The sequence below is a fragment of the Rhodoferax sp. genome (assembly GCF_023700745.1).
Lineage (GTDB): Bacteria > Pseudomonadota > Gammaproteobacteria > Burkholderiales > Burkholderiaceae_C > Rhodoferax.
In genome coordinates, this window is the sequence record NZ_JAMPYG010000015.1 from 1 (window position 1) to 56,237 (window position 56,237).

Annotated in this window: 54 protein-coding genes and 1 pseudogene; 21 read left to right on the forward strand and 34 right to left on the reverse strand. The window is 59.4% G+C overall.

The annotated features are described in order from the left end of the window. Window positions 1–229 precede the first annotated feature (229 nt). From NDJ10_RS11725 to NDJ10_RS11735, 3 genes are read left to right on the forward strand one after another with little or no spacing between them, the layout of a single operon-like run. Window positions 230–1,144: a 3-hydroxyacyl-CoA dehydrogenase family protein gene (locus NDJ10_RS11725; protein WP_296162398.1), complete on the forward strand. Its 915-nt coding sequence runs from the start codon at window positions 230–232 to the stop codon at window positions 1,142–1,144. Window positions 1,145–1,165: 21 nt separating this feature from the next. Next, window positions 1,166–1,369, forward strand: coding sequence for a CoA-transferase (locus NDJ10_RS11730; RefSeq protein WP_296162400.1), 204 nt, complete (start codon window positions 1,166–1,168; stop codon window positions 1,367–1,369). A 54-nt stretch (window positions 1,370–1,423) separates the two neighbouring features. Then, window positions 1,424–1,861: an HNH endonuclease family protein gene (locus tag NDJ10_RS11735; RefSeq protein ID WP_296162401.1), complete on the forward strand. Its 438-nt coding sequence runs from the start codon at window positions 1,424–1,426 to the stop codon at window positions 1,859–1,861. Here NDJ10_RS11735 and NDJ10_RS11740 read toward each other — a convergent pair. The 10 genes from NDJ10_RS11740 to NDJ10_RS11785 form a co-directional block, all read right to left on the reverse strand. Further along, a complete protein-coding gene (locus NDJ10_RS11740) occupies window positions 1,815–2,270 on the reverse strand; it encodes a 3-hydroxyacyl-CoA dehydrogenase family protein (protein ID WP_296162403.1) in 456 nt (151 codons plus the stop codon). The genes NDJ10_RS11735 and NDJ10_RS11740 overlap by 47 nt on opposite strands. 115 nt (window positions 2,271–2,385) lie before the next feature. Further along, window positions 2,386–3,144, reverse strand: a complete 759-nt coding sequence (locus tag NDJ10_RS11745; RefSeq protein ID WP_296162405.1) for an amino acid racemase — start codon at window positions 3,142–3,144, stop codon at window positions 2,386–2,388. Then, window positions 3,141–3,959 carry a M55 family metallopeptidase gene (locus tag NDJ10_RS11750; protein ID WP_296162408.1) on the reverse strand — a complete coding sequence of 273 codons (819 nt, stop codon included), beginning with the start codon at window positions 3,957–3,959 and terminating at the stop codon, window positions 3,141–3,143. Before NDJ10_RS11750 ends, NDJ10_RS11745 begins: the two co-directional genes overlap by 4 nt. A 14-nt stretch (window positions 3,960–3,973) precedes the next feature. After that, complete coding sequence (locus NDJ10_RS11755; RefSeq protein ID WP_296162410.1) at window positions 3,974–5,005, reverse strand: P1 family peptidase; 1,032 nt, start codon at window positions 5,003–5,005, stop codon at window positions 3,974–3,976. A 24-nt stretch (window positions 5,006–5,029) separates the two neighbouring features. Then, window positions 5,030–5,953, reverse strand: a complete 924-nt coding sequence (gene gsiD, locus NDJ10_RS11760) for a glutathione ABC transporter permease GsiD (protein WP_296162412.1) — start codon at window positions 5,951–5,953, stop codon at window positions 5,030–5,032. Window positions 5,954–5,960: 7 nt separating this feature from the next. Next, window positions 5,961–6,881, reverse strand: coding sequence for a glutathione ABC transporter permease GsiC (gene gsiC / locus NDJ10_RS11765; RefSeq protein ID WP_296162414.1), 921 nt, complete (start codon window positions 6,879–6,881; stop codon window positions 5,961–5,963). A 21-nt stretch (window positions 6,882–6,902) separates the two neighbouring features. Next, a complete protein-coding gene (gene gsiB, locus NDJ10_RS11770; protein WP_296162416.1) occupies window positions 6,903–8,438 on the reverse strand; it encodes a glutathione ABC transporter substrate-binding protein GsiB in 1,536 nt (511 codons plus the stop codon). A 53-nt stretch (window positions 8,439–8,491) separates the two neighbouring features. Further along, window positions 8,492–10,390, reverse strand: coding sequence for a dipeptide ABC transporter ATP-binding protein (locus NDJ10_RS11775; protein ID WP_296162418.1), 1,899 nt, complete (start codon window positions 10,388–10,390; stop codon window positions 8,492–8,494). Between the two features lie 32 nt (window positions 10,391–10,422). Beyond that, window positions 10,423–11,403, reverse strand: a complete 981-nt coding sequence (locus tag NDJ10_RS11780) for an isoaspartyl peptidase/L-asparaginase (protein ID WP_296162420.1) — start codon at window positions 11,401–11,403, stop codon at window positions 10,423–10,425. After that, a complete protein-coding gene (locus NDJ10_RS11785) occupies window positions 11,400–12,344 on the reverse strand; it encodes a MurR/RpiR family transcriptional regulator (protein WP_296162549.1) in 945 nt (314 codons plus the stop codon). The genes NDJ10_RS11780 and NDJ10_RS11785 overlap by 4 nt, the downstream gene beginning before the upstream one ends. A 423-nt stretch (window positions 12,345–12,767) precedes the next feature. Between NDJ10_RS11785 and NDJ10_RS11790 the strand changes: the two genes are divergently transcribed. The 10 genes from NDJ10_RS11790 (at window position 12,768) to NDJ10_RS11835 (ending at window position 23,192) form a co-directional block, all read left to right on the forward strand. Beyond that, complete coding sequence (locus NDJ10_RS11790; protein ID WP_296162422.1) at window positions 12,768–14,510, forward strand: class I SAM-dependent DNA methyltransferase; 1,743 nt, start codon at window positions 12,768–12,770, stop codon at window positions 14,508–14,510. A 149-nt stretch (window positions 14,511–14,659) separates the two neighbouring features. Next, window positions 14,660–15,301 carry a Fic family protein gene (locus NDJ10_RS11795; RefSeq protein WP_296162424.1) on the forward strand — a complete coding sequence of 214 codons (642 nt, stop codon included), beginning with the start codon at window positions 14,660–14,662 and terminating at the stop codon, window positions 15,299–15,301. Then, complete coding sequence (locus tag NDJ10_RS11800; protein ID WP_296162425.1) at window positions 15,298–16,632, forward strand: restriction endonuclease subunit S; 1,335 nt, start codon at window positions 15,298–15,300, stop codon at window positions 16,630–16,632. Before NDJ10_RS11795 ends, NDJ10_RS11800 begins: the two co-directional genes overlap by 4 nt. Then, window positions 16,629–17,075: a hypothetical protein gene (locus NDJ10_RS11805; RefSeq protein WP_296162427.1), complete on the forward strand. Its 447-nt coding sequence runs from the start codon at window positions 16,629–16,631 to the stop codon at window positions 17,073–17,075. The genes NDJ10_RS11800 and NDJ10_RS11805 overlap by 4 nt, the downstream gene beginning before the upstream one ends. A 202-nt stretch (window positions 17,076–17,277) precedes the next feature. Next, window positions 17,278–17,841 carry a hypothetical protein gene (locus tag NDJ10_RS11810; protein ID WP_296162429.1) on the forward strand — a complete coding sequence of 188 codons (564 nt, stop codon included), beginning with the start codon at window positions 17,278–17,280 and terminating at the stop codon, window positions 17,839–17,841. Window positions 17,842–17,865: 24 nt separating this feature from the next. After that, complete coding sequence (locus NDJ10_RS11815) at window positions 17,866–21,012, forward strand: type I restriction endonuclease (RefSeq protein ID WP_296162430.1); 3,147 nt, start codon at window positions 17,866–17,868, stop codon at window positions 21,010–21,012. A gap of 2 nt (window positions 21,013–21,014) precedes the next feature. Further along, window positions 21,015–21,110 (forward strand): hypothetical protein, encoded by a 96-nt coding sequence (locus tag NDJ10_RS11820; protein WP_296162432.1) that lies wholly within the window; start codon window positions 21,015–21,017, stop codon window positions 21,108–21,110. Window positions 21,111–21,438: 328 nt separating this feature from the next. Next, the gene (locus NDJ10_RS11825) at window positions 21,439–21,654 is read left to right on the forward strand and encodes a helix-turn-helix transcriptional regulator (protein ID WP_296162434.1); all 216 of its coding nucleotides are present in this window, start codon (window positions 21,439–21,441) and stop codon (window positions 21,652–21,654) included. Window position 21,655: 1 nt separating this feature from the next. Further along, window positions 21,656–22,975: a type II toxin-antitoxin system HipA family toxin gene (locus tag NDJ10_RS11830; RefSeq protein WP_296162437.1), complete on the forward strand. Its 1,320-nt coding sequence runs from the start codon at window positions 21,656–21,658 to the stop codon at window positions 22,973–22,975. A gap of 16 nt (window positions 22,976–22,991) precedes the next feature. Continuing rightward, window positions 22,992–23,192, forward strand: a complete 201-nt coding sequence (locus NDJ10_RS11835; protein ID WP_296162439.1) for a hypothetical protein — start codon at window positions 22,992–22,994, stop codon at window positions 23,190–23,192. A gap of 36 nt (window positions 23,193–23,228) precedes the next feature. On the opposite strand, the gene NDJ10_RS11840 is transcribed toward NDJ10_RS11835, so the two are convergent. From NDJ10_RS11840 to NDJ10_RS11860, 5 genes are all read right to left on the reverse strand, one after another. Further along, window positions 23,229–23,681 carry a hypothetical protein gene (locus NDJ10_RS11840; RefSeq protein ID WP_296162441.1) on the reverse strand — a complete coding sequence of 151 codons (453 nt, stop codon included), beginning with the start codon at window positions 23,679–23,681 and terminating at the stop codon, window positions 23,229–23,231. A gap of 178 nt (window positions 23,682–23,859) precedes the next feature. Next, entirely contained in the window at window positions 23,860–24,663 is an 804-nt protein-coding gene (gene istB, locus NDJ10_RS11845) for an IS21-like element helper ATPase IstB (RefSeq protein ID WP_296162443.1), read from the reverse strand. Continuing rightward, window positions 24,656–26,152, reverse strand: coding sequence for an IS21 family transposase (gene istA / locus NDJ10_RS11850; protein WP_296162445.1), 1,497 nt, complete (start codon window positions 26,150–26,152; stop codon window positions 24,656–24,658). Before istA ends, istB begins: the two co-directional genes overlap by 8 nt. A 169-nt stretch (window positions 26,153–26,321) precedes the next feature. Further along, window positions 26,322–26,921 (reverse strand): response regulator, encoded by a 600-nt coding sequence (locus NDJ10_RS11855; RefSeq protein ID WP_296162447.1) that lies wholly within the window; start codon window positions 26,919–26,921, stop codon window positions 26,322–26,324. After that, a complete protein-coding gene (locus NDJ10_RS11860) occupies window positions 26,918–29,065 on the reverse strand; it encodes a PAS domain S-box protein (protein WP_296162450.1) in 2,148 nt (715 codons plus the stop codon). The genes NDJ10_RS11855 and NDJ10_RS11860 overlap by 4 nt, the downstream gene beginning before the upstream one ends. Window positions 29,066–29,238: 173 nt before the next feature. Between NDJ10_RS11860 and NDJ10_RS11865 the strand changes: the two genes are divergently transcribed. Both NDJ10_RS11865 and NDJ10_RS11870 read left to right on the forward strand, forming a co-directional pair. Then, complete coding sequence (locus NDJ10_RS11865; protein ID WP_296162453.1) at window positions 29,239–30,708, forward strand: DASS family sodium-coupled anion symporter; 1,470 nt, start codon at window positions 29,239–29,241, stop codon at window positions 30,706–30,708. Beyond that, window positions 30,695–31,057, forward strand: a complete 363-nt coding sequence (locus NDJ10_RS11870) for a hypothetical protein (RefSeq protein WP_296162455.1) — start codon at window positions 30,695–30,697, stop codon at window positions 31,055–31,057. The genes NDJ10_RS11865 and NDJ10_RS11870 overlap by 14 nt, the downstream gene beginning before the upstream one ends. Before the next feature lie 565 nt (window positions 31,058–31,622). Here the strand turns inward: NDJ10_RS11870 and NDJ10_RS11875 are convergent. Beyond that, window positions 31,623–32,534 carry a bifunctional GNAT family N-acetyltransferase/nucleoside diphosphate kinase regulator gene (locus tag NDJ10_RS11875; protein ID WP_296162550.1) on the reverse strand — a complete coding sequence of 304 codons (912 nt, stop codon included), beginning with the start codon at window positions 32,532–32,534 and terminating at the stop codon, window positions 31,623–31,625. A gap of 316 nt (window positions 32,535–32,850) precedes the next feature. Here NDJ10_RS11875 and NDJ10_RS11880 point away from each other — a divergent pair. After that, window positions 32,851–33,024 (forward strand): annotated as a pseudogene (locus tag NDJ10_RS11880) (transposase); the annotation flags it as partial. A gap of 36 nt (window positions 33,025–33,060) precedes the next feature. Here NDJ10_RS11880 and NDJ10_RS11885 read toward each other — a convergent pair. The 12 genes from NDJ10_RS11885 to NDJ10_RS11940 form a co-directional block, all read right to left on the reverse strand. Further along, the gene (locus NDJ10_RS11885) at window positions 33,061–34,095 is read right to left on the reverse strand and encodes a zinc-binding dehydrogenase (protein WP_296162457.1); all 1,035 of its coding nucleotides are present in this window, start codon (window positions 34,093–34,095) and stop codon (window positions 33,061–33,063) included. Between the two features lie 44 nt (window positions 34,096–34,139). Continuing rightward, window positions 34,140–36,128 (reverse strand): acetoacetate--CoA ligase, encoded by a 1,989-nt coding sequence (locus NDJ10_RS11890; RefSeq protein WP_296162459.1) that lies wholly within the window; start codon window positions 36,126–36,128, stop codon window positions 34,140–34,142. A 63-nt stretch (window positions 36,129–36,191) separates the two neighbouring features. Next, window positions 36,192–36,611 (reverse strand): MaoC/PaaZ C-terminal domain-containing protein, encoded by a 420-nt coding sequence (locus tag NDJ10_RS11895; RefSeq protein ID WP_296162461.1) that lies wholly within the window; start codon window positions 36,609–36,611, stop codon window positions 36,192–36,194. Beyond that, window positions 36,608–37,069 carry a MaoC family dehydratase N-terminal domain-containing protein gene (locus NDJ10_RS11900; protein ID WP_296162463.1) on the reverse strand — a complete coding sequence of 154 codons (462 nt, stop codon included), beginning with the start codon at window positions 37,067–37,069 and terminating at the stop codon, window positions 36,608–36,610. Before NDJ10_RS11900 ends, NDJ10_RS11895 begins: the two co-directional genes overlap by 4 nt. 10 nt (window positions 37,070–37,079) lie before the next feature. Further along, entirely contained in the window at window positions 37,080–37,853 is a 774-nt protein-coding gene (locus NDJ10_RS11905) for a 3-hydroxybutyrate dehydrogenase (protein ID WP_296162553.1), read from the reverse strand. Beyond that, entirely contained in the window at window positions 37,850–38,452 is a 603-nt protein-coding gene (locus NDJ10_RS11910) for a TetR/AcrR family transcriptional regulator (protein ID WP_296162465.1), read from the reverse strand. The genes NDJ10_RS11905 and NDJ10_RS11910 overlap by 4 nt, the downstream gene beginning before the upstream one ends. A gap of 147 nt (window positions 38,453–38,599) precedes the next feature. Continuing rightward, complete coding sequence (locus tag NDJ10_RS11915; RefSeq protein WP_296162467.1) at window positions 38,600–39,796, reverse strand: ABC transporter substrate-binding protein; 1,197 nt, start codon at window positions 39,794–39,796, stop codon at window positions 38,600–38,602. 381 nt (window positions 39,797–40,177) lie between these two features. Further along, complete coding sequence (locus NDJ10_RS11920; protein ID WP_296162470.1) at window positions 40,178–40,633, reverse strand: ferritin-like domain-containing protein; 456 nt, start codon at window positions 40,631–40,633, stop codon at window positions 40,178–40,180. Window positions 40,634–40,677: 44 nt separating this feature from the next. After that, a complete protein-coding gene (locus NDJ10_RS11925) occupies window positions 40,678–41,370 on the reverse strand; it encodes a DUF2325 domain-containing protein (RefSeq protein ID WP_296162471.1) in 693 nt (230 codons plus the stop codon). 172 nt (window positions 41,371–41,542) lie between these two features. Beyond that, complete coding sequence (locus NDJ10_RS11930) at window positions 41,543–42,931, reverse strand: aminopeptidase P N-terminal domain-containing protein (protein WP_296162472.1); 1,389 nt, start codon at window positions 42,929–42,931, stop codon at window positions 41,543–41,545. Between the two features lie 48 nt (window positions 42,932–42,979). Further along, a complete protein-coding gene (locus NDJ10_RS11935; RefSeq protein WP_296162474.1) occupies window positions 42,980–43,708 on the reverse strand; it encodes a nucleotidyltransferase family protein in 729 nt (242 codons plus the stop codon). Continuing rightward, window positions 43,705–44,595 carry a D-amino acid aminotransferase gene (locus NDJ10_RS11940; protein WP_296162476.1) on the reverse strand — a complete coding sequence of 297 codons (891 nt, stop codon included), beginning with the start codon at window positions 44,593–44,595 and terminating at the stop codon, window positions 43,705–43,707. Before NDJ10_RS11940 ends, NDJ10_RS11935 begins: the two co-directional genes overlap by 4 nt. A 113-nt stretch (window positions 44,596–44,708) precedes the next feature. Here NDJ10_RS11940 and NDJ10_RS11945 point away from each other — a divergent pair, with 113 nt between their 5' ends. The 5 genes from NDJ10_RS11945 to NDJ10_RS11965 all read left to right on the forward strand — a co-directional run bounded on the left by NDJ10_RS11945 (window position 44,709) and on the right by NDJ10_RS11965 (window position 51,446). Next, the gene (locus NDJ10_RS11945) at window positions 44,709–45,584 is read left to right on the forward strand and encodes a MurR/RpiR family transcriptional regulator (protein ID WP_296162478.1); all 876 of its coding nucleotides are present in this window, start codon (window positions 44,709–44,711) and stop codon (window positions 45,582–45,584) included. A 41-nt stretch (window positions 45,585–45,625) separates the two neighbouring features. Next, window positions 45,626–46,999, forward strand: coding sequence for an aspartate aminotransferase family protein (locus NDJ10_RS11950; RefSeq protein WP_296162480.1), 1,374 nt, complete (start codon window positions 45,626–45,628; stop codon window positions 46,997–46,999). 146 nt (window positions 47,000–47,145) lie between these two features. After that, on the forward strand, window positions 47,146–48,120 hold the full coding sequence (locus tag NDJ10_RS11955; protein ID WP_296162482.1) for a TAXI family TRAP transporter solute-binding subunit: 975 nt from the start codon (window positions 47,146–47,148) through the stop codon (window positions 48,118–48,120). 102 nt (window positions 48,121–48,222) lie between these two features. After that, window positions 48,223–50,805, forward strand: a complete 2,583-nt coding sequence (locus NDJ10_RS11960) for a TRAP transporter permease (protein ID WP_296162485.1) — start codon at window positions 48,223–48,225, stop codon at window positions 50,803–50,805. Next, window positions 50,802–51,446, forward strand: a complete 645-nt coding sequence (locus tag NDJ10_RS11965; RefSeq protein ID WP_296162487.1) for an aspartate/glutamate racemase family protein — start codon at window positions 50,802–50,804, stop codon at window positions 51,444–51,446. The genes NDJ10_RS11960 and NDJ10_RS11965 overlap by 4 nt, the downstream gene beginning before the upstream one ends. 6 nt (window positions 51,447–51,452) lie before the next feature. On the opposite strand, the gene glcF is transcribed toward NDJ10_RS11965, so the two are convergent. The 6 genes from glcF to NDJ10_RS11995 all read right to left on the reverse strand — a co-directional run bounded on the left by glcF (window position 51,453) and on the right by NDJ10_RS11995 (window position 56,046). Further along, window positions 51,453–52,688 carry a glycolate oxidase subunit GlcF gene (gene glcF / locus NDJ10_RS11970; protein ID WP_296162490.1) on the reverse strand — a complete coding sequence of 412 codons (1,236 nt, stop codon included), beginning with the start codon at window positions 52,686–52,688 and terminating at the stop codon, window positions 51,453–51,455. 13 nt (window positions 52,689–52,701) lie between these two features. Next, on the reverse strand, window positions 52,702–53,832 hold the full coding sequence (gene glcE, locus NDJ10_RS11975; protein ID WP_296162492.1) for a glycolate oxidase subunit GlcE: 1,131 nt from the start codon (window positions 53,830–53,832) through the stop codon (window positions 52,702–52,704). 174 nt (window positions 53,833–54,006) lie between these two features. Further along, entirely contained in the window at window positions 54,007–54,312 is a 306-nt protein-coding gene (locus tag NDJ10_RS11980; RefSeq protein WP_296162494.1) for a YqjK family protein, read from the reverse strand. Continuing rightward, window positions 54,299–54,694, reverse strand: a complete 396-nt coding sequence (locus tag NDJ10_RS11985) for a phage holin family protein (RefSeq protein ID WP_296162496.1) — start codon at window positions 54,692–54,694, stop codon at window positions 54,299–54,301. Before NDJ10_RS11985 ends, NDJ10_RS11980 begins: the two co-directional genes overlap by 14 nt. Window positions 54,695–54,699: 5 nt before the next feature. Then, window positions 54,700–55,011: a DUF883 family protein gene (locus NDJ10_RS11990; RefSeq protein WP_296162497.1), complete on the reverse strand. Its 312-nt coding sequence runs from the start codon at window positions 55,009–55,011 to the stop codon at window positions 54,700–54,702. Between the two features lie 102 nt (window positions 55,012–55,113). Continuing rightward, entirely contained in the window at window positions 55,114–56,046 is a 933-nt protein-coding gene (locus NDJ10_RS11995) for an SMP-30/gluconolactonase/LRE family protein (RefSeq protein ID WP_296162555.1), read from the reverse strand. Window positions 56,047–56,237: the final 191 nt, after the last annotated feature.

A 56,237-nucleotide genomic window follows, 5' to 3' on the forward strand; every position in this document is an offset into this window, starting at 1 on the left:
CCAGCACGCAAAGCCAGCAGGGCAAAAATACAGAAAGGAGACGCATCAAATGTAGACTTATCCACAATCGAGTAGCCAAAAATACCTTTAAACCGTGTGGCTCAAAATTCGACTGCAAACTGGCTCAGATTGACGCTGGAATCAACAAGTGTGCTCCCTGAGCCCGACAAGTGCGTCGCAACAGTATGAATTGGCACCAAATAACACGTTCAGTTTCAGGAGAAAAGGCATGAAGAAGTCGATTTCAGTCTCCGTGATCGGCGCAGGACTGATGGGCCATGGTATCGGTCAGGTCTTCGCCCGGGCCGGGCATGCCGTCGTCATCACCGATTCAAACAAGGAGATTCTCAACATGGCGCTCGCGCGTGTTGAAAGCAACCTCCTGGACGAAGGGGCCGATGCTCCACGGGTACTTTGCAACATGTCCGTCGAGGAAAATTTGGAGATTGCCGTTGCAGAGGCCGACCTTGTCATCGAAGCAGTGCCCGAAAAGCTGGAACTTAAGCAACAGCTGTTCTCGGATGTGGCCAGGGCGGCGCCTCGTCATGCCGTGCTGACCAGCAATACCTCCGTCATCCCGATCACCCGCATTGGCGAGAAACTTGACTCAGACGCGCGCAGCCGGCTGGTTGGCACGCACTGGTGGAATCCGCCACATCTTGTGCCGCTCGTGGAAGTGATTCGCACCGTTCACACCAGCATTGAAGTGTTTGAACAGACCTATGCCTGGCTCGAAGCGGTGGGCAAGCTGCCAGTCAAGGTCCATCAGGACGTGACCGGCTTCATTGGCAACCGGTTGCAGCACGCCCTTTGGCGCGAGGCGATTGGCCTGATTGATGATGGTGTCTGCGATGCCGAAGCCATTGACTTGGTGGTAAAGAACAGTTTCGGTATGCGGTTGCCGGTTCTTGGCCCGATGGAAAATGCCGACCTAGTCGGCCTTGAGCTCACGCGCGACGTACATCGCATCATGTTTCCCAGCCTGAAGTGCAACAAGACGCCTTCGCCTTTACTCGATCGGCTGATTGAAGAAGGTCACACGGGCATGAAAGTGGGCCAGGGCTTGAGGTCATGGACACGTGAGCAAGCTGAGAACGTGCATAGCGAACTCGCGGCGCATCTCATCAAAATGACGAGCCGCTGAGCCGCCGGAAAAGGAACGATCATGGGCATGAACCTTACCGTGGCGCAAGCAGTTGCCAGTATTCCCGACGGCGCAACACTGATGATCGGCGGCTTCATGGCTGTCGGCACGCCGCGTCGCCTGAGCGTTGAATTGGTACGTCAAGGCAAGAAGGAACTGACTGTGATTGCCAACGACCCGGGACGACCGGAGGTCGGCATCGGCAAAGTAATGTGCGGTACTTAGGGCAACGCTGAACAAGTCCCCCTTCCTGCCGCTGAGCGTGTAGATTACGGTGCCATGAAACAACAGACCCTGCGCGAGAAGCTGCGCGAACGGATTCCTTCCGAGGCCGAGTTCATTGCTCTATTCCCTGAGCTGATCTACACAAACAAAGTGTCGAAGCAGCGCGCGCTAGTGAAATACCTCTTGGTTGAGTTCGCTATACACAATCAGACCGCATTCCCCGCCGACTATGACGACCTCACCATCGAGCATATCGCTCCTCAGAGCATTATCGATGACGTCGACTGGACACATGAGACTGTTGGACAACTTGGAAATCTCCTTCTTATAACCACCGAAATCAACAGCAAACTGAGAGATAAGGACTTCAAGACGAAGAAACAGGTGCTAAAAACTGCCGGGTACACACTTCCGGAGGATATTCAGGACGCCAAGGAATGGGCCCCTATGCACAGTTTGAAACTATGCACAGCGTTGTGTTGCAAGTTGTAAAAATGGTGGTCAGGCTTGGCATTCCGCTGGGTGGTAAAGCGTTGAACTGGACATAATTTCGGAGTTGGCGCGTAACCTTGCCAACAAGCGAATATCTCCACTCACGCTGAGGCATAAAAGTGCGATGCCCCCCTAAGTGGTAGGTCAGATGCGGCCCCATAAAGGCCCAGCGCATGCCAGGGCCATAGGTGATCGCGCGGTCTATATCCTCGACGTCAGCGATGCCCTCGGCGACTATATAGACCGCCTCGAGGTACAGCGCCGAGGTCAACCAATTGGCCAGGTGGCCGATGACTTCCTTTTTGACGCGAACAGTCACGCGTCCCAGCCGTTGGTACAAAGCCTCGGCGATATCGACCACGCCCGGGTCGGTGTGCCTTCCTGCCACAAGTTCGACCATCGGCACCATGTGGGGGCGGGTTCAGCGGGTGCGGAATGCCACGAACGGCTTCTGACTGGGGTTGAACTGGAGCGCCGGAAAGCAGTCTGTCGTGAAAACCGGGATGCGCAGCACAGCATCCCATTCATGGTGACGCAGCACCCAAATCATAGGCCCGACCCACAAGGGCTTCGGCGAGCACTTGCGCTGGATTGATAAGGTGCCAGTGGGCAGCTTGCGGTGCATTGTCCAGTGCCAGCGGAATTTCGGTGCATCCCATGATCAGGGTGATGTTGCCGTGGCGGGCGTGCAGGCGCTGCGCCACTTCGACGAAGCAGTTCCGGGCATAGGCGAGGTCGCCGGTTTTGACGCCCTGATAAATTCCCCGCATCAGCGTGTCGCGTTCGGTTTCCAGCGGGCAGTGGCAGGCAATGCCGGTTTGCGCCAGGGCTTCATCGTAAAGCGCGTTGTTGTAGGTGCCCTGGGTGGCCATCAGGCCGACCTCGCGCAAACCCAGGGCTTTTAGTTGAGTCGCCACCTCCCGAGCGACGTGCAGCAGCTCGGTCTGTGGAAAATAGGCTTGCAACCGGGTATGCCAGGCATGGGCGGTGTTGCAGGCGATGGCAATGGCGCTGGCGCCGCAGATCTCCAGCCTGGCTATGGCCTGGCGCATGGCGAGCAGCGGGGCGTCGCTGCCGGTGATCAAGGCCGCAGTGCGGTCGGGCACCGGCACTTGTGCCAGCAGGTGCTCGGGGTAGGCCTGGTCGTTCACGGTCTGGCCGGTTCGCAGCAGGTGCGCGTTGCAGGCCTGCACAAACAGGCGCACAAAGTCTGCCCCTGCCGCCGGTCCCATGCCGCCGAGAATGCCAACAGGCCGGGGGCGCAGCAGTGCCATGGTGTTCATCGCAGCATGGAGGACATGGCCGAGAGGCAGTTGACCATGCGCACTGCCGCCTCAACCGTGGGTGCCTCAAACGTGACCTCGTTGCCCTGCAGTCGGTGCAAGCTGGGCCATTGGCAAAATAGATCGGCCATGGCAGGCGTGGTGGTCTGGATGCGCACAGCAATCGGGCCGGGCAGCACCAAGGGTGGCGCTGCCGGACGCTGGGCCAGTGCCGTGGCGACCCCGCTGCGGATGGCGCTGCAGGCCTGTAAGGGCGACAGGCTGGTGCCGCTGTGCTGGCCATGGGCCTGCTTGGTCTGGACAAAGACAGTGTGCGGAAACAGGGCGCGGTGCTCGTCGATGAAGACGTCGTCGCCGCTGGCCATAAGGACCGGGGCACCGTACTCACCCGCCAGTGCGCCGTAGATGCCGGCTTCACCGAGTTCTTGCGCGTTGAAGAACACGCGGGCGAAGGCAAAGCTGTTGATGGTGTGGGCCAGAATGCCGCGGCCCTGCGCGCGTGAGTGGTAGCCGATCATGCAGACGGCGTTGACCCCCTGCTCAAGCCCGGTCATCATGCTGAGGTAGCGGGGCTTGCCCTGGACTACTTGCGCGCGTGCATCGAGCCGGTCTGCCAGCAAATTGCGAAAGCTGCCGTGGGAGTCATTGACCAGCACCGCGCTGGCCCCGGCGTCAAAGGCGCCGGCGATGGCGGCATTGGCCTCGTCGGTCATCAGGCGGCGGGCACGCTCGTATTCGGTGTTGCCGGCGCGGGTCTGCTCGGGGTGGAAGACGCCCGCCACACCCTCGATGTCAGTGGAGATCAGGATTTTCATGGTTTGAAACGTGGTTAGGCGTGGGGCGCTCGCTCTGGCAGCAGGTCGGCCAGCGCGTAGCGGCGGTTGCCGTCACGCCCGGTCACGGTGCTGGCATTCCACAAGGCGTTAAGAATGGCCTGCTCGGTGCTGTCGGCCACGGCCTGGAATAGTTCATCAAGCTGGGCATCGTGCAGCATGGCCACGGCGGGCATGGGGCGCCGCGGGTCTTGCGGCACGGTGTAGGCGGTGGAGAAGGCCAGCGCAATGTCGCCACTGCCATGGCCAAATACCGAACCGGTGCGGGCCAGCCCGGCGCCGGCGCGCAAGGCTAGGCGCCGCAGTTGGCGCGCATCCAGCGGGGCGTCGGTGGCAATCAGCAGGATGATGGAACCCTTTTCGGGTGCATCGGCCTGCGCCAGCCGCTGGGCAAGTAAAGGGCCGAGGGCTTCGCCGGCCATGATCAACTGCGGCAACTTGCCGAAGTTGGACAGCACCAGGGTGCCCACCGTGTGTCCAGCACCACAGCGCGAGGCGGTGCCAATGCCGCCCTTGAGGCCAAAGCTGGACATGCCGCGACCGGCGCCGACCGAGCCCTGCGCGATGTCGGCTTGGGCCGTGGCCCAGGCCTGCAGGTAGTGCTGTTCGGTGATGGCCATGCGTTGGATGTCGTTCAAAAAGCCGTCGTTGCACTCGAACACCAGCGGGTTCACCGTGGGCAGACCGCGCCCGGTCTCGGGGTTGGCGACCATGCATTGGCGAATTTGCGCCTGCGCCACCGTGGCGACCGAAAATGTGTTGGTCAGCGCGATCGGGGTTTCCAGCAGACCCAGTTCCTCGACCTGGACCAGGCCGATGCTTTTGCCAAAGCCGTTCAGCACCACGGCGGCGGCTGGCACGCGGTCTAAAAACGGATCACCCGTGTGCGGGCGCAGCACGGTCACGCCGGTCTGAAGTGGGCCTTCGGCCAGGGTGCAATGCCCGACGGTGACGCCCGCTACGTCGCTGATGGCGTTCCGGGGGCCCGTCGGTAGCAATCCGATGCGGGGCAAGCGCGCAGCATTCATGGCGTCAGTGCCTTTCTTTGCGGATTATTGGCGGTCGATCTTTGGGTCAAGCGCATCGCGCAGGCCATCGCCCAACAGGTTGAAGGCCAGCACGGTCAGGAAGATGGCCAGGCTGGGAAACAGCGCCACATGCGGTGCGTTCACCATGTCGGCGCGCGCTTCGTTGAGCATGGCGCCCCATTCGGGTGTGGGCGGTTGCGCGCCCATGCCCAGGAACGACAGGCTGGCCGCCGTGATGATGGAGGTGCCAAGGCGCATGGTGAAGTACACCACGATGGTCGAGATGGTGCCGGGCAGGATGTGGCGCATGATGATGGTCCAGTCCGAGGCGCCTATGCTGCGCACGGCCTCGATGTAGGTCATCTGCTTGAGCACCAGTGTGTTGCCGCGCACCAGGCGGGCAAAGGCCGGCACGCTGAACACCGACACCGCCACCACCACATTGACCATGCTGCTGCCCAAAATGGCAACCACACCGAGCGCCAGCAGAATGCCGGGAAAGGCAAACAGCACGTCAGAAATCCGCATCACAATGCGGTCCCACCAACCTTCGTAGTAGCCGGCCAGCAAGCCCAGCAGCGTGCCAATCAGGCCACCCAAGGCAACCGAAAAGAAACCGGCGGCCAGCGACAGGCGTGCACCCGACAGGATGCGGCTCAAAATATCGCGGCCAAGCGGGTCCACGCCCAACCAATGCTTGGCCGAGGGCACCGCATTGATCTGGTCGTAGTCAAAATAATTTTCTGCATCAAAGGGTGCAATCAGCGGTGCAAAGACCGCCAGCAGCACCAGCAGCAGCACAAAAACCAGGGCACCCACGGCCACATGCTGCTTTTGAAACTTGCGCCAGAACTCGCTCCAGGGCGTTCGCACGGCGCCGGCCGATACGGCCACGACAACATCGGCAACGTCGCTTACTTCAACTTCAGTAATGGGAGTTTTGCTCATGGCCGGATCAGTTGTAACGAATGGTCGGGTTGATGAAGCCATAGAGCACGTCCACGATCAGATTAATCAGGATGAACTCCAGCGAAAAAAGCAGTACCAGGGTCTGGATGACCGGGTAATCGCGCGTTGTCACGGCATCAACCAACAGGCGGCCCAAGCCGGGCCAGTTAAAGACGACCTCGACCACGATCGATCCGCCCAGCAGAAAGCCAAACTGCAGCCCCATCATGGTGACCACTGGAATCAGTGCATTGCGCAGGCAGTGCTTGGCGATCACGGTACGCTCCTTCAGGCCCTTGGCGCGGGCGGTTCGCACAAAGTCTTCCTGCATCACCTCGACAAACGAGGCCCGCGTGAAGCGCGCCATGACGGCAGCCACGGCGGCGCCCAGGGTCAGCGACGGCAGCACGTAATGGCGCCAGCTGTCGGCGCCCACCGTGGGCAGCCAGCCCAGCTTGACCGAGAAAATCTGCATCAGCAGCATGCCCAGCGCGAAGGCCGGGAACGAGATGCCCGAAACCGCAATCGTCATGCCAATGCGGTCCGGCCATTCGTTGCGGAACACAGCCGACACCACGCCGATCGACATGCCCAGCACCACCGCCCAGCCCATGCTGGCCAGCGTGAGCAGCAGCGTGGGCATGAAACGCTCGGCAATCTCGGTTGAGACTGGCCGACGCGTGCGCATCGATTTGCCAAAGTCGCCCTGCAGCATGCGCGTGAAAAAGCTCACGAACTGCTCGGGCAGAGGCCGGTCCAGGCCCAGGTCCTGGCGCACCAGCGCCACCGTCTGCGGGTCGGCGTCCGGTCCGGCCGCCAGGCGTGCCGGATCGCCCGGCAGCATGTGGACGAACAGGAACACCAGCACCGCGACGATCAGCAGCGTCGGTAGCAGGCCGAGCAGGCGTTTGATGAAGTAGCTGGTCATGCGGGTCGGGTGCTCGGTCGTTTAGTTGAGGACGACTTCTTCGAAGTTGAACGAGGCGTCGGGCATCACATAGAAGCCGCTCAGGTTCTTGCTGCGTGCCGACAGCAGTTGCTCGGTCACCAGAAAAGCCCAGGGTGCGTCCTTCCAGATGCGCTGCTGAGCATCGGTGTAGAGTTTGGTTTTCTCGGCCGTGCTGGTGGTGTTGAGCGCCTTGGCAATGTCGGCATCAACGGCCTCATTTTTGTAATAGGCGGTGTTGAACATCTTGGGCGGAAACGACTCCGATGCCAGCAGCGGACGCATCGCCCAGTCGGCTTCACCGGTCGACGAAGACCAGCCGACGTAGTACATGCGAACCGGTGTCGTGGCGGGGTCTTGCGCGCTTTCAACCTTCTCGACGCGCTGGCCAGCTTCAAGCGCCTGCACCTGCACCTTGATACCAACCTGGCCCAGCTGCTGTTGCAGGAACTGGATGACCTTCTGCGCGGTGGTGTGGTTGTAGGCCGACCAAATGGTGCTCTCAAAGCCGTTCGGATAGCCGGCTTCCTTCAACAGCTCACGCGCCTTGGCCGGATCATAGGGCCAGGGGCCGAGCTTGACCGCGTATTCGACCCCATTGGGCAACACGCCTTCGGCTGGAATGGCGTAGCCCGAGAACGCGACCTTGATCAAGGCCTCTTTGTTGATGGCGTAGTTGATCGCCTGGCGCACCTTGACGTTGTCAAACGGCTTTTGCTGCGTGTTCATCGACAGGTAGCGGTGCACGATGGACGGTGCCGCCGTCAGCTCCAGATTTGGCTTGGACTTCAACACTTCGCCCTGCTCCGGGGGCACCGGGAAAGTGAAGTGTGCCTCGCCGGTTTGCATGATGGCAGCGCGCGTGTTGTTGTCGATCACCGGACGCCAGGTGATGGTGTCCACCTTGGGGTAGCCCTTGCGCCAGTAGCCGGTAAATTTTTCGACCTTCATGTAGTCTGTCTGCTTCCATTCGACAAACTTGAACGGGCCGGTGCCGACCGGGCTTTGTGCAATGCCTTTGCCGAGCTTGGCCAGGGCTGTTGGCGAAATGATCACTGCCGACGGATGCGCCAAGGTGTTGATGAAGGGCGAAAACTGCTCTTTCAGCGTAAAGCGCACGGTGTAGGGGTCAACCACCTCGGTCTTGACGATGTTCTTGTACAGGTTGTAGCGCTTGAGCTTGTTCTCGGGATTGGTCACGCGGTCGAAGTTGGCTTTCACTGCCGCTGCGTTGAAATCAGTGCCGTCATGAAACTTGACGCCGTGCTTGAGCTTCATGGTGTAGACCAGGCCGTCCTTGGATACCTCATGGCTTTCGGCCAACACCGGCACCATTTTCATGGTGTGGTCGAACCCATACAACCCCTGGTAGAACGACTTGACGACCGCTTGCGACAAGGTGTCGTTGGCGTCATACGGGTCCATGGTGGTGAAGCTGGACGCGACGGCGATGACGACGTCCTTGGCCGCGAAGGCTGGGGCGGCCAGGATGGCGGTCAGCGCCAGCGCGGTGGCGAGTGGGGTCAGGCGAAGTTTCATGTTGGCAGTCTCCTTGGTTGATGAAAATTAAAAGAATTTGTTTCGTGCGTAAATCAGTACAGGCCGCCAACGCGGTGACGCGCCACAAAGTGCCCCGGGGCGACCTGCACCAGGGGCTGCACCACCGGCTCGTCGCCAACGGCGCGGATCGGACTGGGGATCTCGCCCTCGAGCAACTCGCGGCGCAAGTGGCGGCGCGTTGGGTCGGCCACCGGCACGGCTGCCATCAGGCGGCGCGTGTATGCGTGTTGCGGGTCTTCAAAAATGGCGCGACGCGGTCCGATCTCGACGATTTGGCCCAGGTACATGACAGCCACGCGGTGGCTGATGCGCTCGACCACCGCCATGTCGTGCGAGATAAACAAAAACGCGATACCCAGCTCACGCTGCAGGTCCAGCATCAGGTTGATGATCTGGGCTTGAATGGAGACGTCAAGCGCCGACACCGACTCGTCGGCCACCACCACCTTGGGGTTCAGGGCCAGTGCGCGAGCGATGGCGATGCGCTGGCGCTGGCCACCCGAAAACTCGTGCGGGTAACGCTGCGCGTGTTCGCTCGGCAAACCGACCTTTTGAAGCAGCCAGTCGACCCGCTCCTGTGCCTCTCGGCCCTTGGAAATCTTGTGCACCAGCAGCGGCTCCATGATGGAGAAGCCCACCGTCAGACGCGGATCGAGCGAGGCGAACGGGTCCTGGAAAATGAACTGGATGTTGCGCCGCAGGCTTTGCAGGGTGCTGGTCGGCAGGTTGCGAATGTTTTGCCCGCCGAACTCGATGACGCCGCTCTGGCTCTCGACCAGACGCAGCAGGGAGCGCCCGGTGGTCGACTTGCCGCAGCCCGACTCGCCGACCAGCGCCAGCGTTTCGCCAGCGTGCAGATCAAAACTGATTTGTTCAACCGCATGCACGCGCCGTTTGACCCGACTGAACAAGCCGGCGCGCACGTCAAAGCGCGTGACCAGATCCTGCACGCGCAGGATGGGCGCGGTTTCGGAGCGCACCGTATCCTGCGGCTGGAACGGCTCGGGCTGCGCCTCATCGGAGGCCTCGGCGCGCAACAGATCGAACTTGCACGGCAAATCGCTGCCCTGCATGGCCCCCAGGCGCGGCACGGCGGCCAGCAAGGCGCGGGTGTAGCGATGGTGCGGCGCAGCAAACACCGATTCGCTGGCGCCTTCCTCGACACTTTCGCCGCGGTACATCACCAGCACACGGTCGGCCACTTCGGCGACCACGCCCATGTCGTGGGTGATGAAGATCACGCCCATCTGCATCTCGTCCTGCAAAGCGCGGATCAGTTGCAGAATCTGCGCCTGAATCGTCACGTCCAGCGCCGTGGTGGGTTCGTCGGCAATCAGCAGCGATGGCTTGCACGAGAGCGCCATCGCAATCATCACGCGCTGGCGCATGCCGCCCGAGAGCTGGTGCGGAAAGCTATTCAGCACATTGCGGGCTTCGGGGATGCGCACCAGCTCCAGCATGCGCAACGCCTCAGCACGCGCTGCCGTCGCGCTCTTGCCCTGGTGCACCTGGATCGACTCGGCGATCTGGTCGCCCGCGGTGAACACCGGGTTGAGCGAGGTCATGGGCTCCTGAAAAATCATGGCAATGTCGGCGCCGCGGATGCTGCGCATGGCCGGGTCGCGTGCCTGCGCCAGGTCAAGCACCTCGTTGCTCCGGCGCCTGAACATCATGCTGCCGCTGGTGATGCGGCCACCGCCATGCTCAACCAGGCGCATCAGCGCCAGCGACGTGACCGATTTGCCGGAACCTGATTCACCGACGATGGCCAGCGTCTCGCCCCGGTTGACATGGAACGAAAGGTGTCGCACCGCGTCAACCGTGCGCTCGGAGGTGGTGAATCGCACCGAAAGGTCGTTGACCTCGACCACCCGGTTGTCAGGCAGGATCAGGGGACCGGCGGAAAGGGCTTCGGCGACGATGAGTGGCATGGTGCGGCGCAGATAAGGGATAGGTATAACGTTCAGCGAAAAATCGCGGTGTGCGGCTCTTCGCCCACGCGGGCATGGCCGCGGTACATGCCTTCGGAATTGAAAGAAAGACTCAGGTTGCCCTTGGCATCGACGGCAATCAGGCCGCCCTGGCCGCTGATGGCTGGGAGCGACTCGTTAACAAGTTGATGCACTGCCTCCTGTAGCGACTGGCCGCCGTAGGCCATGCGCGCGCAGACGTCGTAGGCCGCCACCACGCGGATGAACATTTCGCCGGTGCCGGTGCACGACACCGCTGCGGTGCGGTTGTCGGCATAGGTGCCGGCGCCGATCAAGGGGGCATCGCCCACCCGACCGGGTCGCTTGTTGGTCATACCGCCAGTGGAGGTTGCCGCCGCCAGATTGCCATGGACATCCAGCGCAACGGCGCCCACGGTGCCAAATTTGCGCGTTTCATCCAGGGGTGCCGCCGGGGCCTTGAAGACCATGGCCGCCGCGCCGTCGTGGTCGAGCACGGTTGTGTTGGTGCCCTGCGCCAGACGCAGCTGCTCGCGTCGCGCTTCGGTCGAGAAATAGTCAGGCGAGACCAACTCCAGCCCGCACTCGCGGGCAAAGTTTTCGGCACCCGCGCCGACCAGAAAAACGTGCTCGCTGCGTTCCATCACGGCGCGCGCTGCGCGCACCGGATGCCGCACCCGGCTCAGGCCCGCGACGGCGCCCGCGCGCAGATTGGCACCATCCATCACAGCGGCGTCCAGCTCATGGGTTTCGTCGCGGGTAAAGACCGCGCCATGGCCGGCATTGAAGAGCGGGCAATCTTCCAGCATCTCAACGGCCAGGCTGACGGCGTCGAGGGCGCTGCCGCCGTCTGCCAGCAGCAGCTGACCAGCGCGCAGGATGGCGTCAAGCGCGGCGTGGTAGGCTGCCTCTTGCTCGGGGCTGATGTGGCTGCGGCTGAGGGTGCCGGCACCGCCATGGATGGCGATCACAGGCATGGGTTTGGTGTTTGTCATGGGGTGCTCTTTGTAGGTTTGGTATTTGGGCCATGCACCGGTGCCTTGTCCACGGGGCGAAGGCGGTTGGCATGGTTGCCGTCCAGCCAGGGGAGCACGGACTCGGTCAGCCGTGCGGCCGCTTGCAGCGAGCCCTTGGCGCAATGGGAAACAGCACTGCACAGGGCCTCAATCAGTGCCAGCACGCTGGCCTCGGAATTTGAAAAATAGGGGCTGTCGGTTTGTGCATACAAAGACACCGTGGCCAATGGCGCCAGCGGCGAGGCTGCTGTGTCGGTCAGTGCCAGCACCGGCACGCCGGCCTCATGTGCGCGGCTGGCCAGCAGCAAGGTGTCGGAGAAATACCGCGGAAAGGCAATCGCGATGACTAGGTCTTGCGGTCGCAGCCGCGCCAGCATGCGGGCACCGTTGGATGAGCCTTCAATGCTGGCCAGCAGCTGCACGTTGTCGCAGTAGAGGTCCAACTGGCGTTGCAGCAAGCCACCGAGCCAGCTGCTGCTGCCGTAGCCGATGATGAAGATGCGACGCGCTTTAAGAATGGCGTCAACCGCCTGTTCGCAGCTTTGGGTGTCGAGCGACTGACGCGTTGCCTCCAGGTTGCGCGCGATCTCGCTCAAGGCGCTGTCAAACACGTCGTTGACGGTTGCAGGGTGCTCAAGCTTGCTGCGCAGCTTTTCCACAGGGGCCAGTGTGGCCTCGAAACCCAGCACTAGGGCCGCGCGAAACTGCGGGTAGCCGTCAAATTCCAGCGCCCGCGCAAAACGGTTGGCGGTGGCGATCGAGACACCAACCGTGGCCGCCAGCTCGTCAATCGGCATGGTGGCCACCTGCAAGGGATGGGCGAGCACATACTTGGCCACCTGCTGGTGCGAGCGTGTCAAAGTGGGCAGTGCGCGCGCAATGCGTTGGGCCATCGACGGGTTGCCGGGAAAGGTCGCCATCATGTGAGCGTTTTGGGGGTGACTTGATTGATTAAAAATTTTCACTATTTTTATTCTAGCGATATATTTTTATCATTTTGAAGAAATGTCAGCTCGGGCGCAGCATTTTTGCTCTAGCCTAAAAAGTAGGCGGAGCTAGTAAAGCACCTGGCTCAGTTTTAAAGCGGCACAGCCTCTAAAAAATGGGGGTGCGGCGTAAAACTTGGACTGGTTTATGCCGTTAAGCCGACCTTCACGATGCCATTGCGATGCAGCGCGCCGCCAATGTCAGCTGCTCATATGAAACCGGTCTTACCAACCCGGGACAGGTTCCAAGTGTGCAGAGGTCATGATTCGTTTCCTAGCGAGCACGGGGCGCTTTGGATAGCGAGAGGGCGCGCGTCCACGGCAAAAAGCTCACTTTTTGCCCCCTACACTTACCGCATGGCCAACCCCAATCTCTCCTCCTTCATCTGGTCCGTCGCCGATCTGCTGCGCGGCGACTACAAACAGTCCGAATACGGCAAGGTCATCCTGCCCTTTACCGTGCTGCGCCGCCTGGACTGCGTGCTCGAACCCACCAAAGCCGCCGTGCTGGCGGAGAAAACCACCCGCGAAGCCGCTGGCCTCAACCCCGAACCCTTTTTGCTGCGCAAATCCGGCCAGTTGTTCTACAACACGTCGCCACTCGACCTCAAAAAGCTCATGGGTGACCAAGACCACATTGGTGAAAACCTGCGGGCCTACCTGCAAGCCTTTTCACCGGCCGTGCGCGACATCTTTGAGAGCTTCGAGTTTCACGTCCAGATCGACAAGCTGGCCAAGTCCGGCCTGCTTTACATGGTGACCGAAAAGTTCGCCAACATCGACCTGCACCCCAATGTGGTCAGCAATGCAGAAATGGGTGCGGTGTTCGAGGAGCTGATCCGCAAATTTGCAGAACTCTCCAACGAGACCGCCGGTGAGCACTTCACCCCGCGTGAGGTCATCCGCCTCATGGTCAACCTGCTGTTCATTGAAGACGACCAGGCGCTGACCCAACCCGGCGTGGTGCGCAGCCTGTACGATCCAACGGCGGGCACGGGCGGTATGCTCAGCGTGGCCGGTGAACACCTGGCCAGCCTCAATCCCGATGCCCGTTTGGTCATGTACGGCCAGGAACTCAATCCCGAGTCCTACGCCATTTGCAAGGCCGACATGCTCATCAAGGGCCAGGACATTGCCAACATCATCTTTGGCAACACCTTGTCTGCCGATGGCCTGAACGGCAAGGTGTTTGACTACAGCCTGTCCAATCCGCCCTTTGGCGTGGAGTGGAAAAAGATCGAAGCCACCATTCGCAAAGAGTATGAAACCCAGGGTTATGACGGTCGTTTTGGCCCCGGGCTGCCCCGTGTCAGTGATGGTTCACTGTTGTTCCTGCTGCACCTGGTGTCCAAGATGCGCCCGGCCCGCGACGGCGGCAGCCGTTTTGGCATTGTGCTCAACGGCTCGCCCTTGTTCACTGGCGGCGCAGGTAGTGGCGAGAGCGAAATCCGCCGCTACATGCTGGAAAGCGACTTGGTCGAAGCCATCATCGGCCTGCCCACCGACATGTTTTACAACACCGGCATCAGCACCTATGTGTGGATCGTCAGCAACCGCAAACCCGCAGCACGCCAAGGCAAGCTGCAGCTGATTGACGCCAGCAGCTTCTGGCAAAAAATGCGCAAGAGCTTGGGTTCCAAGCGCAAGGAACTCAGTCCCGAGCACATTGAAGACATCACCCGATTATTCGGAAACTTTGAAGAAGCCACACGTGAAGGTGTGCCCATCAGCCGCATCTTCAACAACGACGACTTCGGCTACCACACCATCACCGTCGAGCGGCCCGAGCGCGATGCGGCTGGCCAGGTGGTGCTGGGCAGCAAAGGCAAGGCCAAGGGCAAACCCATGCCGGACGCCAGCCTGCGCGATACCGAAAACGTGCCCCTGAGCCAGGACATTGCTGCGTATTTCAAGCGCGAGGTGCTGCCGCACGCGCCAGACGCCTGGATCGATACCGACAAAACCAAGGTGGGTTACGAAATACCGTTCAACCGCCACTTTTACGTCTTCAAGCCACCGCGCCCGCTGACAGAAATTGATGCCGAATTGAAGGGCGTGACCGACAACATCTTGCGCATGATTGGTGGACTGACGGCATGAGTCGGGGTAAAATGGAGTTATGCAAGTCACGCAGCAACTCCAAAAACGCCTCGACCAGGCCGTGCGTGTTTCCATGCGCATTGAAGGCTACCGCCCCAGCGTATCGCTCCAGGTTCAGGCCCGCGCCAAAGCACTGATGGAGCAGCAGCGTGTCCAAGTATCAATTCCAACAAAGTGACATCTACCAGCCGGGGACTGACCTCCCCATCAATCGGCTGAACATCGGCGATGCCGAAATCCTTCAGGAAGTAGAAGCCCAGCTCCTGCAACAGGCCTACCAAACCTTTGTGTTTGAGCTGAGGGCAGACACGCGGTTTGATGAGGCCTACTTCCAATCCTTGCACCTGCGTACCTTTGAGTCCCTGTATGCCTGGGCGGGCCAGTACCGCACGCAGGACATGGTAAAAGGCGGCTCCATGTTTTGCCGCGCCACTTTTTTGCCGAACGAATCCCACCGCATCTTCGCCGAACTGGAAAAAGAAGACTTCTTGCGCGGTGCTGCGGCATGGCCTCTTGACCGTTTTGCAGGCCGCTTGGCTTACTTCCAAAGCGAGCTGATTGCCCTGCATCCTTTTTATGAGTTGAACGGACGCATAACCCGCCTGTTTTGCGACCTGATCGCCATGGCCAACGGCTACGGCCCCATTGACTACGCCAAGGCCCTGCAGACCGACCCCGAGGTGGACAACAGCTACATACGCGCATCGATCAATTGCGTGCAGCGCGCAGACTACGGCCTACTGCAAACCCTGATAGCAGCGGGATTGACGCCGAATGAGGCTGCAGCATGAGCTTGCCGCGTTATCCGAATTACAAGGACAGCGGCGTGGAGTGGCTGGGGGAGGTGCCAGAGCATTGGGATGCATCTCCGCTCAAAGCAGTCGCCACCCACAATGACGATGTACTGGACGAAACCACTGCGCCCGACAGTGAAATTGTCTACGTCGATATTTCCAGCGTTGACCCCATTGATGGCATCACTGCAAAAGAAGCCATGATCTTCTCAGCTGCACCATCACGGGCGCGGCGGCGTGTCCAACATGGCGATGTCATCGTTTCAACGGTTCGCACTTATCTACGCGCCATCGCCAGAGTGCGTGACCCGGAAGAAAACCTTGTGGTCTCTACAGGTTTCGCCGTCGTTCGTCCCGGCCGCAAGCTCGCGCCAGATTTTCTTGGATACATCGTTTCCGCCAGCTATTTCGTTGAGCAGGTCATCGCACGCTCAACCGGCGTGAGCTACCCCGCAATCAATGCCAGCGAACTCGTAGCCATTCCAGTCGCTGTTCCCCCCCTCTCCGAACAAATCCAAATCGCCGCCTTCCTCGACCGCGAAACTGCCAAGATTGACGAGTTGGTGGCCGAGCAGCGGCGGCTGATGGAACTGCTGAAGGAAAAGCGCCAAGCCGTCATCTCCCACGCCGTCACCCGGGGCCTGAACCCCGACGCACCCCTGAAGCCGTCCGGCATCGAATGGCTGGGGGATGTGCCGGAGCATTGGGAGGTCACACGACTTAAGCACATATCGCCTGCCATAACCGTTGGGATTGTCGTGAACCCCAGTAGCTTCGTGACCGACGAAGGTCTGCCTTTCATCTACGGAGGCGACATCCGTGAGGGTGTCATTGATTGGGTCAATGCACGATGCATTGATACGGAGTCAAGTGACAAGCACGTAAAAACTCAACTTCATGCCGGGGACTTATTAACGGTTCGTGTTGGTGCACCAGGAATTACCGCCGTAGTCCCAAATGAGTGTGAAGGCGGAAACTGTGCCTCTGTCATGCATATTCGTCAGGGGCCATTCAACTCGAATTGGCTCTGCTACACGATGAATACCCGCGTTGTCCGGTTCCAGGTCGAAGTGGTGCAGTATGGTGCTGCGCAGGAACAGTTCAACATCAGCCATGCAGTGAACTTTTGGATGCCAACGCCGCCCAGGTCCGAGCAGGACGAGATAGCAGCATTCTTGGACAGCGAAACTGCAAAACTCGACACCCTTACCACTGAAGCCCAACGCACCATCGACCTGCTGCAAGAACGCCGCACCGCGCTAATCTCCGCCGCAGTCACAGGCCAAATTGACGTGCGTGTCCACGTTTCCGCTGAGGTAGCCCTATGAGCGACAACCTTAGCCAACGCATCGTCACCTTCATTGGGCATCTTTTGCCCCTGTACGTGGAAGAATGCGTGAACGGCGTTTGGTGTGCCCGGTCTCTGACTGATGGCACGCTAATTCTGCCAATCGACGATCCAGAAAAATCGGCAGACGGCTCTGTGGCTATCCATTGGCAAGGTGACCACACACGGAGAACCGAGGTGCAGGGTATCTTCATCGCCAGCGTAGCCATCGCCCGCTATACCGAGTTGCACCACACGGCCACATATTCCAAAGACATGAGAATCGAGATGGAACACATGTCAAACCACTTCACAGTCAAGACGGGCGAAACCTTAGTGTTTGAGAGTCCTGACTCAGGATTATTTGAATTGATCGCCAAGGCTGTCGGAAAATTGGGCGAAGCGGCCGTGATCGAAATTTTGAAAAAACAGGTGGGGCTATGAGCATATGCGCACCCAATGGAGAAGTACAAATAAGGCGCTTTGTGGAATTAAAACGGACCTGCTGTACCGGGACCGAGGCGGCATACTGGTGCAAGTGCTACAAGTCGCGTTGCTCGCCCACCGTTACTGGCCAGATTGACGTTCATTAAGTAGTTTAAATTGGTATCCACCGATGACTAACAATCCTTTGAAGCATCCTCGCATGGAGCTTTTCGCCGCCGCTAAAGCAATTGCTGGCATGCGCCAAGCAAAATCTATGGATGAATTCGAAGTTGAATGGCGAGCTTTTCTAAATTGTTTGGAAAAGGTCTGGCAGAAAGTTGAGCAAAGCTGTCAGCACATCCGTGTCTCGTTTGAGCCATGGCAGGGCAAATACCACCGCCTGCGAAAAAAAGACATGCTGCTTCGCTATCTGAAGCAAGCCCGAAATGCTGATAACCATTCAATTCAAGAGCTTACCAAGCTGGAGCCTGGTTCTCGTGGCTACCGTTTTGTAGACCGGCGCGGTGGTTACATCAAACACATGGAGATTCGAAATGGAGAGGTGGTTCGCTACGAGGGCGACGCAATGATTGTTGAGGAGACTTTGCCGCACCCAGTAGTAATGCCTGTGCTCAACAATGGAGAGTGGTTCAACCCACCATCGTCGCATCTTGAGCATCCGATCAGCACTCAGCATCCGGTTGACATTGCAGAATTTGGCGCGAAGTTTTACTCAAGCTATCTCGACGAAGTTGAGATGAGATTTTTTACAAAGAAGACCTAGCCAGAGTACGGGATAACAACAGTAATGAGCCTGCATAAAGAAATCAGCTTCGAGAATGAAATCTGCCAGCACCTCAGCCAACACGGCTGGCTGTATGCTGAAGGTGATGCCGCTGGCTACGACCGCGCCCGTGCCCTGTTCCCCGCCGACGTGCTGGCCTGGGTGCAGTCCACACAGCCCAAAGCCTGGGAAACCATCGCCAAGAACCACGGCAGCAAAGCCGAAGAAACCCTCCTGACCCGATTGCGCGACCAACTGGATCAGCGCGGCACGCTGGACGTATTGCGCCAAGGTATTGAGCTGCTGGGCCTCAAAACCCCGTTGAAACTGGCAGAGTTCAAGCCGGCGCTGGCCATCAACCCCGACATCCTGGCCCGTTTTGCTGCCAACCGCTTGCGTGTGGTGCGCCAGGTGCGCTATTCGCTGCACTGTGAGAACAGCATCGACCTGGTGCTGTTCCTCAACGGCCTGCCGGTGGCCACGGTGGAGCTCAAGACCGATTTCACCCAGAACATTGGCGATGCCATCGACCAGTACCGCTTTGACCGCAACCCGCGCCCCAAAGGCCAGGCACCTGAGCCCTTGCTGTCGTTTCCCCATGGGGCGCTGGTGCACTTTGCGGTGAGTAACAGCGAGGTGGCCATGGTCACCCGGCTGGACGGCCCGCTCACCGTGTTCTTGCCGTTCAACCTGGGCAATGACGGCGCTGCTGGTAACCCGGTGAATGCCGATGGCGGCCACCGCACGGCTTACCTGTGGGAGCAGGTCTGGGCACGGGATAGCTGGTTGGAAATCTTGGGCCGCTACTTGATTGCGGTACGCAACAAGAAGGGTCTGATCGAGCGTGTGATTTTCCCGCGTTATCACCAGTTAGACGTGACGCGCAAACTGCAAACCGCTGTCTTAGCTGATGGTCCAGGCGGTAAATACCTGATTCAGCACAGCGCGGGTTCGGGCAAAACCAACAGCATTGCCTGGACGGCACACTTTCTGGCCGAACTGCACCGGCCCGACCACGACAAGGTGTTTGACACCGTACTGGTGGTGAGTGACCGCAACGTGATCGACTCGCAGCTGCAAGAGGCCTTGTTCGACTTTCAGCGCACCACCGGCGTGGTGGCCACCATCACCAACAACGAGGGCAGCAAAAGTGCAGCCCTAGCCGATGCCTTGTCGGGAACAAAGAAGATTGTGGTCTGCACCATCCAGACCTTCCCATTTGCGCTAGAGGCCGTGCGCGAGCTGGCCGCCACCCAGGGCAAGCGCTTTGCAGTGATTGCCGACGAGGCGCACAGCTCGCAAACCGGCGCGGCGGCAGCTCAACTGAAGGCTGTCCTCAGTGCGGATGAGCTGAAAGACCTGAACGACGGCGGCGAAGTCAGTATGGATGACATCCTGGCGGCGCAAATGGCCACCCGCGCCAATGACGGCGGCATCACCTTCGTGGCCTTCACCGCCACGCCCAAGAACAAGACCCTGGAGCTGTTTGGCACCCGGCCCGACCCGACCCAGCCTGCTGGGCCAGGCAACCTGCCCGAGCCGTTTCACGTCTATTCGATGCGCCAGGCCATCGAAGAAAAGTTCATTCTGGACGTGTTGCAAAACTACACGCCGTACAAACTGGCGTTCACGCTGGCGCACCATGGTGTGGCTGGCGACCAGGAAGTGAACGAGACCGAGGTGGAGCGCAACGCGGCCCTCAAGCGCATCATGGGTTGGGTCAAGCTGCACCCCTACAACATCGCGCAGAAGGTGCAGGTGGTGGTCGAGCACTTCCGTGAGTTTGTGGCGCCGCTCTTGAGTGGCAAAGCCAAGGCCATGGTGGTGGTAGGCAGCCGGATCGAGGCGGTGCGCTGGCAGATCGCCATTGAGAAATACATCAAGAGCAACGGCTACGCCATGGGCACGCTGGTGGCTTTTTCTGGCGAGGTCAACGACACGGAATCCGGCCCGGACGGTTTCACTGAAAACAGCCCCGCACTCAACCCCAAGCTCAACGGCCGCGACATCCGCGAAGCCTTCAAGGGTGACGAGTATCAAATCCTGCTGGTGGCCAACAAATTCCAGACCGGGTTCGACCAGCCCCTGCTGTGTGGCATGTATGTGGACAAGCGCCTGGCGGGCATCCAGGCCGTGCAGACCCTGAGCCGCCTGAACCGTGCCTACCCCGGCAAAGACACGACCTATGTGCTGGACTTTGTCAACGACCCCGAAGAGGTACTGGCCGCGTTCAAGACCTACCACACCACCGCCGAACTGTCTGCGACCACCGACCCGAACCTGGTGTTCAACCTGCGCGCCAAGCTGGATGCCGCCGGGCACTATGACGACTTCGAGGTTGAGCGGGTGGTCGCTGTGGAGCTGAACCCCAATGCCAGGCAGAGTGACCTGGTCGCCGCGCTGGAACCAGTGCAGGACCGCATCATGCGGCGCTACAAAGCCGCACAGACGCGTCATCGCGAAGCGGCAGCCAAAGGCGATGCATCTGCACAGAAAGCCGCGCAGGACGAGCTGGAAGCGCTGGTCTTGTTCAAGGGCGACATGGGCGCTTATGTGCGGCTGTACACCTTTCTGTCGCAAATCTTCGACTACGGCAACACCGCCATCGAGAAACGCGCCATGTTCTACAAGCGCTTGCTGCCGCTGCTGGAGTTCGGCCGGGAGCGCGAAGGCATCGACCTTTCCAAGCTGGTGCTGATCCGCCATCACCTGACCGACAAAGGCCAGCGCACGCTGCCGCTGGGCACCGGCGACACGCCCAAGCTGGCCCCCATCACTGAGGCAGGTAGCGGCATGGTGCAGGAGCAGCAAAAGGTTTACATGGCCGAGTTGATCGAAAAACTGAACGACCTGTTCGGCAGCGACACCACCGAACAAGACCAACTGAGCTACGTAAACGGCACCATTTTTGGCAAGGTGATGGAGTCAAGCAAGCTCAAACAGCAAGCGGCCAACAACACCAAAGAGCAGTTTGCCAGCTCGCCCGACCTGGCTCAGGAGCTCAAGAACGCGGTGATGGATTCGTATGACGCCCACACCAGCATGAGCACCCAGGCGCTAAATTCACCGATTGTGCTGCGCGGCATTCTGGACGTGTTGTTGAACCACTCGGGCTTGTATGAGAGCTTGCGAGCGCGAGGGGTAACTGGTTCACGTCCGAGTGCGTTGTAGCCATGACGCGCCCAATGGTCAATTGCATTCTGCGCAAGTACAAGTACCCGCCGGACATGCAGGTCGCGGCGGTGGAATTGGTGCTGCAGTGGGCATAGGTACTGAGTTGAGATGAGAATTGTTGGCGCCGATGCGGATTTGACCAGGGCGCCGAAATTGACTGACCAGGCTCCACCGGCCTGTAACCTGCTATCAGCCTTGATTCTCGTAGCTTCAAGGGTGATCAGTGCTTTGTCGGCCCCCTGGTCAAATCCGCGCCGGCCGCAACAATATCGCCCGAATTCAGTAGTCGTGAGTGACTTGAACTTTCCCGTCCGGGAATTTTTGCGTGGAGAGGATCTGAATATGCCCATAATTTCCCGATCAGGAAAATTATCTTGCAAAAGGCAGCCTAACGGTTAATAATTTCCCGAACAGGAAATATTCATGCCAGCGCTCATCGACTCGCCCGAAACACTCGGCACCACCGTCCAAGCGGCCCGCAAGCGGCTGGGCCTGACCCAACCACAGCTGGCCTTGGCAGCGGGTGTCGGGGTTCGCTTTGTGGTGGAGCTTGAGGCGGGTAAGCCCACGCTGCGCTTGGAGAAAGTGCTGAGTGTCTTGCACGCCCTGGGCGGCCGAGTGCTGGTGGAAGGCCTCTGACATGCCCAAGCAACTCACTGTCTGGTTGTTCGGTCACCACATCGGTACGCTGGCACAAGTGGATGGACGCTTGGGTTTTAGCTATGCACCCGAATGGTTGACCCAGACCGATGCCGTGCCCTTGTCGCAGTCACTACCGCTCCAACCCGAGCCTTTTGATGACCGTGCTACCCGGCCGTTCTTCGCCGGACTGCTGCCCGAAGGAGGCAAACGCAAGCTGATAGCCCAGGCGTTGCACGTTTCCCGACAAAACGACTTTGCCTTGCTTGATGGCATCGGTGGTGAGTGCGCTGGTGCAGTCACCTTGCTCGAAGCCGGTCAAATCCCCTCAGCCGGTGTCACTGACGACGCCGTGCGCTGGTTGGCCAACCCGGATTTGGTGAGCGTGCTCGACGATATGCCGCGCCGCCCCATGCTCGTGGGTGAGCAAGACATGCGCCTGTCGTTAGCAGGCGCGCAAGACAAACTTCCTGTGGTGGTACGCCTTGAATCTGGCACGGTGCAGATTGGGCTGCCCAAATTCGGCATGCCCAGCACCCACATCCTCAAACCCGCCATCCCCGGCATTGAGGGCAGCGTGTTCAACGAAGGCTTTTGCATGGCGCTGGCCCGCGCGCTCAAGCTGGATGTGGCCAAAACCGCCGTCCATCGTGTGGAAGATGGGCCGCAGAAGCGAGAGTTTTTGCTGGTGGAGCGCTACGACCGCCAGCATGCGCAGGCCGATTCGGCAGCTTCATCAAACCCATTGGCCCAATGGGTACGCCTGCACCAGGAAGACTTTTGCCAAGCGCTGGGTGTGCCGCCCGAAATCAAATACCAAAATGAAGGCGGCCCGGATCTGGCCCAGGCCTTTGCCCTGCTGCGCCGTGCCACTCGCCCCAGCGCACCCAGCACCCTGCGCTTGCTGGACTTTGTCATCTTCAACGCGCTGGTGGGCAATCACGACGCGCACTCCAAAAATTTCTCTTTGTTGTACACGCCAAGGGGTGCCGTGCTGGCACCTTTGTACGACGTTCTGTCCACCGCTGTTTACCCGCGACTCACCGACAAGATGGCCATGAAAATTGGCAGTAAATACAAATTTTCTGAAGTGCAGGCGCGACATTGGGAGCAATTTGCGGGTGGCGCGCAACTGTCTCCGGCTCAGGTTAAAAAACGCATTCTTGACATCGCCAATCGCCTGCCCGATCTGGCCCGCGCCACCCAGGCAACCCTTGGATCACAAGGTAACGGCCACCCTATCCTGGGCCAGATCGTCACGCTGATCGACCAACGCTGCGCCCTCACCATTCGCCGCCTCACAGAAACACAAGAAAAGTAATCACCCCAGGGACCCCATGAACAAAGCCAAACTCAAGTCCTACGCCCCACAAGCCCGCCAAGACTTCATCGCCGCCGTCACTGCACGCGCCAACCTGCTGGGCTTGTCTGAAAAGGCGGGCCAGCTAGAAGTAGCCCCCGCCCAAACCCAAGGCGACGTCACTCTCATCGCAGGCCTTGCCTGGCCCGCCAAAGTATCTATCTCAATGCTGAAGTGAAAGAATTCTCCATGTTGGTTGATCTCAAGGGGTCAGTCACGCGTCAATCGTCTCAATCAGGAGTCCTTTCGGCTTACCTGTGCCATTGACCACGACCCGGCAACGCGCAGCGATCCAATTTTGTGCTTTGGTTGCTTGGTAGATTCGCTCGGACATTTCATAGCCGAAAGGGTCATGCCAGGATGCTTCGATCCGTCGGCACTTTGCACCAATGCGTAGCTGGGCATCTTTTGACAACCTTACGATTGCGCGATCAAGCCCCACCTGATCAGCTCGAAACAGCAGTTGAACTGGTACATCCTGCATGGCGCTGAAGCGGCGATTTGGTAGGCTGGCACTGGCGGTTTTGCCATGCGCAAATTGGATCTGAACTGAGCCTTCGCCAGAGTCCATTTGCCGACCAACTTTTGTGATATTTGAAGCGCATTTACGACGGTAAATTGCCTCTAAAAAATCAGTTGTTTGCCAGGTCTGTTGGCGCGCGTCCAATATTCCTCAGGCGTGCGCGCCGAGCGAATACTCAGGGAATGCAGCCAGTCTTGAATGACTGACCTGTGGATAAGTTTATCTCACGGATGGTTTTCAATTCGGTTTCGTATTCATTCACAGCCAGCGTGGGAAGCCGCGCAGGGCGTAGCCCGAAGCGGATTTCCACGCTGAGCGCTTGTCAGAACGGCACCTCCTGATCTGTTCCCTTGGGTCGTTTGATTTGCTCCCTGGCCTTTATGCGGGACTTCGCTGTGGCCGTGCTGTGGCGGAAGCGGTAAGACTCGTTGCCGCTCTCCACGATATGGCAGTGGTGCGTGAGCCGGTCCAGCAATGCCGTTGTCATCTTCGCATCGCCAAACACGCTGGCCCACTCCCCGAACGTCAGGTTGGTGGTGATCATCACGCTGGTGTGCTCGTAGAGCTTGGACAGCAGATGAAACAGCAATGCTCCGCCGGCCTGGCTGAATGGCAGATAGCCCAGCTCGTCCAGAATCACCAAGTCCATGCGCATGAGCGCAAACGCCAGTTTTCCGGCTTTGCCCGCAGCCTTCTCTTGCTCCAGCAGGTTCACCAAATCGACCGTTGAGTAAAACCGCACACGCTTGGCTTTTTGCGTAATGCCGGCCACGCCCAAGGCCGTTGCCAAGTGCGTCTTGCCGGTGCCGGTGCCGCCAATAAAGACGACGTTGTGCGCCTCCTGCGTAAATGACATGGTTGCCAGTTCTTTTATCAGGCCCTGATCCACCTTGGAGTGGTCGAAGTCAAACCCAGCCAGATCGCGGTGTACCGGGAACTTGGCGCTGTGCAATTGGTAGCGAATGGAGCGCATGGCTCGGTCGGTATATTCCATATCCAGCAGGTGCTCGACCAACCAGCTTGCCGTTTGCAATCCAACGGTATTGCCTTGGGCAACCAGATCTTCCCAGGCACTGGACATGCCGTAAAGACGCAAGTCCTTGAGTTCTGTGGCAACTTCACGCATGGTCCACCTCCGTGCGCAGGCTGTCATATCGGCCTGCATCGGCAATCGGCTCCTCACTCACTTCCAGATGCGTTTGCACGGACTGTGGTGGCGACACTGACTTCAGTCGGTTAAGAACGTTCTCAATGTGTTCGGCACTCGGGTTGCCAGATTCCAGCACCAGGTCCACCGCTACCAACACCGGCTCCAGTCCGGATCTGGGAACTGCCGCCAATACCTTGGCCATCACCCGGTCGCCGCCATCGTGCTTGAGCAGCAAGGCGCGTAGACGCATGAGTGGCTGAGGCATGTCCGCAAATGGCGCTCCATTGCGTAATGCCCCTGGCTTGCGTTCAATGAGCGGAATGTAGTGCTGCCAGTCGTAGCGGGTTTGCTTGCGCTCGAAGCAGCGGATATGGCTGGCCACCACGGCATCGTGCGCGACGAAGTCAATGTGCTCCGGGTACACCCGCACACTGACGATTTGCCCCACCAGTTCACATGGCACTGAGTAACGGCAACGGTCATAAATCACCAGACAGGTGCTGCTGACTTTGCCCAGCGTTTCAACATAGCCGTCAAACGGCGCCACCATGGGCATGAGGCTGGACTGCTCATGTTCGAGCATCTCGGCGATGGTGTGTTCAGTAAATTCCGGGTGGCGCAATTCATGCCAGAGCGTTCGGCACTTCGCCAGCAGCCACAGGTTGAGCTCGGTAAAGGAGCCAAACCGTTCCTTGGCCGCATCCTGCCAAATCCGCAACCGGCTGTCTTGAACGTTCTTCTCCACCACGCCTTTCTCCCAGCCGCTGGCAACGTTGCAGAAGTCCGGATCAAACAGATAGTGCGAGGCCATCGCTGCAAAGCGCGTGTTCACCACTCGGCTCTTGCCCTTGTTGACCTTGTCCACGGCAGTGCGCATGTTGTCGTAAATGCCCCGCCGGGGAATTCCACCCAAGGCCATGAACGAACGGGTGTGCGCATCGAACAGCATTTCGTGACTCTGTGTGGGGTACGCCTGCAACACGAAGGCACGGCTGGCACACAGTTTCAGGTGTGCCGCCAGAATCTTGCGCCACACACCGCCGACGAGCAGTCGCTCCTCACTCCAATCGAATTGAAACGCCTCCCCAAGTTCAAATCGCAATGGCACAAACGCCTTGACCAGTGCTTGCCCACCAGCCTCCCGCCACCTGCGCACAAACTCGGTTACACGACTGTAGTCGCCGTCAAACCCCAATACCTGGATCTCCTTGAATAACCTCAGCGCCGTGCGCCGGTCCCGCTTGGGGCGACGTGAATCCACTTCCAGCGCCTTGGTCAATTGCGCTGCAAACGGGGCAATCTTGGTGTCTTCAGCGATACGCCGCTGGTACTTCGGCTCCGTGCGCTCCGGTGCGTTGAGCCACTTGCTGATCGTCTTTCGGGTCAGCCCCGTACGCCGCTCAATTTCTGAAATCGACAAACCGTCACGGTAAAACAAGCGTCGAACAATGCCCAAATCTTTCATGGTGATCATCTCCTTCTGTTCTGCTTAAAAAAAGAGCAGGAAGGTTAATCACCCTGAGTAAATTTCGACGCCCACTACTCAGTCAAACTGGGGAAATCTGGTCGCGCGCCAACACCCAACCTTCATTTGGAATCAACAGGCAGGTGTCCCTATTCATTAATGGGTCAAACTATTCCAACCAAGCGTGGCGCGAAAGCCAGCGTCCTAGTTCGTTGTCATTGGCTAGCTCAAGCTTTAGAAATAGGCTGGCCCGGTGAGTCTCCACCGAGCGCGGGCTACAAGCGGGGATTAGTTTTCGGGCGACTTCCTTGTTCGATTGCCCCAGGCCAACTTGCCGTGCGACTTCCCGTTCGCGTGGTGTGAGCTCCAACCAGCGCGCCATTGCATTGGCGCGCTCCCTGGCTTCGGCCATGGCAGATGGTAATTTTTCCAATAGTTGCTGTGTATCGGGCTTGACTACCCAGTCAAATGCCCCCAGACGCACCGCTTCAAGCGCCATGGGTATGGTGCCATGGCCAGACAGAAAAAGCACCACCAGCGGACTGCGGCGCATACGTAATTGTTCCAGCACGGCCAAGCCACTCATTCCCCCCATGCGCAGGTCAAGGATCACGCAGCCAGGTCGTTGCGGGTCAAGCACTTGTAGAAACGACTCGCCAGAATCAAAGCCCTGCACCGCTAGTCCTTGAGAGAACAGCAATAGCAACAGCGAGCGCCGCAGTGCCTCGTCGTCGTCAACGACGTAGAGGGTGAGAGCAACATCGGTCATACGCTGAAAGCCAAAGTAAAGGAAAAAACTGCACCACCATCCTTGCGGTTGGCGACCTTCAAGTGTCCGCCATGCGCTTCGACAATAGTGCGGCAGATGTTGAGTCCGAGGCCAAGCCCATCGGGCTTGGTGCTGAAAAAGGGGTTGAACACCTGCTCTTGCGATGCCTCCGGTACGCCGGGTCCACGATCGCCGATTTGAATCAGTATGGCGCGTTCGAGCAAGGTGGTTTCGATGTCGATCACATGGCGCGCCGGGGGCAAGTCCTGGGTCGCCTGCATTGCATTTTGCAGAAGATTGATCAACACTTGCTCCAGCAAAACACGGTTACCACGGATGTGTGGCAAGTTTTCGGTCAATTGGGTATTGACGATGGTCAGGTTGCGCTGCAATTCTGGTTTGAGCAGTGTCAGGGAATGCGCGATCACCGCATGCACATCGCAGTCTTCGTAACTGCCGCGCTGGGGGTTAATGAAGACGCGTACACGCTTGACAATTTCGCTGGCCCGCTGGGATTGCTCGACAATGTCTTCAAGCACAGTAACAAGTAGCTCCCGCTTCGCCTGACCCGCTATCGCACGCGCAGCCACGGCAAAATTCGACAGTGCCATCAAAGGCTGATTGAGCTCATGCGCCAGCGTCGATGCCATCTCGCCCACGCTGGCCAGGCGTGCGCTGCGCTGGAGTTGCCGCTCCTGTTCGTGTTGGCGGTTTTCGGCAATTTTTTGCGCCGTGATATCCACAACTGAACTCATCCAGCCCTGCTGGCGGCCCTGTCGGTCGATCAGTGGTGCGGTGTAGACCTGAGTGATCACATCGTGTCCGTCGTGATGACGCACCCGCGACTCAAAGCCATGCGGTAAAGATTCGGCTTGTAGCGAGGCCTCGCGCTGACGCATGTACTTGTCCAGATCGTCTGGATGCCAATAAGGATAAGGCGCCTTGCAGCCCAACAACTCCTCGGCGCTATAGCCAACCATTTCGCAAAAAGCCCGATTGACATAGATGATGCGCCCCTCGGGATCGCGTGCCCGCATGCCGACCAGAAGTGCGTCTTCCATCGCCTTGCGAAAAGCATGCGCTTCTTCCAAGTCATAGGTACGCTCCTTGACGCGTTGCTCGAGTTCACGCTTTGCCTGAAGCTGCTCGACAAAGCGCTGTTCGTGCAGCCGCCAGTACAAGCCAGCGAGCAACAGAACTGCGGCCAGCAAAGTGGTCAGTGCGAGAGCTTCTTGACGGGCTCGCTGCACGCTCTTCAAGTCGCTGGTCACAGTCAGGGTCCAGGCCAGTTCTGGCAAGCTTGCCTCCAGAGCAAGGAAGGAGCGTTGCTTATGCTTCACGGTGGCCTGAAACTCGTAAGTGGGCGAACCGGGTACACGCGTTACCCGCCAGGGCAAGATATCGTAATGGCTGCGCATACCGTACTGGCCGTTTAACTTGAGCCAGGCCAGATCTCCACTCGAAAGGTGATCGCTGCTACGGTACAGCCATTCAGGCTCTGAGCTCAGGAAAACAATGCCACGGTTATCCTGCAAAACAACCGGATCGGCGCTATTGACCCAGGAGTTCTCCAGTGCGCTCAGACTGACTTTGACGGCAATCACGCCAATCACTTGGCTTTGGTTTAGCACGGGCTCAGCGATAAAAAATCCAGGGGTGCCCGTGGTCAAGCCAACGCCGTAAAAAAAACCGCGCCGACCTTGCAATGCCTCCTTGAAGTAAGGCCGCTGTTGATAGGACTGCCCAACAAAACTATCGGTACTGTTCCAATTGCTGGCGGCGAGCGTCATGCCGTTTGAGCTCATGACAAAAAGGGCGGCAGATTCGGTGCGATCCTTAAGATCTGAAAAGTACTGGTTGACCTTCTTGCTCAGCAGGCTGTCTGAGGGATTGAGTAACAATGACTGCACATCTGGGTGACGCGCTGCTGCATAGGGCAAATAGCCATGCTTTTCTGCAATGCCTCGGATACCCAGTGCATTCGCCTGAGCGACCTGCTGCAGCGCTTCAGTCTTGATCTGCAATTCACGGCGTTCGGCCCAGTGGCCCATCAAAATTATTGACAGACCGACTACCAGCGCGAGCAGCCCCCAGCGCCATAAATGCCGCCAAGACAAACTCCGAAAAATGGACGCAAGCATCATTTTCAATGGGGTGGATTTCTAACTGAGAATGCAGCCTCAACGATAACGCTAATCGCGCACGTGAAGCACGCCATAACGTTCGTCTGCGTATTTCTACGCAGAACCAGGGTGCCATTCGCACGGATGCACAAATTGCGGGTGTTTTCTACACTGGCCAATATCAGGAGATATTTATGAATGAAAACTCTTCCATTCGCGTGAATTCTGCCTTGCTGGCCATAGGAATCACGCTCGCCATCTGGTTCGTGATTCCCGTGCCCGAGGGTGTCACGCCGCAAGCCTGGCACTTGCTGGCCTTGTTTATCGGCACCATTGCCGCCATCATTGGTAAGGCGATGCCAATTGGGGCGCTGGCCATGATTGCCATTGCCCTGGTCGCGATTACCGGGGTCACCAACAACAAGCCGTCGGCAGCTGTTGCCGATGCTCTCAGCGGCTTTTCCAACCCGCTGATCTGGCTGATTGGCATTTCGATCATGATCTCCCGCGGTTTGATTAAAACCGGGCTCGGTCCCCGCATTGGGTACACGTTCATCCGATTGTTTGGCAAAAAGACCTTGGGTATCGGTTATGCGCTTGGATTGTCGGAACTGGTTCTGGCTCCAGTCACCCCCAGCAATACCGCACGCGGCGGCGGCATCATGCACCCTATCATGCGTTCGATTGCCGAGAGTTTCGACTCCTCGCCGGACAAGGGCACCTCGAACAAGATCGGGCGCTACCTGGCGTTGGTCAATTACCACTCCAACCCAATCACCTCGGCCATGTTCATCACCGCCACGGCGCCCAACCCGCTGGTGGTCAAATTCGTTGCCGAAGCGACTGGCGCACAGATTTCGTTGTCGTGGAGTACCTGGGCCCTCGCGATGCTGTTACCGGGGCTGGTCGCGATGGCGTTGATGCCGCTGGTGCTCTACTGGTTGTCGCCGCCCGAGATCAAGGACACCCCGGCGGCAAGCCAGTTTGCGAGAGACCGCATTGCCGAACTTGGCCCCGTCAAGGGGAAAGAAAAAATATTACTGGGCGTGTTTGCCTTGATGCTGTTGCTCTGGGCAGGGGTGCCCACCATGCTGCTGGGCCAGGGGTATGCAGTGGATGCCACTGCCGCTGCCGCTCTGGGCTTATCCTTATTGCTTGTAACCAGCGTGCTCGATTGGGACGATGTGCTAAAGGAAAAAGGGGCCTGGGACACCATCACCTGGTTTGCAGCCCTGGTCATGATGGCCACGTTCCTGAACAAACTCGGGCTGATTACCTGGTTTTCCAAGAGCATTGAGACCGGAATTCTCGGGCTGGGCTTAGGCTGGGTCGGTGCGGTGGCGCTCCTGACGTTGGTGTACATGTATGCGCACTATTTGTTTGCTAGCACGACCGCGCACATCACCGCGATGTTCGGCGCATTCTTTGCCGCCGGAATCGCGCTGGGCGCACCGCCAATGGCGTTCGCCCTGTTACTGGCCGCAGTTTCATCGATCATGATGACGCTGACACATTACGCCACGGGCACGTCACCCATCATCTTCGGCTCGGGCTATGTCTCGCTGGGTGAGTGGTGGAAAGTAGGATTTGTGATGAGCCTCGTGAATCTGGCCACTTGGGTGGTGGTTGGCGGGCTCTGGTGGCAAGCGCTTGGCTACTGGTGAAATTGAACTGCAGTTAGACGCTGTTGATTGCAGTAGAAAACTGAACTTCAATTTTCAAGCGGCGCCGACACTGGCCAAACGTCGACAAATATCTCAGCACATCGTCCGAAACACAACTGCCATGCACATGCTGCAATCAGGAACGCCTATTGAAGAACTTGCCTTGTGGATGGGTTACGAAAGTCGTGCAACCAGGCATCACTACGTTGAGGCGAATCTGGCGATGGAGGAGTCGGCGATCGCCCGAATGCAGGAGCCTGACTCCAAGATCAGACGCTATCACGCACCGGACGAGCTATTGAAGAACCGCAATCCAATTGTTTCGTCGAGTGAAATACAAGCCCGCTAATTCTTGGTCGCACGCAGTTTAAGGCAACGCTGAACAAGTCCCCCCTTCCTGCCGCTGAGCGTGTAGATTACGGTGCCATGAACAACCGACCCTGGCCATGGCCGCCGACGCATCGTCGGAGTTTGCGCAATACCGCAAGCCCATCCACGCCGCACTGGTGCGCTAACACCAGTTCCGCGGCAGTTAAGCCTGCGATGAAGTCGTTCACCTCGAAATTGCGGGGTGGCTCAAACTCGGGTAACTACCGGCCGATTGAATTTTTTACGCATTCTCAATGCCCGCTTAGTGGTCGTGACACGACGACCACTTTGAAGATGGCCCATCCCGGTAACGGACCTTGGAGGCGAAATTCAAAAGATGCTTGGATGTCGGCTATCAGGCAATGAGTTTGACGGTCGCTATGGCGGCAATGGGACGAATCCAGGTTCGGGCCAAGAGGAGTCATTCACCTCTCTGAGTTCGGTGGCAGCTCCAGGTATGCGTCTGGTGAAGTCACCTTGACCGTCGACTCGTAGCCGACCCGCGCGCTCATCCGATATCGGCGGCTGTGGCGCAGTATGCGAACCTACAGGTGGAAATCGCCTGCGGCTTCCGGCTGGTACAGTACTTTCTCAATCCGGATGTGGCAGGTTCGGTTCGGAATCCGCCAGCTAAAAGCATCGCCCGCCTTGTAGCCCAGGATCGCGGTGCCGATACCGGAGCAAACCGATAGTTTTCCGGCACGGTCGTCCGCATCCTCGGGGTAAACCAGCGCAATTTCCATTTCTTCGTCATCCACCTGAAGCAAGGCCTTGGAATTCATCGTGATGACATCTTCCGCCACCTGCAGTGGATCGACGACGATGGCCCGCTCGATCTCGTGTTCCAGCTCAAAAATATCCGAGCCGCGTTCGAATTCGACCAGACTCCTGAGCCGGGCCTTGTCGATCTCGGTGATATAGATGTCGGAGGTGTGGGCCGCAGGACTCTCGCGCAAGAGCCGGAGATAGCGCTCCGAGTTCATGACAAGCGACTTCATCGCAGGCGTTTCGCTTTGCAGCAAGAAGCCGCTGTGCAGGAAAGCCTTCAGTGATCGAGTGTTGTCCGGGCGGATTTTGGCGATGAGCTTCTCGGCCCGCATGTCGAAGAAAGCGAGCTTCATGCCTTCGCGGATGGCGCTGGCCCCGAGCTTGCGGCCCCAGTTGTCGCGGTTGCCGATGACCAGGACCATTTCGCAGTCCGTACCTGTCTTGACGAGGCGCACGAAGCCGACTGGCACGTCATGCTGGTCGTAGGCCATGAAGAACCGGCCGCCCTGGTTGAACAGATGGGTCAGGATAGGTAGCTGGACCCGGTCGATGACCTGCTCGATGAAAAGGGAGACATGGCGCGAATCACTCAGGTAGCGGGTGACGTCCTCGTCTTCCAACCAGTCCATGAGAGTCAGCGCGTTGCCCCGGGTGATCTCGGGGCACAGAGAAATGAAAGGCTTGTTCATCTTCACCACCTTTGGTTTCAAGAATGAAAGCCTTTCATGGCCTCGGCCATGACGGTTCTTTCGACTAACTGTTTATCTTACAGCGGTGCGCGATCGCGGGAGTTCGATGCTTTGCAGAACCCATGCGTTTCATGCGGCAAATAGAGCCTGTTCCGGCCAGGGGCCTTCGTTCGTTGAAGAGACCGAACTCATCGCAAAGCGGTCGTGTAGGCCACGTGAGTTAGCCCCCTGAAGCACAGACCCACCGGTGTTCCTTAAACTAAGAAACAGGAATACGACTATGGATATGACGATGTCTTCAGCAAACTCTTCAAGGGTGGAAGTGGTGACAAGTATTCAACGCCGCAGGCGCTGGAGCCCAGAGCAAAAGCTTGAAATCGTCAAACAAACCAATGAACCCGGCAGTTCCGTTTCAATGGTCGCCAGGCAATTTGGCATCACTGCAGCGCAACTCTTTCCATGGCGAAAGGCATACCTCCAAGGCTCACTGGTGGCTGCCGTCCAGTCGTAAACGTCTTGGTGATGTTCAGGCCATCAGTTGCAGAGCGATTTTTCCGAACTGTTGGCCCGACTCCAGTCGGGTCAAAGCTTCATGGATACGATCGAGCGGATATTCGCTGTCCAACACGGGCACGATTCCACTCTGCTCAATGAACGAAAGCAGCGCCCGGAACTCTGAAAAATCACCATGGGTCGAGCCCAGAATCTGCAACTGGCGAATAAATATTCGGCGCAGGTCGGCTGGCGGCTGGTCACCCGTTGTGGCGCCACATGTGACCAAACGTCCGCCTCGCACCAAGGACTTCATCGCTATTGACCATACGGCTTCACCGACGTTCTCGATCACCACATCGACCCCCCGGCCGCCGGTGTACGCCATCACGGTTTTCGCCACATCCTGCGTCTTGCTGTTGATGCCGTGCGCAGCGCCCATGGCCAGAGCGCGCTCCAATTTCGAATCCTCGCGCGAGGTCACGATCACCTTGGCACCAATCGCTTTCGCCAGCTGCATGGCTGCCAGTGATACACCACCACCAATGCCGAACACCAGCACGGTCTCCCAGGGTTTGACCCGGGCTTTGGTGAACAGCATGCGCCACGCGGTGAGGTAATTGACCCCCATGGCTGCAGCCTGTGCAAACGTCAAGCCTTGCGGCATGGGAAACACGTTCTGGGCCGGCACACTGATCCACTGCGCAAAGGTGCCGTGACGATGCTCGCCAAGCAACTGCATCTTCGTGCAAAGGACGCCTTCACCGCGCTGGCAGAACTCGCAGCGACCACAGGTGATACCGGGATGAATGACAACCCGCTGGTCTACTGTCAACAGGGTCTCTGAAGCGTCCACTTCCTCAATGACGCCAGCGGCGTCCAAGCCCATGATCTGGGGCAATTGGTGCGTGATGCCGGCGCCACTGTTGCGCATGTACAAGTCGACCTGGTTAAGGGTTGCTGCCTCAACGCGGACCAGGACTTCCCCCGGTCGACGCTTGACGGGCTCGCATGCCCTGACTTTGACTACTTCGTTGCCACCGTGGCCGATGATGAATGCTGCTTTCATTTGCTGTCCTCTCGAATGATCGTCAAATTAAGCCGTCCTTTAAATCAGGAGGAACGGGGGATGTCCAGCGTCTTGGCGTACTTGATGAAAAAGTCCAGGCTCGACGGGTTCTGCATGGCATCGGGACTGGCAACCTTGCCGGGCTCTGCCCCTAGCAGCAGCTTGCGAATGGGGACCTCCATCTTCTTGCCAGTCAGTGTTCGGGGGATTTCTGAAACCTGAACCACAGCATCAGGCACATGACGCCCTGAGGCTTTGGTACGGATTTGCTGAAGGATGCGTTCAATCAGGGCTTGCCCCAGCACGCCCGCCGGCTGCAGTACGACAAACAAGGGCATGAAGGAAGGTCGTCCCAAGTATTCCAGGTCAACGACCAGACTGTCGCGTACTTCAGGCAGTTCTTCGACGACGCGATAGATTTCAGCGGTGCCGATGCGGATGCCGAAGCGGTTGATCGTGCTGTCGGAACGGCCGTAAATCACCGAACTACCGTACGACGTGAAACGTATCCAGTCACCATGGCGCCACACATCCGGATACATCTCGAAATAGCTCTCCCGGTAGCGGCGACCATCTGGGTCGTTCCAGAAATACAGCGGCATTGAAGGCATGGGCTGAGTGATCACCAGTTCACCTACCTCGTCGATCACGGCTTGTCCGGCCTCGTTGAACGCATAGGCGGCCACCCCCAACTCGGGACATTGGATTTCGCCGGCATGCACCGGTAAGGTCGAAGCACAGGCAACGAAACAAGAAGCAATGTCGGTACCGCCACTGACTGAGGCCAACCAGACATCGGGCTTTACATCACGATAGACCCATTCAAACACATCGACAGACAGGGGGGAGCCGGTCGACAAAATGCTGCGTAATTTCTTGAACGGCGCATAGTCCCTGGGCCGCAGCTTGTCCTTCTTGTTGGCCATGAGCACTGCGGCGCCTGTGCCGAACACGGCAACCTCCTGCTCGTCTATGAAACGCCAGAGCGCATCGCCGTCCGGCCAAGAGGGGTGGCCGTCGTACAGCACGATTGAGGCACCGGTGACCAAGGCGCCGACCAGGAGATTCCAGACGGTCCAGCCGGTGCTACCCAGAAACAGCAGGCGATCGCCTGGTCGCAAGTCGTTTTGCAGTACCATTTCCTTGAGGTGCGTCAGCAGAATCCCCCCATGCCCGTGCACCATGGCCTTGGGTAACCCGGTGGTGCCCGAGGAGTAGAGCACCCACAGTGGGTGACTGAACGGCAGGCGTTCATAACGCGGAGCGGCATCGTTGCCGACAACAGATTCCCAGTGGCAGTGGTCACGCCAATGAACCGGCCGACGCAGGCTTGCCAACGGCCCGGCCACCTGCACGACGCGCTCGACGCTGGGCAATTCGGCCAACAGTTGGTCCACCACGGTGAGCCGGTCGTGCGGTTTTCCGTTGTAGCTGTAGCTGTCGACAGCGAATAACACCTTGGGTTCGATTTGGCGCAGGCGGTCAAGAATGACCGGCGCACCCATGTCGGGCGCGCAACTCGACCATATGGCACCTATGCTGGCGCATGCCAGGAAGGCGATCACGGTTTCCGGGCGATTCGGCATGTAGCTGGCCACCCGGTCCCCGGGGCCAACCCCCCAGCTTCGCAGTGTGGCCGCAACAGCAGCCGTCGCATGTTCCAGCTCCGCCCAGGAGAGGGTTTGCAGCGGTACGTCTTCGCTCCGGGCGATCACCGCAGGCTGGTCTGACGGGCGATTGCGAAAGACATGTTCGGCAAAGTTGAGCCGGGCATTCGGAAACCATTGCGCACCCGGCATGCTGCGCTGGCCAAGTGCGGGTTCACGCGCCCCGTCGGCCTGTACATCGAAGAAACTCCAAATTGATTGCCAGAAAGCATCCAGATCCTGGATCGACCAGCGCCACAGCTCGGCATAGTTGTGGGTGACGATGCCCATTGTTTCGGCCAGCCAACGCTGGTAGTGCACCAGGCGACTCCGCTGCAGTTGCTCGGGGCCGGGAGTCCAAAGGATTTCGGCTGATGGTGAAACCATGGTGTTCTGCATGATGGTATGAAGGCGGTTGTGTATTCGGTGGTAGAGATCGTTCTGGGCACGTTAGACCAATGCAACCACGGCGCTGCCGATCAGCTTGATTTCGTCAGACTGGTTTCTCGCTGTCAACTCGAGTGCCACGCACGGTTCACCGTCCTGGATGAATTTCTCGGATACTCTTGCTTGGCAGCGTACCTCGTCACCAAGGTGCGTGATCGCCACAAAGCGAACGCTCATCCGTCGGATGGCCGATTGCTTGACCGACTGGGTCAAAACGCGGGCCAGATAGGCGGCGGACAGCATCCCGTGGGCAAAGACGTCCGGCATGCCGGCCCGGCGCGCAAAGTCCGTGTCCAGATGCAGCGGGTTGTCGTCCCCTGAGGCGTCGGCATACACACCCAGGGTATGGCGCGTGATGGGACCCTCAACCACACTTGGCAAATCATCGCCCACCTGGATGTCATCAAATTGTGCGCGTTTCATGCCAAGCTCCGCTGCTTTGGCTGACGTACCACCATGACGGTGCGCAGATCGGCCACGGCCGCGCCGTCACTGTCCTCGACACGGGTTTCCCACACCAGGAATCCCAAGGCGCCACCCTTCTTTTCGTAAAGGTCCGCCAGGCGTGGCTTGAAGCACAGTACCTCACCTGCAAAGGCCATGCGATGGAAGACAAAGTGCTGCTCCCCATGCAATACATGGGCGTAATCAATGCCGAGCCGCTCATAAAACTCCATCGGGTTGGGGCCATCCATTTCCAAACAGAAAAAAAAGGTCGGAGGCACCGGCAAGGATGGATGGCCCGCCGCACGGGCAGCCATTTCGTCGAAATAAACGGGATTGTCCTGGCCGGTTGCCTTGGCAAAAGCCAGCAGTCGACCCCGTTCTACTTCAACACTGAACGGCGTCAGCTCGGCACCTATAAGTCGTGTGTCCCACATGGTTGCTCACTTACTGTGCCGTCCAGCCACCATCCATGCTCCATGCCACACCGCGCACGTTATGGCCTGCGGGAGAACAGAAAAACAGGACCAGCTGACCGATGTCATCTGTCGTCGTGAACTGCATGGACGGCTCTTTCTCGCCCAGCGACAGCTTGGTGGCTTCCTCCAAACTGATATTCAGTGTCTTGGCTTTGTCCTCCACCTGTTTTAGCGCCAGCGGTGTGCGCACCCAGCCTGGACAAATGGCATTGCAGGTGATACCGGTGGTGGCCGTTTCCAGCGCGGTGACCTTGGTCAAACCGACGATACCGTGCTTTGCGGCGACGTAAGCAGCTTTGTTGACCGAAGCGACAAGCGCATGCACCGACCCCATGTTGATGATACGACCCCAGTTCGAAGCCCGCATGGCCGGCAAAGCAAGCCGCGTGGTGTGAAAAGCTGCGCTCAAGTTGACAGCCAGGATGGCGTCCCAATGTTGGACACGAAAATCCTCCAGGCTGGCCACATGCTGTATGCCGGCGTTATTCACCAGAATGTCGACTTGATCGAACTTGCTGGCTGCGAATCCCATCAGGCTCTCAATATCCAAGGGCTTGGAGAGATCGGCGGGGTGGTATTCAACCCGGCTCCCTGCCGAGGACACTTCACCTATGGCGGCGTCCACATCCCCAAAACCGTTCAAGATGATGTTCGCACCCTGGTTGGCCAAAGCCTTGGCGATACCCAGACCGATGCCGCTGGTCGATCCTGTTATCAGGGCAGTTTTGTTCTTTAGGCTCATGTTTGATTCGATGCTTCGAGGGGCTCGGTTGATGGCTTTATCCCGTCCAGCCACATGCTGGCGATCTGCCGCGCCAGTTCATCCGGCGTTGACTTGCCGCCCTTGCTGTACCAGGTGGTGCTGTAGTGAACGGGTCCAAACAGTTGGTTGATCAATAAGTCTGGATGGACGTCGGACCGAATTACCTGGTGGCGTTGCGCTTCCTGGATCAGGTTCGAGAAAATCTGGTGGTAATGGCGACGCTGTCGACTGACCAGTGACTTTGTCTCGGGTTCCAGAAGATGCATGGACTGAATGAACACGGTTAATTCATCGATGCGCTCCAGGCAGGTCCGCCCCACATCCTCGGCCGCCAAAAAAAGTCTGTCGGCGAGGAGGGATGGCTGCTTGATGATCTCCTGCAGACTATCAATCTGCATCTCAAGCAGTGGTTGGTAGATGCCGTAAAGAATGGCGTCTTTTGATTTGTAGTGGTGGTACAGCGCTCCTTTCGAAACGCCAGCCTCGATGCAGATTTGCTGCACGCTGGTGTTGGCATAGCCGTGTTTGGAGAACAAGCGTGTCGCTGCCTCGAGCAGATGTTTTTTCACATTCGACATGGCGTAACTCCTTGTTGCGGACTATGGTTCGACCGGGTTGTTGAGGCAGGGCGCTATCGGGTGACCAAACCCGGCAGCCACAGGTTCAAAAGTTTCATGGATGCCTGCCTTGGGGAACCGGTACGGACGGGCTTGCCGGTCAGGGGGTCACTTCCACAAGGCGCAGCGGGTTTCGGCCTTTGTGGTGAAAACCTCTTCACCCGGCATGGTCGATACCACCTTCACGTAATCCCAGGGCATGGTCGATTCGGCGGGAGACTTTACCTGCATCAGGTACATATTGTGGACGTAGCGACCATCCGCGCGTATGTAGCCCTCGGCATAGAAGTCCTTGAGCTTGGTTTTTTTGAAGTAGTCCATCACCTTGTCGGCATCGGTCGACTTGGTCGCTTGCACGGCCTTCAAGTAGTTCATGGTTGCCGAGTAGTTGGCCGCCTGGACCTCGGTGGGCATGCGCTTGGCCTTCTCGAAGAAGCGACGGCCGAACTTGCGGGTTTCTTCGTTCAAGTTCCAGTCCCAACTTGTGGTGAACAGAAGACCTTGTGCATCCTTCAGTCCCATGCTGTGAACGTCGGTCAGGAAGAGCATCAGGCTCGCCACTTTCATGCTCTTATCGATACCGAATTCTTTTGATGCCTTGAGCGCATTGACCATGTCGCTGCCGCCATTGGCTATCCCCAGGATCTGTGCCTTGGAGCTTTGCGCCTGCAACAGGAAAGACGAAAAATCCGAAGCGTTCAAAGGGTGCTTTGCCGCGCCTATCACCTTTCCCCCGCCGGCGTTGATGACACCGGTGGCGTCGCGCTGGAGGGCCTCGCCAAAAGCATAGTTAGCCGCCAGGAAATACCAGTTCTTGAAGCCTTGTTTGAGCATGGCGCCAGCAGTTCCCCGGGCCAGAGCGACCGTGTCCCAGGCGTAGTGGATGGTGTATGGCGAGCATTGCTCATTGGTCAGTGCCGAGGAGCCCGGGCCGTTGGCTATGAAAACCCGTTTTTTTTCTTGCGCGATCTTTGATACCGCCAGGGCGGCGGCGGAATTGGTCCCGCCGACAATCATGCCGATGTTCTGGGTATCAATCCACTCGCGCGCCTTGGAGGCTGCAACGTCGGCCTTGTTCTGGTGGTCGGCACTGAGCAATTCGACAGGCTGGCCATTCACCTTGCCGCCGAAGTCGTCGATAGCCATCTGGATGGCGACGGCACCGTTCGTGCCGTCAAGGTCGGCGTAGGCACTGGACATGTCGGTCAGGAAGCCGATTCGAATCTTGTCCTGGGCGTGAGCGGTATGACTGGTGAGCCCGACAACACCGAGCAGGACGGCGAGGGTCTTGGGTTTGAACTTCATGTTGTCTCCTTTTATGGTTGAAATGGCAGGAAGGCTGTATCCGGTGATGTTGCAAGGCCATCCTTGAACACTTTGCTGAGGCTTGATCTTTCTAGCCATCATCAAACATACCGACCGGTCGGTATGTTTGATGATTATCGGCATATCGGAACTCTGTGTAGATTGGTAAAAACCCTCGATTAACGTGGTGCGGTGTCGAGACGATCAGGACTTTGGGTCGTCCCCCTCGTTCCTGGTCATGGCGATGCCACGCAGGAAATGACCGGTGTCGAATCGTTCGATGTGCTGGGGTCTTCGGCTTGCGGCCTGCAAGATAGCCGCTTGGATCTGGTCCCGTTTAATTTGGGGACGCGGCCGGAGTCGCCACGTCCCCCTCGCTGCTCACCCCTTGAAGGCGGCGGTATCGCCGGGACGACGCATCATCTTGTTGACCTCGTCCAAATGCATTTCTTCGTTGACGATCATCTCGCGGGCGTACTCTTCCAGGAGCACGGATTGTCCTTCGACGATCTTCAGCAAGTCATAGTAGGCGGACAAGGCATTTTTCTCATGTTCCAGGCTCTCGCGCAGGATGTCGCCAATGTCGTGTTTTTCGGTTTCCAGCAGAGAGCCGATTTTCAGGGAGGGGTGCCCACCCAGCAGCGTCACCAGTTCACCTGCCTTGTGGGCATGGGTCAGGCTTTCATCGGCGTTGCCCTTCATCCAGGACACGATTGGGATACGGTTATATCCGTAAACCATCAGCGAGTAGTGGGTGTATTTCACTACGCCTGCAAGTTCGAGTTCCATGATGCGGTTCAGGGCATGGATGGCCGCTGTGTTTGTCGAATCTTCCATGAGGTGTCCTTTCTGTGAATTGAACAACGCAATGACGCTAAACCTTAAGAGGCGATTTGATTCTCGTTCCTTTTGATAGCCCTGTCATCCCCGGCAATTTGTTGCAGGGAGCGCGTCAGCGAAGAGGTACTGGGGTTTTCAACGAAGACGCATTGTTTGCCGGTGCGTTTGCAGAAGTCCTTCACGCGCCAGTAAGCGTTGTGACTCATGCACCCGGTTTGGCAAATGACCAGGTCAGCCGAAACCAGACTGGCGTCAAGCGCGCTTTGGTTGTCTGCCAGACCTCCATCATGATGGGAAAAAAATCCTCCCGCTTGTTCAATGACATTCCGGTAGTTCGTCACATTCCCGTTATGGCCACCGACGCAAAGCACTGTCTTTTGATGAAGGTGGACGGTGATGGGGGTTTCACTGCTGGGTTCTTGGCGAGTCAGTTTGACCGCATCTTCTTGCGCGCGCATGCTGAGCGCGTGGTGCGCTTCGCCGAGCTGCTGGCGCAGTTGCGTGTTCAGCGTCTCCAGTTCGGCTTGTCTGGTCCTGAACTGCTCCAGCCTGGCGTGAACTTGCTCGATTTCGGCGGACTGTTCAGCGATTAATCGGGAGCAGCGTTCCTGTGCTTTGCCCAGCGCCCGTGCCAGAACGCCGTTTTCCTTGACCAAGTCATTGACGCGAACGACATCAACGCCTATCGCCGCACCGGTCTGGTGTTGCATCATGTGCATGGCAGGGTGCGTCATCCGAACCTCCAGGTGATTGAATACATGGCCACGCTTTAAATGATAATTGTTCTCATTTAAAGCGTGGCCATCGCCATCGCAGAAAGGGTGGATGCTCTCAAACTGTTTTGGTCGTGTCCGGCCTATCTTGGTCGCCTCGGAAGAGGCGTTGGCCGTGTTCTCGCATGCCGTTTTACCCCCGCATCAGCGCCTCGATCTCGGCCACGCCCACCGGCACGTCGCGGGTCAGCAGCGTGCAGCCGCTGTCGGTCACGATGGCGTCGTCTTCAATGCGGATGCCGATGTTGTGGAACTGTTCGGGCACGCCGTCGGCCGGTCGCACGTAGATGCCGGGCTCGATGGTCAGCGCCATGCCGCTGCGCAAAATGCGCGCCGGGCGGTTCTTGATGGTCTCGCCGGTGAGCGCGTCCTTGCGCGTGCTCACCTGGCCCATTTCGCCGGGTTCTGTGTAGTCGCCGCAGTCGTGCACATCCATGCCGATCCAGTGGCCGGTGCGGTGCATGTAAAACTGGAAATAAGCGCGGTTTTCGATCGCGTCGTCCAGGCTGCCGACCTTGTTCTTGTCGAGCAGGCCGATGTCAAGCATGCCTTGCGCCAGCACTTTGACGGTGGCGTCGTGCGGGTCGGTAAAGCGCGCGCCGGCCCGGGTGGCGGCAATCGCGGCTTCTTGTGATGCCAGCACCAGCTCGTAGAGCGTGCGTTGCGGGCCGGTAAAGACGCCATCGGCGGGGAACGTGCGGGTGATGTCGCTGGCGTAGCCGTCGAGCTCGCAGCCGGCATCGATCAGCACCAGCTCTCCCTTGCGCACCAGGCCGCGATCGGCGCGGTAGTGCAGCACGCAGGCGTTGGCGCCGGCGGCCACGATGGAGCCGTAGGCAGGGAATTGCGAGCCGTGGCGGCGGAACTCGTGCAGCAGTTCGGCTTCCAGGTGGTACTCACGCACCTCCTGCCCGGCGCGCAGCATGTGGGCCGAGGTCTGCATGGCGCGGATGTGGGCGCCGGCGCTGATTTGCCCGGCGCGCAGCATGGTAGCTTGCTCAAACGTGTCCTTGACCAGGCGCATTTCGTCCAGAACGCCGCACAGGTCGTGCTGGCTTTTGGGGCACTGCGTGCCGTAGCGCACACGAGCCCGCAGGCCGCCCAGCCAGTTGTCAATGCGTGTCTCCAGGCCCTTGTGGGTGGCAAACGGGTACCAGACGGCATCGCGGCCATCAATCATGGCCGGTAACTGTGCATCGAGTTCGGCCACCGAATACGCGGCCTCCAGTGCCAGCTGCCCAGGCGCCGCTACCGGCCCGAGCCGGTAGCCGTCCCAGATTTCGCGTTCCATGTCCTTGGGCTGGCAAAACAGCGTGCTGTGGCCGTCACCGGTCACAACCAGCCAGGCCTGGGGTTCGGAAAAACCCGTCAGGTAATAAAAATAGCTGTCAGCGCGGTACGGGAAATCACTGTCGCGGTTGCGTTGCTGCTCTGGCGCGGTGGGGATGATGGCGATGCCATTGGGACCGATTTTTTGGGCCAGCAGGGCGCGGCGCCGGGCGTAAACAGAAGAGGGATTCATGAGGTGTTCCTTGAGGAAATTGAAGCAGGGGCCAGCAGGCCACCCGGCTCAGGCATTGAGTTCGACCAGGCGCTGGGGCGTGCCGACATCGGTCCAGGGGCCATGGTACAGCTCGGCTGACACCCGGCCCTGATCCATGGCGCGGCGCAACAGCGGAGCCAGCGCGGCCTTGATGCCCTGCGGGTTGCCCGGCGCGATGTCGCACCATGGCGGCGCAAACAGGGCGCGCCGGTACAGGCCGATGGTGGAAAAGGTGAAGCGTGGGCGCGGGTCGTCTTTGGCCAGGTTGAGCGCGGGTGCCGGACCGGTTGCTACAGCCTGCAGGCCAAAGTCGCCCGCCGGGTTGTGCGCCGGGTTGCGCACCAGCCAGAGGTGCGCCAACTTGTCGCTCGCGGCAAAGCGCTCAAGCGCCGACGGGCTGAACTCAAAGCCGGGGGTGAACACATCGGCCGCCAGCACCCAGAACACCGCGTCGAGCAGTGGCAGGGCGCGCGCAATGCCACCGGCGGTTTCCAGCGCGCCGCCAAAGTCATGGCCTTCGTGCGAGTAGCGCAGGTGCAGGCCGGCAGGATGGGGCGCTTGCACGATGTGGTCGGCCAGCCAGTCGGTATTGATCACCACCTGCCGGGTACCGCTGCATTGCAGCGCTTCCAGATGCCATTGCAACAGCGACTTGCCTTGCACCTTCAGCAGCGGTTTGGGGCAGCCGTCGGTGAGCGGGCGCATGCGTTCGCCGCGGCCAGCGGCCAGCAGCATGGCGGTGGCCGGGCTGCTCATGGCTGCCTGGACTGCGCCTTGGCCTCGCTGTAACCCGCGAACAATTGGGCGTATACCGGACCGGGTTTGCCGTTGCCGACAGCCTGGCCGTCCAACAGGGTGACCGGCAGTACTTCCTTGGTGGCCGATGACAACAGCAATTCGTCGGCGTGTTGCACTTCTTCGCGGCTGACGCGGCGCAACTCGAACGGGATGCCACGGGCGCGGCAAATTTCTTCAATCAGGCCGTAACGAATGCCTTCGAGCACCAGCTGGTCTTTGGGCGTGCCCAGCACCTTGCCGTCTTTCACCACCCAGACGTTGCTGGCGGCGGCCTCGCTCAAAAAGCCGTCGCGGAACATGACGGTTTCGAGGGCGCCGGCGTCAAAGCTGATCTGGCGCGCAAACACCGCACCCAGCAGGCTGGTGCTCTTGATGTGGGCTTTTTCCCAGCGGAAGTCGTCGGCCGTGACGCAGGCCACGCCTTGGCTGCGTTGTGCCTCGGTGGGCAGCTTCATGGTGTTGGTCATGACAAACACGGTGGGCGTGATGTCGGTGGGCATGACGTGGTCGCGCAGGGCCACGCCGCGCGTGACCTGGATGTAGATCAACTGGTCCAGCGTCTTGGTGTCCACGCCTTTGGAGGCCGCAAATGTGGTCATCAATTGCTGTGCGATATCGGCCCATTGGGCGCGCGTCAACGGGTTGGCCATGCGCAATTCGGCCAGGCTGCGGTCCAGCCGTGCCATGTGTTCGGCAAAGCGGAACAACTGGCCGCCATAGGCTGGCACCACTTCATAAACGCCGTCGCCAAAAATGAAGCCGCGGTCCATCACGCTGATTTTGGCATCGGGCAGCAGGGTGAATGCACCGTTGAGATAACAAGGCAGGGGAGGTAAGGTAGTCATGTCTGAATTATGCGTGGGCTGGTAGGGGAGGTGACAGTTTATGAGTTTATGCTGGACTTGAAACAAATGTTTCTATATTATCCAAATAATCCATTTGTTTCAATTGCCTGATTTTGCCCTACTCCCACCTGAACCAATTGCTGGACAAGCGTTTTGAACGCCTGAGCCCTGAACTGCAACGTGCGGCGCGATGGGTGCAGGCGCATCCGGCCGAGCTGGGGCTGCAATCCATGCGGCAATCGGCGCTGGCGGCGGGTGTGGCGCCTGCCACCATGACGCGGCTGGCCCGGGCACTGGGTTTGGACAGCTTCGATGCGATGCGGCGGCCGTCGAAGCTGGCCTTTGCCGCGTCCGTTGACCCTGCCAATCAGGCGGCAAGTGCTGCGCCAACCCGGCAGGTCACCGAAAATTTTGATCGCCTGGCCCAGGCACAAGCGGCTAACCTGGATTCGGTGCGCAGCCGCAACACCACCGTGCAGTTGCAGGCTGCGGCGCAGGCCATCCTTGCGGCGCGCGAAGTGCTGTTTCTGGGCTTGCGCGGCAGTTTCAGCACGGCGTATCACCTCTACTACACCTGTGACTGGCTGCGCGCCAACACCCGGCTGGCCACCGATGCGGGTGGTGCCTGGGCCGACCAGTTGCTGGCCTTGCGCGCAAGCGATCTGCTGGTGGTGGTCAGCCAGGCGCCTTACACGCGTCAGACCGTCGAGGCAGTGCAGCAAGCCCACGATCGCGGTGTGCCGGTGCTGACACTGACCGACAGCAGCTTGTCGCCACTGGCGCGGCTGGCGCACCAGACCTTGTTGTTTGACACCACATCGCCCTCGTTTTTTCACTCGATGACTGGAGCCCTGGCACTGGCAGAAACCCTGGTGGAATGTGTTGCCGAGCAGGGCGGTGCTGCCGTGCTGCAACGGCTGACACAGCGTCAGCAGGGTTTGCAGCAAGCCAAGGCGTATTGGGATAAAAAACCATCACGGCAAGAGTGACAACCTCAACTTTCATTGATTTTTTTGCGAAGGAATACACCATGCAACCCTCCCACCCAGCTTCCCATTCATCCGTCATCAGCCAGGACGGCACCCATGTGTTCCACCGCCAGTTGCAGCACGGATTGCCGCTGGCCGTGTCTGGCCAGGGCATGACCCTGGTTGATGCGAGCGGCAAAACTTACCTCGATGCCTGCGGTGGCGCTGCCGTGTCCTGCCTAGGTCACGGCCACCCCGAGGTGCTGGCCGCCATGCATGCCCAGATTGACCGGCTGGCTTACGCCCACACCAGTTTCTTCACCACCGAAGTGGCCGAGGAACTCGCTGACGTGCTGATTGCATCGGCACCGGCCGGCATGAGCCATGCCTACTTTGTCAGTGGCGGTTCGGAAGCGATGGAGGCGGCGCTCAAGATGGCGCGGCAGTATTTTGTCGAGATCGGCCAGCCGCAACGCCGCCATTTTGTCGCTCGCCGGCAAAGCTACCACGGCAACACTTTGGGCGCGCTGGCGGTCGGGGGCAACGCCTGGCGCCGTGCCCAGTTCGAGCCCTTACTCATTGACGTGGCGCATGTGGCGCCCTGCTACGAATACCGCGATCGCGCGCCGGATGAAACGCCAGAGGCCTATGGCCAGCGGCTGGTCGCTGAACTTGAACAGACCTTTGCGCGCCTCGGGCCGGAAAATGTCATGGCCTTTGTGGCCGAAACCGTGGGCGGCGCCACCGCCGGTGTGTTGCCACCGGTGCCGGGTTACTTCAAGGCGATTCGCGAACTCTGCGACCGCCATGGCATTTTGCTAATTCTGGATGAGGTGATGTGTGGCATGGGTCGCACCGGCACGCTGCACGCCTGTGAGCAGGACCAGGTGGTACCTGACCTGCTGGCCATTGCCAAAGGCCTGGGCGGTGGTTATCAGCCGATCGGTGCGGTGCTGGCGCAGAAAAAACTGGTGGATACGTTCAAAAAAGGCAGCGGCATGTTCCAGCACGGCCATACCTACCTGGGCCATGCGGTGGCTTGCGCTGCCGCACTGGCGGTGCAGCGGGTGATTGCGCGCGACGGCCTGGTGGCGCAGGTGCAGGCGCGCGGGCAGACCCTGCATGGTTTGCTGCGGCAGACGTTTGTCGATCACCCCCATGTGGGCGACATTCGCGGCCGTGGCCTGTTCTGGGGGTTGGAGTTGGTGGCGGACCGCGCATCGCGCCAGTGGTTTGACCCGGCGCTTAAATTACATGCCCGCATCAAGCGCGAGGCGATGGCGCTGGGCCTGATGGTTTACCCGATGGGTGGTACGGTGGACGGGCGTTGCGGCGACCACATTTTGCTGGCCCCACCTTTTATTGCCAGTGAGGACGAACTGGCCCAGATTGTTGAGCGACTGGCCCGGGCCGTCGATGCTGCTATGCCGACCTGATGCGGCAATATGCGCAAATTGCATGACAAGGCAGGGTAACTATTTACGCATCCAATCGAAGGGGGGGCTATCTTTGATCTAAGATGTCACACTCTGTAAACAGAACGGTTTTTAAGTCAGTCGAAATTTTTAATACTGGAGATCCCATGAAGAAATTGTCCTTCTATGTCAGCGCCGTTGCAGCTGCCGCCGCTATCCTGGCCCCCGTGAGCAGCGTTCAGGCGCAGCAAAAATTCATGACCATTGGCACCGGCGGTGTCACCGGTGTGTACTACGCTGCTGGTGGCGCCATTTGCCGCCTGGTCAACAAGGACCGCGCCAAACATGGGTATCGTTGCTCGGTGGAGTCCACCGGGGGTTCAGTGGTGAACATCAACACCATCAAGGCGGGCGAGCTCGACTTTGGGGTGTCCCAGTCCGATGTGCAGTACAACGCCTACAACGGCGCCAAGCAGTTTGAGAAAGACGGCAAGCACACCGACCTGCGTGCTGTGTTCTCGATTCACCCGGAGCCCTTTACGGTGTTGGCCCGTAAGGAAGCCAATGTGGTCAAGTTTGAAGACCTCAAGGGCAAACGCATGAACGTGGGCAACCCCGGCTCTGGCAGCCGCGCTGCCATGGACGAACTGCTGGCAGCCATGAACTGGAAGACATCCGACTTTGGTCTGGCTGCCGAGCTCAAGGCCGATGAGCACGGTGCCGCCCTGTGCGACAACAAGATCGATGCCTTCTTCTACGGTGTGGGCCACCCCAGCGCCAACATTCAGGACCCGATCACCACCTGCGGCGCCAAGCTGGTGTCGATCACCGGCCCCGCTGTGGACAAACTGGTCAAGGCCAACAGCTACTACGCTGCAGTGGATATTCCCGGCGGCTTGTATGCAGGCCACCCGAACCCGACCCGCACTTATGGCGTGCTGGCTTCGTTTGTGAGCTCGGCCAAGGTGCCTGATGCCACCGTGTACGAGCTGGTCAAGGCGGTGTTTGAGAACTTTGACGAGTTCAAGAAATTGCACCCGGCGTTCATCGGCCTGAACCCCAAGAACATGATCAAGGATGGCCTGTCGGCACCGCTGCACCCCGGTGCTGTCAAGTATTACAAGGAAAAGGGCTGGATGTAATCTGATCACGCCCAGCTTCCCCAGGCTGAAACCGCAAAAAAGCTCTGACGCGTCAGAGCTTTTTTGTTGACAAAAACAATACCAGTTATTCGAGATATTCGTATGAAATCAGCAGCTGCAACGGACAAAGTGCCCGAAATTGATGTCCAGAAGTTCGTCGCCGACAACGACACCGGTGCGCGCAACCCTGGCCCGGTCATGAAGCGTTTTTTACTCTATGTGGCGTTGGCCTGGTCCTTGTTTCAATTATGGATCGCGTCGCCGCTGCCGTTCAGTACCGGTGTGCTGGTTTTCAACGACACCGAAACGCGGGCCATCCACCTGTCCTTTGCGGTGTTCCTGTCATTCATGTCTTACCCGGCTTTCAAGCGTTCACAGAGCGATCATGTGCCGGTGACAGACTGGATCTTTGCCCTCGTGGGCACTTTCTGTGCGGCCTACCTGTTCATGTTTTACCGTGAGCTGGCGACCCGCCCGGGGCAGCCGACACCCTTGGACGTTTACACCGGCCTGGTCGGTATCGTGCTGCTGCTGGAGGCCACGCGCCGGGTGCTGGGCTTGCCGATGGTGATCGTGGCGCTGGTTTTCCTGGGCTACACCTTTGGCGGCCCCTTCATGCCCGACATGATTGCCCATCGCGGCTTTTCGCTGCCGCGCGCCATGAGCCACCAGTGGCTCACCACCGAGGGCGTGTTTGGCGTGGCGCTGGGGGTTTCCAGCAGCTTCATCTTTTTGTTTGTGCTGTTTGGCTCCCTGCTCGACAAGGCCGGTGCCGGCAATTACTTCATCAAGTCGGCCTTTGCGCTGCTGGGTCACATGCGCGGCGGGCCGGCCAAGGCGGCGGTGCTGTCGTCAGCTGCCACCGGCATTATTTCGGGCTCGTCGATTGCCAACGTGGTGACCACCGGCACCTTTACCATCCCGCTCATGAAACGCGTGGGCTACCGTCCCGACCAGGCGGCCGCGGTCGAGGTGTCGAGCTCGGTCAACGGCCAGCTGATGCCGCCAGTGATGGGCGCCGCTGCCTTCCTGATGGTGGAGTATGTGGGCATTCCTTACATCGAGGTCATGAAACACGCCTTTTTGCCGGCCATCATTTCCTACATTGCCCTGCTCTACATCGTCCATATTGAGGCCCTGAAAAACAAGATGGTGGGGCTGCCGCGGCGCCATATCGGCTCGGCCGGTTCACGCCTGTTGTCGTTTGGCCTGACGGTGGCCGGTTTCATCGTGCTGTCGGGTGCCGTCTACTGGGGCATTGGCTGGATCAAGACGGTCATGGGTGATGCAGCAGTGTGGGTGGTCGGTGTCGGGCTGTTGGCGGCCTATGTCGGCTTGCTGTGGTTTGGCGCCCGCCAGCCCGAGCTGGAACTCGATGACCCGAACGCCCAGGTGTTTGAGCTGCCCGAAACCGGCCCCACCGTCAAATCCGGCCTGCATTACCTGCTGGCCGTGGTGGTGCTGATCTGGTGCCTGATGGTCGAGCAGATGTCGCCGGGCCTGTCGGCTTTCTGGGCCACGATGTTCATGGTTTTTGTCATGCTGACGCAAAAACCGATCATTTCCTGGTTCCGGGGCCGGGGTGCGTTGGGGCAGGCCGCCAAGCAGGGGTTTATGGATCTGATTGACGGTCTGGCCACGGGGGCACGCAACATGATCGGCATTGGTGTGGCAACCGCCGCCGCAGGCATCATTGTGGGCACGGTGTCATTGACCGGCATCGGCCTGGTCATGACCGAGATTGTCGAGTTGCTGTCGGGCGGCAACCTGATGCTGATGCTGGTGCTGGTGGCGGTGATCAGCCTGATCCTGGGCATGGGCCTGCCGACCACGGCCAACTACATCGTGGTGTCCACTCTGATGGCGCCGGTGGTGGTGGAGCTGGGCGCACAAAGCGGCCTGATCGTGCCACTGATCGCGGTGCACCTGTTCGTCTTTTATTTTGGTTTGATGGCCGACGTGACGCCACCGGTGGGACTGGCGTCATTTGCCGCCGCTGCGATAGCGCGTTGTGACCCGATCAAGGCCGGTATCACGGCGTTTTTTTACAGCATGCGTACGGCCATCCTGCCATTTCTGTTCATCTTCAACACCCAGTTGCTGATGATCGGCATCGACGGGCCGTTCCAACTGATTCTGACTGTGATCAGCGCCACCGTGGCGATGCTGGTATTTGCGGCAGCAACGCAGGGCCATTTTTTGGTGAAGTCGCGCTGGTATGAAACCGTTGCCCTGCTGCTGGTCACCTTCACCCTGTTCCGTCCGGGTTACTGGATGGACATGGTTTACCCGCCCTACACCGAGGTGCCAGCGGCACAAATCAGCCAATTGGTCGAAGCGCAGCCTGCCAATGGCACCAAGCGGGTCTGGATCGAGGGCACTAACATGAACGGCAAGGACATCCGCAAGGGCGTGTTGCTGCCCTTGGGTCCCAAGGGTACGGCGCGTGAGCGCTTCGCCAGTTCAGGCCTGAGCGTGATGGCGCAGGGCAATGAGCTGCTGATCATGCAGGTGCGTTTTGGCAGTCAGGCTGAAAAGCTAGGCATGGAGCAAGGCTTCAAGATTGTCTCGGCTGAAACGCCCGCCGATCGGCCGGCCAAGGAATGGATGTTTTTGCCAGCCATTCCGCTCTTGCTTTTGGTGATTGCCTTGCAGCGTGCGCGTGAGCGTAAAACCAGGCCGTGACTCGACTAGCCTTGATCCATGCGCTGGCGCATTCTGTGGCGCCTATCAACGCCGAGATGGCGCGTGCCTGGCCAGCCTGTGAACGCATGAACCTGCTCGACGACAGCCTCTCAAGCGACCTGGCACGCAGTGGCCAGGGGCTGGATGCCGCCATGCACCAGCGCTTCGAGGCGCTGGCAGCTTATGCCGAGGGCACGGGCGCGCAGGCCATTTTGTTCACCTGCTCTGCCTTTGGGCCGTGCATTGACGCGGTGGCTGCACGGCGTCCCCACATGCCCGTGCTCAAGCCCAACGAGGCCATGGTGGCTGAGGCTGTGGCGATGGGCAAACGCGTTGGCCTGATTGCCTCGTTTGCGCCCACGCTGCTGTCCATGCCAGCGGAGTTTCCAGTTGGCACGGCGCTGGTAAGCCGACTCGCCGAAGGCGCCCTGGAGGCGCTCAACCAGGGCGACACCGCCGGCCACGACGCCCGTGTGGTCGACGCCGCGCGCTGGCTGCAGCAGCAAGGCTGTGAAGTGATTGCGCTGGCCCAATTCAGCATGGCGCGGGCCGAGGCAGCTGTGCGCCAGGCTGTGCATCTGCCGGTGCTGACCACGCCCGCCAGCGCCGTGCGCGTGTTGCGCCAGCGCCTCGGGGCGTGATCCAGCTTATTTTTGCAGCGCTTCGTCGAGCACTTCGATCCAGTGCCGCACGGGTGTGTCGGTACCGCTTTGCAGGTGCGTGATGCAGCCGATGTTGGCTGACACAATTTGCTCGGGGGCTTGGTCGCCAAAGGTGGTGGCCAGATTGCCCAGCTTGCGGTCGCGCAGCTGGTAAGACAAAGTGGGGTTGAGTACGCTGTAGGTGCCCGCCGAGCCGCAGCAAAGGTGCGCCTCGCAGCCCGTGGTCTTGACGTTGAAGCCCAACTCGCCCATGTATTTCTCAACCCCGCCGCGCAACTGCATGCCGTGTTGCATCGAGCAGGGCGGATGAAAGGCGATGCGGCTGGCGCTGCCCGCCACCCGGCTCTTGAGCTTGCCCACCAGATCGGGCAGCCATTCGCTCACGTCCTGGGTGAGTTCGCTGACGCGCCGGGCTTTGGCGGCGTAAGCGGGGTCATCTCGCAGGATGTGGCCGTAGTCCTTCACGGTGACGCCACAGCCCGACGCGTTGATGACGATGCCTTCCACGCCAGCTTCAATCGATGGCCACCAGGCGTCGATATTGGCGCGCATCTGTGCCATGCCGCCGTCCTGGTCGTTAAGGTGAAACTTGACGGCGCCGCAGCAACCCGCCTTGGGCGCCACCACGCACTGGATGCCGGCAGCGTCAAACACCCGTGCCGTGGCGCTGTTGATGTTCGGGCTCATGGCGGGTTGCACGCAACCTGCCAGCACCAGCACCTTGCGGCTGAGTTCGCGTGTGGGCGTTTCGCCGGCGTTCTTTTTTGCCGGCACCTTGTTCTTCAAAGCGTGGGGCAGCAGGGGTCGCACCAGCTGCCCCATGGCCATGGCCGGGCCAAACAGCGGTGACGGCAGGCCTTCTTTCAAAGCCCAGCGCAAGGCGCGCTCGGCTGCCGGGCGCGGCACCTGGGCATCGACCAGTTTGCGGCCAATGTCGAGCAAATGGCCGTATTGGACACCGCTGGGGCAGGTGGTTTCACAGTTGCGGCAGGTCAGGCAGCGGTCCAGGTGCATTTGGGTCTTGCGGGTTGGCACGGCGCCTTCGAGCACCTGTTTCATCAGGTAAATGCGGCCGCGCGGCCCGTCAAGCTCGTCACCGAGCAGCTGGTAGGTGGGACAGGTGGCGGTGCAAAAACCGCAATGCACACACTTGCGCAGGATGGCCTCGGCCGCCAGGCCATCGGGCGTGCCCTGGTATTGGGCGCTGAGTTGAGTTTGCATAGGCTTTTTGTTTTTAGATGTCGGCGTACATGCGGCCCGGATTAAAGATGCCTGCCGGGTCAAATTCGGCTTTGAGGCGGCGGTGGATTTGTGCGACGGCCGGTGTCAACGGGCTGAAACTGCTTTTGCCACCGGTCGTGCTGGCGCTCGAAGAGATGAAAATACTGGCGGAACCGCCAATCGCGGTAACGACTTGGCGCAGCTGTTCCCGCGCCGATTCAGGCGCCCAGAGCCAGCGCTGGCCGCCATGCCATTCCACCAACTGGGGCCAGGGCAGGTCCAGCACCGGTGCCGTTTGCGGCACGCTCAGGCGCCACAGGGCCAGCGCCTCGGTCGCCGGGGCGGTAAAGAAAGGTAGTTTCAGGTCGCGGCAGGCGGTCCAGTCGGGTCCGGCCTGGGCATTGTCCATGCGGCTGCCGGGCACGTCAGCCAGCATCCTGGTGCAGGCCGACTCAACCGCGGCCATGGCGCCACGCAAGCGCACAAACAACAACTCAGGGCGGTCGGCAGCGGTGTCGTCGCGTACCCAACAGCTGGCATTGAGCGGCAGCGGCTGCGCACCCCAGCGGTGCAGTTGCGCCAAGGCGCTGGCCTGGTCAAGCGCAAACACCAGGGTGGCTTCTGCCGGCGCCACCGGCAGCACTTTGAGCGAGATCTCGGTCAGCAGCCCGAGTGTGCCCATGGCCCCGACCATCAGGCGCGAGACGTCGTAGCCGGCCACGTTTTTCATGACCTGGCCGCCAAAGGTGAGGTGCTCGCCACGACCATTGACAAACTGCAGACCCAGTACATAGTCACGCACGGCGCCGGCGTTGGCCCGTGCGGGGCCGCTCAAGCCTGCCGCCACCATACCGCCGCACGTGCCCCTCAAGTCACCAAATCTTGGTGGCTCAAACGCCAGACACTGGCCTTGCTCGGCCAGTGCAGCCTCGAGTTCGGCCAACGGAGTACCGGCACGCACTGTGACCACCAGTTCGCTGGGCTCGTAACTGACGATGCCATGGCAAGACGTGGTGTCGAGCAACTCGCCGTGCAGCGTTTCGCCGTAAAAGTCTTTGCTGCCACCACCACGAATGCGCAACGGGGTACGCTGCGCCGCCGCAGTGTTGATTTGGTCAATAAGGTGATGCAGGGCAGTGTCCATGGGTGTTCACAGGTGAAACGACGGACCCGATGGTAGAACACAAGCTATGTGCCCGGTATTGAATTTTTTGAACACCCTGTGTTCGAAAAATTGTGCTGATGCCTTGTCTTGTCTCGGGGTTGCGTCACGGCGAGCCCTTTGGCAGGCTCAGCACAGGCTGCAGCGCGGCGGTCCTCAGCGCTGCGGTAAATACGCCAGCAGGGCATCCCGCCAATGACGCAATGTCCGGGCAGATTGCCAGAGCCACCAGAGCTTGCCCGTCCAGGAAAGAGCCCGTTTTGGCTTGAGGATCAGTAACAACGCCAGCACACCGGCGGGCCACTGCGGGTGCTGGTAGAGCCAGAGCAGGCTCGCCTTGACTTGGTCGGCCATGGCCGCCGGGCGCTGCAGGCTGTGTAAATTGGCGCGCAATTGCAGGCGCAACTCGGTGCTGCGAATCAGCAGGCGCTGCTGGCGCAGCTGGAGCTCATTGGGGTTCATTGGACGCTGGGGCGGTGAAGGCGGCGCGGTCGCGTTCCAGCTCGGCCAGGCTGGTGCTGAACAGGTTGGACTCGGCGCTGAGCCTGCGCTGGGCCATTTGCAGCAAAAATAGTCCACCGCCCAAAAAGAGCAAGGCCAGCACGCCCACAGCGGCCAGGCGGTAGCTGTCCCACAGCAGCAAAATCACAAAGCCGCAAAACAGCACCACTGCCACCGTCAAACACATGAAGGCAGTGGCACCCCAAAACAGCCCGGCGGCCAGGCGTTGTTTTTCCAGTCCAAGCTCGGTACCCAACAGGGCCAGTCGAACCCGAAAGAGTTCGATGACGCTGCCCAAAGACTGTTGCAACTGGCCGAACAGACCGGCGTTGTCGCCTGGCATGGGCTTTAGCGGCGGCTGATCAGCAGCCCGACCACCAAACCCACACCGGCAGCGATGCCGATGGATTTCCACGGATTTTCATGAACAAACACGTCGGTGGCGTGGCCAGCGGCCTTGGCCTTTTCTACCGTGGCCTGTTGCAGATGGAGCAACTCGACCTTGGCCTTGCTCATGCGGTCACGCACGCGCTCACGCAATTGGACGGCGCTTTCGCCGGCCTGGTTGGCGGTGAGTTTCAGCAACTCTTCTGCATCGGCAATACCCTGGTGCAGATCGTCCATGAGTTTGTCTTTGCTGTGTTGCAGGGCGTCTGTCATGATAAATCTCCTGTGAGGTTGAAAACTGGAATTTTCAGTTTAATCCCGGTCAGGACGGAATGCACGTTTTTGAACTTTTAGTTTTCACAAGCATGAGAAATATCATGCAGATCCATCCTGGAAAAAGTTGACTGGCAACCCGGCGACCTCAACCCGCATCGACAGCACCGAACCGGACCGCGGATACGCCGCCAGCTCGGTGGCGCTGCGGTGGTGGCGGGCGCTGGTAAGGTACAGGGTTTTGAGGTCTTCACCGCCAAAACACGGCATGGTGGGGCATTGCAGCGGCACGGCAAACTCGGCCAGCAGGCTGCCGTCGGGCGCGAACTGGCATACCCTGCGGCCTTCGAACATGGCCACCCAGTAATTGCCTTGCACATCAACCGCGGCGCCGTCCGGGCGACCCCGGTAGCCGCCGTTGCTGGCATCCAGCGTATCCGTTAGCCAGCCCTCGGGTTTGGCCTTGAAACGGACAAATTCACGTTGCGCGCTCAAGCTGTTGGTCGCCAGGTCATGGTCCCAAGCCCACACGGTGTGGCTGGGCGTGTCGGCCCAGTAAAGGGTGCCGTTGTCCGGGCTCCAGGCCAGGCCGTTGGCGGTGGTGGCGGGCTGGTCAGTCGGGCCGACCATGCAATGCACTTGCGCTGCGCCGGTGTTGGCCATGTCACGGCCATCAATACAAAAAAGGGCCGCATTGTGCAGGGTTCGGGTTTCGTCGATGGTGCCCACCCAGAAGCGTCCCAGCGCATCGCACTTGCCGTCGTTGGCGCGCATGTGCGTGGGGTCGTAGTCCAGCGTGGCCAAAAGCTGCAGCGGCCCGCCCCAGGTCTGCGCCCTGAACACACCGTGGCGCAGCGCCATCACCAGCCCGCCGCTGGCTGCCGGGGCAATGCAGCCGGGCTCACCGGGCAGGTCCCAGGTCTCCAGCGTGCCCATGTCAATGTTGGCGCGCAGGATCTGCTTGCCCGAAATATCAACCCAGTACAGCATTTGCTCTTGCGGATGCCAGAAGGGTGATTCGCCCAGGGCGGCCATGTGCGGTACGGCGGTTTGCCAGGCTTCTGGCGCGTAGGCGGGGTGAACGATCATGTTGGCACCGTGTGGTTTTCAGGAGCGGCTATTGTGCGTGCTGGTCCAATTCAATCTGTTGTCCCCGCTTTTTAAAGTTTTATGCCCCCTGCCTTGCCCCGCATGGCCTGAACAGCGCGTGTCACAAAAAAGCCGGG

What these genes read in the sequence shown, in the direction of transcription:
- NDJ10_RS11990 (WP_296162497.1), bottom strand. Translation starts at nt 55,011, where the DNA reads ATGACAGACGCCCTGCAACACAGCAAAGACAAACTCATGGACGATCTG.
- NDJ10_RS11895 (WP_296162461.1), bottom strand. Translation starts at nt 36,611, where the DNA reads ATGAAACGCGCACAATTTGATGACATCCAGGTGGGCGATGATTTGCCA.
- NDJ10_RS11750 (WP_296162408.1), bottom strand. Translation starts at nt 3,959, where the DNA reads ATGAAAATCCTGATCTCCACTGACATCGAGGGTGTGGCGGGCGTCTTC.
- gsiC (WP_296162414.1), bottom strand. Translation starts at nt 6,881, where the DNA reads ATGACCAGCTACTTCATCAAACGCCTGCTCGGCCTGCTACCGACGCTG.
- NDJ10_RS11725 (WP_296162398.1), top strand. Translation starts at nt 230, where the DNA reads ATGAAGAAGTCGATTTCAGTCTCCGTGATCGGCGCAGGACTGATGGGC.
- NDJ10_RS11825 (WP_296162434.1), top strand. Translation starts at nt 21,439, where the DNA reads ATGCCAGCGCTCATCGACTCGCCCGAAACACTCGGCACCACCGTCCAA.
- glcF (WP_296162490.1), bottom strand. Translation starts at nt 52,688, where the DNA reads ATGCAAACTCAACTCAGCGCCCAATACCAGGGCACGCCCGATGGCCTG.
- NDJ10_RS11950 (WP_296162480.1), top strand. Translation starts at nt 45,626, where the DNA reads ATGCAACCCTCCCACCCAGCTTCCCATTCATCCGTCATCAGCCAGGAC.
- NDJ10_RS11980 (WP_296162494.1), bottom strand. Translation starts at nt 54,312, where the DNA reads ATGAACCCCAATGAGCTCCAGCTGCGCCAGCAGCGCCTGCTGATTCGC.
- NDJ10_RS11930 (WP_296162472.1), bottom strand. Translation starts at nt 42,931, where the DNA reads ATGAATCCCTCTTCTGTTTACGCCCGGCGCCGCGCCCTGCTGGCCCAA.
- NDJ10_RS11780 (WP_296162420.1), bottom strand. Translation starts at nt 11,403, where the DNA reads ATGACAAACACCAAACCCATGCCTGTGATCGCCATCCATGGCGGTGCC.
- NDJ10_RS11910 (WP_296162465.1), bottom strand. Translation starts at nt 38,452, where the DNA reads ATGTCGAATGTGAAAAAACATCTGCTCGAGGCAGCGACACGCTTGTTC.
- NDJ10_RS11865 (WP_296162453.1), top strand. Translation starts at nt 29,239, where the DNA reads ATGAATGAAAACTCTTCCATTCGCGTGAATTCTGCCTTGCTGGCCATA.
- NDJ10_RS11885 (WP_296162457.1), bottom strand. Translation starts at nt 34,095, where the DNA reads ATGAAAGCAGCATTCATCATCGGCCACGGTGGCAACGAAGTAGTCAAA.
- NDJ10_RS11955 (WP_296162482.1), top strand. Translation starts at nt 47,146, where the DNA reads ATGAAGAAATTGTCCTTCTATGTCAGCGCCGTTGCAGCTGCCGCCGCT.
- NDJ10_RS11995 (WP_296162555.1), bottom strand. Translation starts at nt 56,046, where the DNA reads ATGGCCGCCCTGGGCGAATCACCCTTCTGGCATCCGCAAGAGCAAATG.
- NDJ10_RS11960 (WP_296162485.1), top strand. Translation starts at nt 48,223, where the DNA reads ATGAAATCAGCAGCTGCAACGGACAAAGTGCCCGAAATTGATGTCCAG.
- NDJ10_RS11915 (WP_296162467.1), bottom strand. Translation starts at nt 39,796, where the DNA reads ATGAAGTTCAAACCCAAGACCCTCGCCGTCCTGCTCGGTGTTGTCGGG.
- NDJ10_RS11745 (WP_296162405.1), bottom strand. Translation starts at nt 3,144, where the DNA reads ATGAACACCATGGCACTGCTGCGCCCCCGGCCTGTTGGCATTCTCGGC.
- NDJ10_RS11820 (WP_296162432.1), top strand. Translation starts at nt 21,015, where the DNA reads ATGACGCGCCCAATGGTCAATTGCATTCTGCGCAAGTACAAGTACCCG.
- NDJ10_RS11920 (WP_296162470.1), bottom strand. Translation starts at nt 40,633, where the DNA reads ATGGAAGATTCGACAAACACAGCGGCCATCCATGCCCTGAACCGCATC.
- NDJ10_RS11900 (WP_296162463.1), bottom strand. Translation starts at nt 37,069, where the DNA reads ATGTGGGACACACGACTTATAGGTGCCGAGCTGACGCCGTTCAGTGTT.
- istB (WP_296162443.1), bottom strand. Translation starts at nt 24,663, where the DNA reads ATGCGTGAAGTTGCCACAGAACTCAAGGACTTGCGTCTTTACGGCATG.
- NDJ10_RS11800 (WP_296162425.1), top strand. Translation starts at nt 15,298, where the DNA reads ATGAGCTTGCCGCGTTATCCGAATTACAAGGACAGCGGCGTGGAGTGG.
- NDJ10_RS11775 (WP_296162418.1), bottom strand. Translation starts at nt 10,390, where the DNA reads ATGCCACTCATCGTCGCCGAAGCCCTTTCCGCCGGTCCCCTGATCCTG.
- NDJ10_RS11810 (WP_296162429.1), top strand. Translation starts at nt 17,278, where the DNA reads ATGGAGCTTTTCGCCGCCGCTAAAGCAATTGCTGGCATGCGCCAAGCA.
- NDJ10_RS11785 (WP_296162549.1), bottom strand. Translation starts at nt 12,344, where the DNA reads ATGGCGACCTTTCCCGGCAACCCGTCGATGGCCCAACGCATTGCGCGC.
- NDJ10_RS11905 (WP_296162553.1), bottom strand. Translation starts at nt 37,853, where the DNA reads ATGAGCCTAAAGAACAAAACTGCCCTGATAACAGGATCGACCAGCGGC.
- NDJ10_RS11815 (WP_296162430.1), top strand. Translation starts at nt 17,866, where the DNA reads ATGAGCCTGCATAAAGAAATCAGCTTCGAGAATGAAATCTGCCAGCAC.
- NDJ10_RS11855 (WP_296162447.1), bottom strand. Translation starts at nt 26,921, where the DNA reads ATGACCGATGTTGCTCTCACCCTCTACGTCGTTGACGACGACGAGGCA.
- NDJ10_RS11875 (WP_296162550.1), bottom strand. Translation starts at nt 32,534, where the DNA reads ATGAACAAGCCTTTCATTTCTCTGTGCCCCGAGATCACCCGGGGCAAC.
- NDJ10_RS11925 (WP_296162471.1), bottom strand. Translation starts at nt 41,370, where the DNA reads ATGACGCACCCTGCCATGCACATGATGCAACACCAGACCGGTGCGGCG.
- NDJ10_RS11790 (WP_296162422.1), top strand. Translation starts at nt 12,768, where the DNA reads ATGGCCAACCCCAATCTCTCCTCCTTCATCTGGTCCGTCGCCGATCTG.
- NDJ10_RS11830 (WP_296162437.1), top strand. Translation starts at nt 21,656, where the DNA reads ATGCCCAAGCAACTCACTGTCTGGTTGTTCGGTCACCACATCGGTACG.
- NDJ10_RS11940 (WP_296162476.1), bottom strand. Translation starts at nt 44,595, where the DNA reads ATGACTACCTTACCTCCCCTGCCTTGTTATCTCAACGGTGCATTCACC.
- NDJ10_RS11755 (WP_296162410.1), bottom strand. Translation starts at nt 5,005, where the DNA reads ATGAATGCTGCGCGCTTGCCCCGCATCGGATTGCTACCGACGGGCCCC.
- NDJ10_RS11805 (WP_296162427.1), top strand. Translation starts at nt 16,629, where the DNA reads ATGAGCGACAACCTTAGCCAACGCATCGTCACCTTCATTGGGCATCTT.
- NDJ10_RS11935 (WP_296162474.1), bottom strand. Translation starts at nt 43,708, where the DNA reads ATGAGCAGCCCGGCCACCGCCATGCTGCTGGCCGCTGGCCGCGGCGAA.
- istA (WP_296162445.1), bottom strand. Translation starts at nt 26,152, where the DNA reads ATGAAAGATTTGGGCATTGTTCGACGCTTGTTTTACCGTGACGGTTTG.
- NDJ10_RS11740 (WP_296162403.1), bottom strand. Translation starts at nt 2,270, where the DNA reads ATGGTGCCGATGGTCGAACTTGTGGCAGGAAGGCACACCGACCCGGGC.
- NDJ10_RS11730 (WP_296162400.1), top strand. Translation starts at nt 1,166, where the DNA reads ATGGGCATGAACCTTACCGTGGCGCAAGCAGTTGCCAGTATTCCCGAC.
- NDJ10_RS11835 (WP_296162439.1), top strand. Translation starts at nt 22,992, where the DNA reads ATGAACAAAGCCAAACTCAAGTCCTACGCCCCACAAGCCCGCCAAGAC.
- NDJ10_RS11735 (WP_296162401.1), top strand. Translation starts at nt 1,424, where the DNA reads ATGAAACAACAGACCCTGCGCGAGAAGCTGCGCGAACGGATTCCTTCC.
- gsiD (WP_296162412.1), bottom strand. Translation starts at nt 5,953, where the DNA reads ATGAGCAAAACTCCCATTACTGAAGTTGAAGTAAGCGACGTTGCCGAT.
- NDJ10_RS11860 (WP_296162450.1), bottom strand. Translation starts at nt 29,065, where the DNA reads ATGATGCTTGCGTCCATTTTTCGGAGTTTGTCTTGGCGGCATTTATGG.
- gsiB (WP_296162416.1), bottom strand. Translation starts at nt 8,438, where the DNA reads ATGAAACTTCGCCTGACCCCACTCGCCACCGCGCTGGCGCTGACCGCC.
- NDJ10_RS11985 (WP_296162496.1), bottom strand. Translation starts at nt 54,694, where the DNA reads ATGCCAGGCGACAACGCCGGTCTGTTCGGCCAGTTGCAACAGTCTTTG.
- glcE (WP_296162492.1), bottom strand. Translation starts at nt 53,832, where the DNA reads ATGGACACTGCCCTGCATCACCTTATTGACCAAATCAACACTGCGGCG.
- NDJ10_RS11890 (WP_296162459.1), bottom strand. Translation starts at nt 36,128, where the DNA reads ATGGTTTCACCATCAGCCGAAATCCTTTGGACTCCCGGCCCCGAGCAA.